Origin of the sequence: Salinivibrio sp. SS2 (assembly GCF_001722075.1) — a bacterium.
Lineage (GTDB): Bacteria > Pseudomonadota > Gammaproteobacteria > Enterobacterales > Vibrionaceae > Salinivibrio > Salinivibrio proteolyticus.
In genome coordinates, this window is sequence record NZ_MEBP01000082.1 from 57,672 (window position 1) to 107,629 (window position 49,958).

Sequence of the window (49,958 nt, forward strand, 5' to 3'; positions counted from 1 at the left end):
CTCTCAGCCAGGGATCAGTAAACAAGTCAGGTTGTTAGAAGATGAGCTGGGCGTGCAGATTTTTGAGCGGAGCGGTAAGCACTTAACCAAAGTGACACCAGCAGGTGAGGCGATTGTCTCTATTTCGCAAGATATTCTCTCACGGGTTGAAAGCATTAAAGCGGTGGCAAGCGAGCACACCCACCCAGAGATGGGAAACCTGAATATTTCAACCACGCACACCCAAGCGCGCTATGCGCTGCCTGAGGTGATCAAAACCTTCACCGCGCGTTTCCCGAAAGTGTCGTTGCATATGCACCAAGGCACACCCACGCAAATCTCAGACTCGGTCGCTAAAGGGACGTCGGACTTTGCGATTGCAACGGAAGCCTTTCACCTCTATGAAGATCTGGTGATGCTACCTTGTTACCACTGGAATCGCTCAATTATCGTTACCCCAGATCACCCACTGGCGCAGAAAAAGCAGATCACCATCGAAGATTTAGCGGCCTATTCACTGGTGACCTATGTGTTTGGCTTTACTGGTCGCTCAGAGCTAGATGAAGCCTTTCATCGCGCCCATCTCACCCCCAAAATTGTCTTCACCGCGACCGATGCCGATGTGATAAAAACTTACGTGAAATTGGGGCTCGGAGTCGGGGTGATTGCCAGTATGGCGATGGACAGTCATACAGATACCGATTTGGTAGCGATTGATGCGAGCCATATCTTTGGCGCCAGCACCACCAAGATTGGCTTTCGTAAAGGAACCTTCTTACGAAGCTATATGTACGACTTTATCGAACGTTTCGCGCCTCATTTGACGCGCAACGTTGTTGACCAAGCCGTCGCACTGCGCTCTAACGACGAAATTGAGGCAATGTTTAAGGACATTCCACTGCCAATTCGATAAAATAATAGATTGCCATTAGGGCTGCTTCGGCAGCCCTTTTTGATCCCAGTGACGCCGCTATTTGTCGAGCAATCAAGGTGCCAGCCCGATGCCTAACTCGTTATATCTTGTTCAATTTAAGCAACTGACCGAATTGCTGGTGGAGTATCAGTGGTTATGGCGACCTATGCCGATGGCACATGCGCGTCTGCCTTGGTCATCGTGTCCCGAACTGTGTGAATGGCTTTCAACGCTTGACATTTCACAGGCCGCGCAGTGGAAGGCGGCGCCGAACCAAGTGGCAGAGCAACTGGCGAACTGGTGGCCAGCGTTGGCCGCGATTCCACGCTTAACGGATGTCCCAGAGGCTAAGATGGCAGCAGTGGCTATGGATGAGCGGCTTGGCGTGGGCGTCCCTGGGCGGAAGTGGGCGCAAATCCGCGCTTATTTGAGCGCCGTCCCCACACAACCATCAACGCAACGATATCTAGAGTGGTGTGCGGGGAAAGGATATTTAGGCCGGGCTGTAGCGGCAAGTACACCCGCGCGGGTGGACAGTTTAGAGTGGCAGCAGGCGCTTTGTGAACAAGGCCAAGCTTATGCTGAACAGCACCAGTTGCCGATGCAGTTTCATCACCTAGATGCCTTTAGTGATGCTGCATTACCCGTGATTCATCGCTGCGATCATGCCCTGGCGCTGCATGCTTGTGGCGATCTGCATGTGCACCTATTGCGCCAAGCGGTTGCGGCCGATCTTAACGCGATCAGTGTATCACCGTGTTGTTATCAATTGATCACGGGTAAGACGTATCAACCTTTGTCAGATGCAGGGCAGCAAGCAGGATTTGTCCTGAGCAAAACCGATCTTAAAATCGCAGTTCAAGAAGCGGCCACCGGTGGTGAGCGTGTCCGTCGTCAGCGCTATCAAGAAGTCACATACCGGTTAGGGTTTGATGAGTGGCAGCGTGACGCTTTTCAGTCTGACCAGTATTTACCGCTGCCGGCGATTCAAAAGTCGCAACTGAATGATGGCTTTGAGGCGTTTTGTCATTGGGGCGCGGCGCAAAAAGGCTTACCCGTATCTAGCGATACCGACTTTTCGCCGTATTTGGCTCGGGGAGAGGCGCGATTTGTGATTTTGGAACAAATCAATGTCGTGAAGTCTGCGTTCCGCCGAGCCTTAGAGCTTTGGCTAGCGCTCGATCGGGTGCTGTATCTTGAGCAACATAACTATCACGTCGATCTCGTCCAGTTTTGTGCGCCGAGCTTAACGCCACGCAACCTGCTTATTCATGCCACGCGTCGCTAAGGGAAGCGCTTCTCCAGCACGTTACTTACGTGTTACGTAGAATTGACACGCCTGAGTAATCAATCTGTTAATGAGTGATAGTATCGCGTGCGCTTAGCCGCTAGAATTTCGCGCAAATAACTTAATATAAAGAAGCTTTACTATGGCAGATTTAAGCGTGTCATTTGCCGTGGCCGTGATCCTAGGCTTGGGCTGTTTTGTGCAAAGTTTAATTGGTTTTGGCATGGCGATTGTCGCTGCGCCGCTGCTGCTTATGATTGATCCGAAATTGGTCCCTACCACGATTTCAATGGTGGGGCTGACCCTCGCCAGTATCAATGCGTGGCAGTATCGCCACCAATTGTCCTTTCGTGATTTAAGCTGGGCGTACTTGGGGCGTGTGCCTGGCACCATGCTAGCAGGCGCCATTATGTTGGTGGTAACGACACAAATGCTAGAAATCATCATTGGCACGGCGGTCTTACTGGCAGTGTTTGCCAGTATGGCACGCCTCAACATTGCACCGAATCGCCTCAACTTCTTTATTGCTGGGTTTACATCGGGGGTCATGGGCACCACAACCAGCATCGGTGGGCCGCCGATGGCACTGGTATTACAGCATGCGGAAGTGAATAAGATGCGTGCCTGCTTGGCCGGCTACTTTGTGATTAGCTGTATCTTGTCTTTGATTGCGCTGGGCGCGACGGACTATCTTAGTTGGTGGCATGTTCAGCAAGCCGCATTCGCGGTGCCCGCGGTTTTACTCGCAACGTGGTTAGCCTACCGTGTCGCGCCGAAGGTGAAGCCTGTACTGGTTCGGCGCGCTATGTTGGTACTGTGTACGTTAGCAGGGGTGAGTACCTTGGTCAGAGGGCTTTTAGGTGGGTAGAGGCACATAGCGATAGGCGTGTCATTGCCCATAAGCAACGCCCAGCCAAAGCTGGGCGTTTTGATAGTGCACGGTGAGCGGGAGGTTTACGCCATAAATTGCGCAACCACCACAGCGATACCGCCGACCATCGCCAAACTCAGGCCTAAATTACCGCCAATGACCTGATAATGGTTGTCGGTAGAGACGGTCTGGCGAGCCTTACGTACCATTAGCACCGGCAACACGACCGCAAGAATAACCAGTGCGATGGCAGCATAGCCAAGGGCAGTGATAAAGCCTTGTGGATAGAAAAGCGCAAAAACAAGCGGCGGTAAGTAAGTGATTGCCGCTGTTTGCAGTCGACCGCCGACTGTGTCCTGACGCTTAAAGCTGTCTGAAATAAAGTCAAACAACCCTAAACTCACGCCTAAGAATGACGTGGCGAGTGCCAAGTCTGCGAACAGCGAAATGCTCGAGGCAATATAGTCTTGTTGCACCACTGCCTGAATGACTTTCACAAATTGTGACAACTCACCGTTTTGTAGCAAGATTGACTGTGCCACGCTCCCCAAGCTCGCGACCTGCCAAAAAATGTACAAGGCGAGGGGTAAGGTTGAACCAATAATCATCACCTTGCGCAAAGAGGGCAAATCAATCCCTACATAACGTACAATCGAAGGGATGCTGCCATGAAAGCCAAACGAGGTGAAGATGACCGGGAGTGCGGCAACCATCAAGCCTTTCTCCACCGGCATTTCGACCAAATTAATGCTCGATACATGGGGAGTGAGTAGTGTTAGAGCCAAGATCAAGAACACCACTTTTAGCGTGAATAGCCCACGATTGATTAAATCTACCTTGCTGGTTCCTAATGTCACCACCAATCCAAACACCAAGGTAAACAGCACCGCGCCCGCTGCGGGTGGGAGTTGAATCGAGGACCACTGTGCAAGTTTCTCATTCAACTGGCTACCACCGCCCGCAATGTAAGCAGCGCAAAGCGAGTAGAAAAGAAACAGCATCGCGAACGATGCCAGCCATTTGCCTTTATCCCCTAAAAATTGTTTTGCGAGACTGTGTAGGGTGGCGTCAGCGTCGGCGTATTGGTGCACTTCTAGCATCAACAATGCGGTGTAGGTCATCAAGGCCCACATCACACCCATCAGCGCCATCGATGCGCCAAACCCGATTCCTGCAGAGGCAAGCGGCAACGCGAGCATGCCTGCGCCAATGGTCGTACCTGCAATGATTAGCGAACTTCCTAGTACCTTGTTCATATAATGTTTAACCAGTGTAAATAAAAAGTTAATTGTTGTGTTCGCACAAAAGATAACGTGAATTTATGCGTATTGTGCACTGCTTATGCAGATTAAAAAACTGATGAGTGTAATGATACAGATACGACGCCGTAAAATAAAGTGTACGATTGGCTTGGGCTAGTGCGTAATGGCGTGTGATGTCATAATCAATGCTCTAGGATACTAATCAAAAGGAGCGGCTAGGTGGACAATCAACAACATAAAACACCCATGCCACGTATCGCGATGCTGTCGACCGGTGAAGAAGTTTTGCTTGGCGATATCACAGATACCAATGCGGCTTGGCTGTCCCGCATGCTGTACGAAAATGGATTTGCGATGTCTCGGCGGGTCACCGTCGGGGATGAGCTCGATGAGATGGCGGTTGAGCTTGTTCGGCTATCTCAAACCGAGGATGTGGTGATTGTGAATGGTGGGTTAGGGCCAACCACCGATGATTTAACCACGGCAGCGATGGCGTCGGCGATGGGCGTAGAGCTGACACTCAATGAAACCTGGCTGGATGAATTAAAGCAGCGCTACGAGCGTCATGGCCGTCCTATGGCGCAAAGCAACCTAAAACAAGCCATGCTCCCTGAGGGCGCTCGCCTCATCGATAATCCCAATGGCACTGCCTGTGGCTTTTATTGCCACTTAAATGGCTGTCACTTCTATTTTACACCTGGGGTGCCTTCAGAATTTTTCTGCATGGTAGAGCAGCAGATTCTGCCTGAATTAAGCCATAACTATGCACCCAGTGCGCGTTCTTGTTACCGTTTGTTCACATTTGGCTTATCCGAATCGGGGATCAGCGATGCCATGGCATCTGTTTCGTTGCCTGACGATGTGACGCTGGGTTATCGCTCGAGTCTGCCGTTTATTGAAGTGAAACTCTTCATGGCTGACGATCATCCCGATAAAGTGCGGCTCATTGATGCGGTGCAATCATGCCTTGGCGATCATGTTGTCAGTTGCAACCAAGCGATGGTGCAAGCGCTGGCCGCCGATCTCAATCGTCAAGGTGCGGTATTAAAGGTGGTGGAGCAATTTACGGGCGGATGGTTAGCTAGCACGTTAAACGGTCAAGCTGCACACTTGGTCGAGCAAGGCTGGGTCATGTCAAATGCGCATGTGCCCGAACAAGCCGTTGCCAACCCGCTTGCTGCCTCATTAGCCATGGCCAGCGCGGCCATTGCACAAGGCCAGCATCAAGTTGGTTTAGCATGTGGCCCTGAGCTTCATGGACAAATTTGCGTGGCGATTTCCACCCCCGAGGGAGAGTGGGGACAGCGACTAAGCTTTAAACGCCATTTCTCCCATGACAACGCGCGCTGTTATATGGCGACGGTATTGCTGGACATGTTAAGGCGTTATCTTCATGGGCAGCCGGTGATTGCCGATTACGCATCATTAGCGCGCCATGATGACATTTTTATTGATGCTGAGACGATTGCTTAAATCGGTGCCTGTTGGGCGCTAAGGTGAGAGGAGTAGTGGGCGTAGGCTCACTACTCATTAACGACTTTTGCTTTCGCTGCTGGCTGGTATTCAAATTCAATTGACACATCGGTCTGTGGCGTACTTTGGCAAGTAAGAATTTCGCCGGGACGAACAAATGCCATCGCGTCTTCTTGTTTGACCGATCCTTGTTGCAATTGACAACGGCACGCGCCGCACATGCCATTGCGGCATTGATATTCGGGTTGAATACCGGCTTGCTCAAGTTGTTCAAGCAAACTTTGGTGGGTGTTGCCACCCACCTTGATACCGTTCACTTCAATCGTGATTCGGGTCATAGCTCGAAGTCACCAAAGTCTTCAACGCTCACTTCGTTATCGATTTGACCCACGAGGTATGAGCTAATTTCGGCTTCTTGCGGTGCAACCTGCACATTGTCGGAAGATAACCACGCATTGATCCACGGAATCGGGTTTTGGGTGGCGTTATCGTATGCAGGGGCAAGGCCGACTGCCGACATACGTAAGTTGGTGATGTATTCGACGTACTGGCAAAGAATGTCTTTGTTCAAGCCAATCATAGAGCCATCACGGAACAGGTATTCTGCCCAGTCTTTCTCTTGCTCAGCGGCGTCTTTGAAGAGATCAAAACACTCTTGCTCGCACTCTTTGGCAATCTCAGCCATTTCTGGATCGTCCTGCCCGCTACGCAGAATATTCAGCATGTGCTGGGTGCCTGTAAGGTGAAGCGCCTCATCACGGGCAATAAACTTGATGATTTTGGCGTTGCCTTCCATCAGTTCACGCTCCGCAAAGGCGAATGAACAAGCAAAGCTGACGTAGAAACGAATCGCTTCGAGTGCATTCACTGACATCAGGCACAGGTACAGCTTACGTTTTAACGCACGTAGGCTTAAGCTGATGGTTTTGCCATTAATAGTATGGGTGCCTTCCCCTAACTGGTGATAGTAGTTAGTGGTTTGAATGAGGTCGTCATAGTACTGCGCAATGTCGTTGGCGCGCTTCTGGATGTGCTCATTCATCACAATATCATCGAATACAATCGCCGGATCAGCAACGATATTACGGATAATGTGGGTGTATGAGCGTGAGTGGATGGTTTCTGAGAAACTCCACGTCTCAATCCAAGTTTCTAGCTCAGGAATTGACACCAGAGGAAGCAAGGCGACATTCGGGCTACGGCCTTGGATAGAATCGAGCAGCGTTTGATACTTCAAATTACTGATGAAAATATGCTTCTCATGCTCGGGTAACTTGTTGTAATCAATGCGGTCACTTGACACGTCAACTTCTTCTGGGCGCCAAAAGAAAGAAAGCTGTTTTTCGATCAGCTTTTCAAAAATTTCATATTTTTGTTGGTCGTAACGCGCCACGTTGACCGATTGGCCAAAGAACATTGGCTCTTTCAATGGGTCGTTGTTGACTTTAGAAAACGTACTGTAAGTCATGAATCCTATTAACCTCTAGAAAAGGGCCCGCAGGGCAGGCCCTTACCCCAATTTGTTAGATCTTACATGCACCGCCGGCACAATCATCTTCTGCTTGCGCAGCACTCAGATCCGATTGACCATCGCTCGCACCATCACGGGTGTTGTGATAGTACAGGGTTTTAACCCCGAGTTTATAAGCGGTGAGCAGGTCTTTGAGTAGTTGGTTCATTGGAACTTTACCACTTTGATGACGGCTCGGATCATAATTGGTGTTGGCGGAAATCGCCTGATCGACGAATTTTTGCATGATACCGACTAACTGTAAGTAGCCATCATTACTACCAATGTTCCAGAGCAGCTCGTAGTTATTCTTGTATTTATGGAATTCCGGCACGACCTGCTTGAGGATACCGTCCTTCGATGCTTTTACCGATACGTAACCACGAGGTGGCTCAATGCCATTGGTGGCATTTGAGATTTGTGATGACGTCTCTGATGGCATCAAGGCGGTCAATGTTGAGTTACGTAAGCCATGCGTTTGAATGTCTTTACGCAGCGTCTCCCAATCTAAGTGCAGAGGCTCGTCACAGATACCATCCAGATCTTTCTTGTAGGTATCAATTGGCAGAATACCTTGCGAATAGGTAGTCTCGTTAAACGCTGGGCATGCGCCTTTTTCTTTTGCAAGTTCAACAGAGGCGCGAAGCAAGTGATACTGAATAGCTTCAAAGGTACGGTGAGTCAGACCGTTTGCGCTGCCATCGGAATAACGTACACCATGTTTCGCTAGGTAGTAAGCAAAGTTGATCACACCAACACCCAAGGTACGGCGGTTCATGGTCGCTTTACGTGCTGCCGGTAGCGGGTAGTCTTGGTAATCAAGCAGGGCATCCAGCGCACGGATGGTCAGATCGGCCAACTCGCTAAGCTCGTCCAGTGACTCCAGCGCACCCAAGTTAAATGCAGAGAGGGTACACAGCGCAATTTCACCGTTTTCGTCTTCAACATTGTTGAGTGGCTTGGTCGGCAGCGCAATTTCCAAACACAGGTTAGACTGGCGAATTGGTGCCACAGACGCATCGAATGGGCTGTGCGTATTACAGTGATCCACGTTTTGGATATAGATACGACCGGTTGACGCGCGCTCTTGCATCATCAAAGAGAAAAGATCGACAGCTTTGACCGTTTCACGCTGAATAGAGGCATCCGCTTCATATTGGGTGTAAAGACGCTCAAACTTCTCTTGGTCTTCGAAGAAAGCATCATACAGTCCCGGTACATCAGACGGCGAGAACAAGGAGATGTTGCCACCTTTTAGTAGGCGGGTGTACATCAGTTTGTTGATTTGCACGCCGTAATCCATGTGACGAACACGGTTTTCTTCCACACCACGGTTATTTTTCAATACCAGCAGGGATTCAACTTCACGGTGCCAAATAGGGTAGAACAAGGTGGCTGCACCACCGCGCACACCGCCTTGCGAACAGCATTTAACAGCAGTTTGGAAATATTTATAAAATGGAATACAACCCGTATGGAAAGCTTCACCTCCACGAATTGGGCTACCCAACGCGCGGATACGGCCGGCATTGATACCAATCCCCGCGCGCTGAGATACGTAGCGAACAATGGCGCTAGAGGTCGCGTTGATCGAGTCTAGGCTATCGTCGCACTCTATCAGTACACACGAGCTAAACTGGCGCGTTGGTGTGCGTACCCCAGACATAATTGGCGTAGGCAATGAGATCTTGAACTGAGAAACCGCATCATAGAAACGACGGATATAATCAAGGCGCGTTTCTTTTGGATAGGCAGCGAACAAGCACGCAGCAACCATCATATACAGGAACTGGGCGCTCTCGTAGATTTCACCGGTAACACGGTTTTGAACCAAGTACTTGCCTTCCAGCTGTTTAACGGCTGCGTATGAGAAGTTCATGTCGCGCCAGTGGTCGATATAGCTGTCTAGGGTGTCGAGCTCGTCTTCGCTGTAGTCTTCGAGAATGTGGGCATCATATTTACCCTTCTCAACCATGTTTTTCACATGCTTCACGAGCGTGGGCGGCTCGAATTGTCCGTACGCTTTTTTGCGCAGGTGGAACACCGCGAGGCGAGCAGCAAGGTATTGATAGTCTGGGCTTTCTTCCGAAATCAGGTCCGCTGCAGCTTTGATGATCGTCTCATGAATGTCTTCAGTACGCATGCCATCGTAAAACTGGATGTGAGAGCGCATCTCGACGAGAGAAACGGAGACGTTGGTGAGGCCTTCTGCAGCCCAAGTAACAACGCGATGGATTTTATCGAGGTTTAAATTTTCTTTGCGTCCATCACGCTTAAGTACGGTTATTTCTTGGTTCATTTTGTGTGCTTTCCCAATATTTCCTTGCCAAACTGCTATTTTCGCAAGATTTTATAAAATGCCTGATGATTTTTTGGTCGGCCTCTATGCGGACGTTGCGTCGCTCATACACTATATATAGGGGTCGGCTTGTCGATGCGTTACAAGATAGTGATATAACCGCGATATTGCAAGAGAGCGACACGCTGATGAGGTGTGGATATCTTGGGGATGTTATAACGCAAGTTAGTAATCACCAACCTAGCGTTCCAAGTGCGCCAAGATTAGCGAGAATTTCAATCATTGAAACAGTAAAAAGGCCAAGAAAAAAAATTTATTTTGATTGATCTTGGGCTCGAACAGTGATCCGATTTAACTGATTGAAAAGGCAACAAACCCCACGGTTTGTGGGGTGTGATTAGGATCCAATAAAGGCACTGAGATGGTGTGGGGTGGCGAAAATATGATCTGCTTCCCATTTACTGATTACATCATCACCACCTGTGTATCCCCACGCGGCGACCGCGGCACCCATATTGGCCGCACGCGCGGCTAACATGTCATTTTCAATATCTCCGACATAGAAGCAGTGCTCTGGTGCACAATTAAGCGTTTTCGCTGCCTCGAGAAGCGGCAATGGGTGAGGCTTGGCGTGCGCGTAAGTGTCAGCCCCGACAATAACCTGTGCCTGCTGCAGGCGTGGAAAAAAGGTTAACAGCTGATGGGTGAGCCCTTCAGGTTTATTGGTGACAATGCCCCACGGGATGGCCTGATGCTCTAACAGATCGAGGAGCGTTTCGATACCTTCGTACAAAGTCGTCCCCGAACAAATCGCTTGGCCGTAATGATGCAGAAAACGGGCCCGCAAGGCGATGGGATCTTGCTCTTTGGCCTTTTCACCAAATCCTGCGGTCAGTAGGCCGCGCGCACCATAACTGGTATGACGATAGATTTGCTCTTGGCTAAGAGGTGGTAAATTGTACTCTGCGAGCACGCGGTTCGCCGCCATGCCCATATCCGGTGCGGTATCTAGTAGCGTGCCATCGAGATCAAACAAAACCGTTGCGGGGGTGGTCATACAATGCCTCAACTCTTTACGCGGGGTTGACGGTGTGGAGCAAATAATTCACGTCGACATTGGCGTTGGATAACTTATAGATGCCGGTTAATGGGTTGTAGTGTAAGCCGGTCATACCACGCGCTTGGAGGGCTGTGGTATCGACCATCGCCATCAGTTCAGAGGGACGAATAAACTTATGATGGTCGTGAGTGCCTTTCGGTACCAGTTTGAGCAGGTGCTCGGCGCCCACGATGGCAAATAGCCACGACTTGGTATTGCGGTTGAGCGTCGAAAAGAAAACATGACCGCCAGGTTTGACCATGTTCGCACACGCCTGGATCACTGAGGCAGGTTCTGGCACGTGTTCTAGCATCTCCATGCAGGTCACCACATCGTACTGGCCGGCATAGCTGTCAGCGTGTTCTTCAGCGGTCGACTGAATGTATTGTACGTCAATACCGGATTCGAGCGCATGCAAGCGCGCAACGGTCAGTGGCTCTTTGCCCATATCTAGTCCCGTGACCTCGGCGCCTTCGCGAGCCATACTTTCGGCAAGAATGCCTCCGCCGCAGCCAACGTCTAACACCTTTTTACCAAATAGGCCGCCGGCTTTTTCTATCACGTACTGCAAGCGTAGCGGGTTGATTTGGTGGAGGGGTTTAAACTCACCTTCCAAATCCCACCAGCGTGATGCCATGTCTTCAAACTTTTGAATTTCTGCCGGGTCAACGTTAGCTACGTGGCTCATAAATACAGCTTCCTTATTGGTTTTGCTGCATTATATACCCAAATGCTGTGTCGTTGCAGCTCGGGAACGCGTGGAACAAAGGAAGTGTAATTGGTGGTATTGGGCACGCAAAAGGGCGCTGCAGGATAAGCGAGTTTAGTGGTCCCGCCAAGTGTCGGTGAGCGATAAACGCGGCTCGCCAGCCCGGCCGCGTGATAGTGGTTACAAGGTTGCAGTCATCATTGCACTGACAGCAATGATGCACGCTAACATGTATTTACCGGCAATCAAGCACATTCCGATAGCATTCACGATACGAGTCAGCATGCTGCTTACTCCTTAGTCGAACGTGTCGACAACAATCCTTTCTACGCGTCGTATGTCACGCGTTCTCACGATTTAAGTATGGGCCAAGATGGCTGAAATGACAGCAAACAGGAAGCGATAAAGGGTGAAGATGACGCTGCTATACGGTAAATAGAAAAAGTAAATAAGCGCTGAGGACGTTTCTGGGCTTTTATTTTTAATTCTTGATAGCCAGACACGGAAGTGATGGGTTTTTACCCGCATAGACGCGTTGAGAGGCTTTTCTAACGAGATCTATGATACATCTTAGCCATATTCACGTGTCTAGCGAGTGGCTTTGTGTTATCCTCCGTGGTCACGTATTTGAATACGCAAACATTATTTGAGGGATGTTGGCTCCATGAGCGATCTTGCTAAAGAGATCACGCCAGTCAATATCGAAGAGGAGCTGAAAAGCTCGTATCTCGACTATGCAATGTCTGTCATTGTTGGCCGAGCTCTTCCTGACGTGCGTGATGGCCTAAAGCCAGTACACCGCCGCGTTTTATTCGCGATGAATGTACTTGGCAACGACTGGAACAAGCCATATAAAAAATCGGCCCGTGTGGTCGGTGACGTAATCGGTAAATACCACCCACACGGTGATAGCGCGGTTTACGACACTATTGTTCGTATGGCGCAGCCTTTCTCACTGCGTTATATGTTGGTGGATGGCCAAGGTAACTTTGGCTCCATTGATGGTGACTCGGCCGCGGCGATGCGTTACACCGAAGTGCGCATGGCAAAAATTGCCCATGAGCTCCTCGCGGATCTAGATAAAGAAACAGTGGACTACGTACCTAACTATGACGGTACGGAGCAAATCCCTGATGTTTTACCGACGCGCGTGCCTAACTTGTTAGTGAATGGCGCTTCTGGTATCGCGGTGGGGATGGCAACCAACATCCCACCTCATAACATCACCGAAGTGATCAACGGCTGTCTGGCGTATATCGATAACGAAGATATCACCATCGATGAGCTGATGGAGCACATTCCGGGTCCTGATTTCCCGACCGCGGCGATGATCAACGGCCGTAAAGGCATCGAAGATGCTTATAAGACCGGTCGAGGCAAAATCTATCTACGTGCGAAGGCGGAGATCGAAGCGGATAAACATGGTAAAGAAACCATTGTTGTCAATGAGATCCCGTATCAAGTTAACAAAGCGCGCCTGATTGAAAAGATTGCTGAGCTTGTCAAAGATAAGAAAATTGAAGGCATTTCAGCGCTGCGTGACGAGTCAGATAAAGACGGGATGCGGATTGTGATCGAATGTCGCCGCGACGCGGTGGCAGAAGTCGTTCTCAACAACCTGTATGCCCAGACTCAGTTGCAAACGTCGTTTGGTATCAACATGGTGGCGCTGGATAACAACCAGCCAAAACTCTTCAACCTCAAAGGGATGTTGGAGTGTTTTGTCAATCACCGCCGTGAAGTGGTCACTCGTCGTACTGTGTATGAATTACGCAAAGCGCGTGAGCGTGCACACATCCTTGAAGGTCTAGCGGTTGCACTGGCTAACATCGATGAAGTGATCGAGCTTATTCGCCGAGCGCCGACCCCAGCAGTTGCCAAACAAGAGCTACAAGCACAAGGCTGGAGCTTAGGTGGCGTGTCTGCCATGTTGGAAGCGGCGGGTGTTGATTCTGCTCGCCCTGAGTGGTTAGCGCCTGAGTTTGGTGCACGTGATGACGGTTCCTACTATCTGACTGAGCAACAAGCGCAAGCGATTCTGGATTTGCGTTTGCATAAGCTGACTGGGCTCGAGCACGACAAGATCCTTGATGAATACAAATCGCTGCTGGAACAAATTGCTGAATTAATGCATATCTTGGCCAGCACCGAGCGTTTGATGGAAGTGATCCGCGAAGAGCTTGAGGCGATTCGTGATAGTTATGGCGATAAGCGCTTGACCGAGATCACGGCGGCAAGCGCTGACATTGATATCGAAGATCTGATCAACGAAGAAGATGTCATCGTGACATGGTCACACGAGGGATATGTGAAATATCAAGCCTTGAGTGACTATGAAGCGCAGCGTCGCGGTGGTAAAGGTAAATCAGCCACGCGCATGAAAGATGAAGATTTCATTGAGCGTCTGTTGGTAGCAAATACGCACGACACTATCTTGTGCTTCTCAACACGTGGCCGCATGTACTGGTTGAAAGTGTATCAACTGCCACATGCGTCGCGTAACGCACGCGGTAAACCGATCGTCAACTTGCTGCCATTGGAAGACGACGAGCGGATCACCACTATTCTGCCGGTTCGTGAATATGCAGAAGACAAATACGTCTTCATGGCCACTGCGCACGGCACAGTGAAGAAAACCCCGCTGACTGACTTTAGCCGTCCACGCAGCGCGGGCATTATTGCCGTGAACCTACGTGAAGGTGATAGTCTTATTGGCGCGCAGCTGACTGATGATAACAGCGAAGTCATGCTGTTCTCACAATTCGGTAAAGTGGTGCGCTTTGTAGCGTCTAACGAGACAGTACGAGCAATGGGCCGTACCGCGGCAGGTGTCCGCGGGATTCAGCTCGCAGAGAAAGACCAAGTCGTTTCCCTGATTGTGCCGCAGTCGGATGGTGACATCTTGACGGTGACGGAGAACGGCTTTGGTAAACGCACGGCGCTGGAAGAGTATCCAACGAAGAGCCGTGCGACCAAGGGTGTGGTCTCGATTAAAGTCTCTGAGCGTAATGGTGACGTTGTCGGTGCCATCCAGGTATGCACCGGTGATGAACTGATGTTAATCACCAATGCCGGTACCCTGGTACGTACCCGCGCGGAAGAAGTCAGCCAAGTGGGCCGTAATACCCAAGGCGTACGACTGATCCGCGTCAGTGATGATGAAAAAGTGGTTGGTCTTCAGCGTATCGAAGAGCCGGATGAAGAGGAAATGGAAGCACTGGCTAACGAAGCGGCGGCAAATGCCAATGCAACCAGTGACGCACCAGCCTCTGAGAGCAGCTCTGAGGACAATGATGACACACCGAGTGAGACGGATAGCGATCAAGACGCTTAAGTCCTCGTGTTGCAATCATAAAACAATAAAAGGGTGCAGTGATCTGCGCCCTTTTTTACGCGCTATATTTCCAAAGACTATGCAAACGTGTTAAATCAATAGCTACGCCTTTCAACGATGTATCTTCGTCATAACGCGAGATACGTCTTGCAGATAAAAAACAGCAGGAGCCCCTCCACAACATGGACAAGGTATACAATTTTTCTGCCGGACCCGCGATGCTTCCCCGCGAGGTAATGCTAAAAGCACAAAAAGAATTCACCAATTGGAACGGTCTTGGCACCTCGGTGATGGAAATTTCTCATCGCAGCAAAGAGTTTTTAGCCATTGCTCGTCAATCAGAGCAAGATTTACGTGAACTACTGGTGATCCCAGACAATTATCACATTCTCTTTTGCCAAGGTGGCGCACGCGCTCAGTTTGCGGCGGTACCCATGAACTTACTGGGTAACAACACCATTGCTGACTATGTCGATGGCGGTTACTGGGCGACGAGTGCCGTCAAAGAGGCCAAGCGCTACTGCACTCCCAATGTGATCAATGTGACTCGCGAGCGTGATGGTAAACGCGCTATCCTGCCGGCAAACGAGTGGTTGCTAAGTGATGATGCCGCATATGTGCATTTTTGCCCCAATGAAACCATTGATGGGATTGAAATCACGGATCTGCCGGAAACCAACAAACCCATCGTGGCAGATATGTCATCGAACATTCTCTCTCGCCCGATAGATGTGTCCAAGTACGGCGTGATCTATGCGGGGGCGCAGAAGAATATCGGTCCGGCGGGGCTGACCTTGGTGATTGTGCGTGATGATTTATTACACCTTGCTAAAGATGTGTTGCCGAGTATACTGAACTACAAAGTCTTGGCCGATAAAGAATCCATGTTCAATACACCACCCACCTTTGCTTGGTACCTGGCAGCAGAAGTCTTTAAATGGCTGAAAAAGAGAGGGGGCGTTGAGGCTATTTATGCGCACAATCAGCAAAAAGCGGCGCTGTTGTACGATTGCATCGATAAATCTTCTTTCTATCGCAACGATGTTCACCCAGATAATCGCTCACTGATGAATGTGCCTTTCCAACTCGCTAACAGTGAGCTGGACGACACCTTCCTCGCCGAAGCGATGGAGCATGGATTGCATGCGCTGAAAGGGCATCGAGATGTCGGAGGAATGCGCGCGTCAATCTATAATGCAATGTCCCTTGAAGGGGTTCAGGCATTAGTCGACTTCATGGTGAAGTTTGAGAAAAAATACGCCTAACGCGGTGTAAAACGGTTTGCGTCCCAGCCGCTTTTTGCGTTTGGGACGTTTTTGTTTCTACTTTGATAAAAATAATAATTGTGAGATGGCTTGTATTTTGGTTACTCTGGTTGCACAAAGCATCACGGAAATTAAACCAGAATGGAGCAACTGACACTTTCCCCGATCTCTCATATCGATGGTCACATTAACCTTCCCGGCTCAAAGAGTGTATCTAATCGCGCTTTACTGCTGGCCGCGCTAGCATCCGGCACGACGCGCTTAACCAACCTGCTCAACAGTGACGATGTGCGTCATATGCTCAATGCATTTACTGACTTAGGCGTGTCTTATCAGCTGTCTGACGATCGCACTGAGTGTGTTGTGGAAGGGTTGGGACAAGCCTTTCATACCCAAGCGCCACTGGAGCTGTTTTTAGGCAATGCGGGTACGGCCATGCGCCCATTAACGGCCGCGCTGTGTTTGGGTGAAGGCGAGATCACTCTAACCGGTGAGCCGCGTATGAAAGAGCGTCCCATTGGCCACCTTGTTGAGGCACTCAATGCCATAGGGGCAGAGGTTCGCTACCTAGAGAGCGAAGGCTACCCACCATTACATATTAAAGGCACGGGTCTCGCTGGCGGCGATGTCAGTATCGATGGCAGTATTTCTAGCCAATTCTTAACCGCCCTGTTGATGGCCGCGCCGTTAGCTCGTGAAGAAACGCGGATCACCATTAAAGGCGACTTGGTATCGAAACCCTACATTGATATTACCTTGGCGATCATGGCCCAGTTTGGCGTCGAGGTACATAACGATAACTATCAGCGGTTTGTGGTTCCGGCGGGGCAACGCTATCAATCGCCAGGCCATCTGATGGTAGAAGGCGATGCGTCATCAGCTTCTTACTTCCTCGCGGCCGCGGCCATTAAAGGCGGTGCCGTGAAGGTCACCGGTATTGGTCGTCATAGTGTGCAAGGTGACATCCAATTTGCCGATGCGTTAGCGGCAATGGGCGCTGACATCGAGTGGGGTGATGATTACGTCATTGCACGCAAAGGAAAGCTTCATGGTGTGGACATGGACTTCAACCACATCCCTGACGCGGCCATGACTATTGGGGTAGCGGCGCTGTTTGCCAAAGGTCCCACGCGTATTCGTAACGTTTACAATTGGCGAGTAAAAGAAACCGACCGCTTGCATGCGATGGCAACCGAGTTGAAAAAAGTGGGGGCGGTGGTCGAAGAGGGAGATGACTACCTGTACATTGAACCGCCTCAGCAGCTCACTCATGCGGCGATCGATACCTATGACGATCATCGGATGGCGATGTGCTTCTCGCTGGTGGCGTTGAGCGACACGCCAGTTACCATTAATGACCCGGGTTGTACGTCAAAAACGTTCCCAGACTACTTTGAAAAACTCGCGGCCATTAGTCAGTCTTGAATATCCCACCGCCATACGTACGGATAAACTGACGGTGGCGGTGATTTCCTCCTCGCTTTCTTCTATAATAAGCGCCGATTTATCGGCGTTGCTTCCCTTTGTATGAGGGCGCTTGGATAGCGCAACGTCGACGCACTCAACCAAATGTGGAGAGATTTATGCCGACACAGGCGCCTGTTATTACAGTAGATGGCCCAAGTGGTGCTGGAAAAGGAACCTTATGTATGCGACTGGCAGAAAAACTGCAGTGGCATTTGTTGGATTCTGGCGCGATATACCGTGTATTGGCATTGGCTGCGATTCACCATGATGTGGACACCACCTCAGAAGATGCATTAGTGCCATTGGCTGCTAACCTAGATGTACAGTTCATCGCCGAAGGTGAGCTGGTAAAAGTGATTCTGGAAGGCGAAGACGTTTCCGCGACGCTACGTACCGAACAAGTCGGGAATCAGGCGTCAAAAGTTGCCGCGTTACCACGTGTGCGTGAAGCACTGTTGCGTCGTCAACGCGCGTTTGCCGGCGAGCCGGGATTGATTGCCGATGGCCGTGATATGGGCACCGTGGTCTTTCCGCAGGCCGAAGTGAAAATATTCTTAGATGCCAGTGCACAAGAGCGTGCCCGCCGCCGTCAGCAGCAGTTGCAAGAAAAGGGGGTTAATGTTACCTTTGACCGCCTTTTAAGTGAAATTCAAGAGCGTGATGACCGTGACCGCAACCGAGCGGTGGCACCATTACGCCCCGCGCCAGATGCATTGGTGCTAGATTCAACCTCACTGTCAATTGACGAGGTGATCGAGCAAGCGCTGGCGTTTATTGAAAGCAAATTATCGGCTGCATAAGCAGTCTATAACCGTTAGCTGCAAGGATGATGGCTAACATATTTAACAACCCCATGCGGTAGGATACCCGTGGACGTTTATCAAATTGAAGATTTAAATATAATGACTGAATCTTTTGCTCAACTCTTTGAAGAGTCTCTAAAAGAAATCGAAACTCGCCCAGGTTCTATTGTTAAGGGTACTGTTGTTGCTATCGAGAACGGTTTCGTTCTGGTTGACGCAGGCCTGAAATCTGAATCTGCTATCCCAGCTGACCAATTCAAGAACGCTGCTGGCGAACTTGAAATTGAAGTTGGCGGTCAAGTAGACGTAGCCCTGGACGCAGTGGAAGACGGTTTCGGTGAAACTCAGCTTTCTCGTGAGAAAGCTAAGCGTCACGAAGCTTGGATCCAGCTAGAGAAAGCGTACGAAGAAGCTGAAACCGTGATGGGTATCATCAACGGTAAAGTGAAAGGTGGTTTCACCGTAGAACTGAACGGCATCCGTGCGTTCCTACCGGGTTCACTGGTTGACGTTCGTCCAGTACGTGACACTTCTCACCTGGAAGGCAAAGAGCTCGAGTTCAAAGTAATCAAGCTTGACCAGAAGCGCAACAACGTTGTTGTTTCTCGTCGTGCGGTTATCGAGTCAGAAAACAGCGTTGAGCGTGACGAGCTGCTAGCTTCTCTGCAAGAAGGCATGGAAGTTAAAGGTATCGTTAAGAACCTGACTGACTACGGTGCGTTCGTTGATCTGGGCGGCGTTGACGGCCTGCTTCACATCACTGACATGGCGTGGAAGCGCGTTAAGCACCCATCAGAAATCGTTAATGTTGGTGACGAAATCAACGTTAAAGTTCTGAAGTTTGACCGTGAGCGCACTCGCGTATCACTAGGCCTGAAGCAACTGGGTGAAGATCCATGGGTAGCAATTGCTAACCGTTACCCAGAAGGTCACAAGTTGACTGGTCGCGTAACCAACCTAACTGACTACGGCTGCTTCGTTGAAATCGAAGAAGGCGTTGAAGGTCTGGTACACGTGTCTGAAATGGACTGGACCAACAAAAACATCCACCCATCTAAAGTGGTTAACGTGGGTGACGAAGTTGAAGTTATGGTTCTGGACATCGACGAAGAGCGTCGTCGCATCAGCCTAGGTCTGAAACAGTGTAAAGCCAACCCATGGCAGCAATTCGCTGAAACTCAGAACAAAGGCGATCGTGTAACTGGTAAGATCAAGTCAATCACTGACTTCGGTATCTTCATCGGTCTAGACGGCGGCATCGACGGTCTGGTTCACCTGTCTGACATCTCTTGGAACGTGGCTGGCGAAGAAGCCGTTCGCGAATACAAGAAAGGTGACGAGATCTCTGCAGTGGTTCTTCAGGTTGATGCTGAGCGTGAGCGTATCTCACTGGGCATCAAGCAAATGGAAGAAGACCCATTCAACAACTATCTGGCAGCCAACAAAAAAGGTGCTATCGTTAACGGTACAGTGACTGCTGTTGACGCGAAAGGCGCAACTGTTGAGCTAGCAGAAGGTGTTGAAGGTTACCTGCGCGCTTCTGAAGCGGCTCGTGATCGTGTTGAAGACGCGACTCAAGTACTTGCTGTTGGTGACAGTGTTGAAGCGAAGTTCACCGGTGTTGACCGTAAGAACCGCGTTCTGAACCTGTCTGTACGTCTGAAAGACGAAGCTGACGAGCAAGAAGCAATGGCTAGCCTGAACAAAGCCGAAGAAGGCGCGTTCGGTAACGCTATGGCTGACGCGTTCAAAGCAGCGAAGAGCGAATAATGCACAATAAGAGGGGGAAATTTTCCCTCTCTGCATTTATACTGTTGAGAAACATACTAAAGCGGGGTGTTTATGACCAAATCTGAGTTGATTGAAAGGCTCTGTAGTCAGCAAACCCATCTATCTGCAAAGCAGGTAGAGGATGCCATCAAGGAAATCCTTGAGCACATGGCGACCACACTCGAGAGCGGTGACCGCATCGAGATCCGTGGTTTTGGTAGTTTCTCACTGCATTATCGTGCGCCTCGTGTGGGGCGTAATCCTAAAACGGGCGAAAAAGTGGAATTGGACGGTAAGTACGTTCCGCATTTTAAACCGGGTAAGGAACTTCGCGATCGCGTTAACATTTACAGTTAAGCGATGTGCGCTGAAAAAAACGGCATGCTGTAGGTGTGCCGTTTTTTTATGTCTATCGATCATAGCTTGCGTGATGAATTTCCTGCATAATCATACCTCCTGTGTAAGATCTCGTACCAGTCATCACAAGGTCAGGCGCCGGATGTTACGCCTTGATACACGCACACCTTTAATACGGTGCGCAGCTTGGCTTAACTCACAGGAACTATCACAGTGACAGATGCCTCGCATCTGGCAGGTTTATCATGATTGATGGGGCGCTAGGCCTTTCGCAATGAGGGAATACTTGTGAAAATACTCGGCATTCTGTTTCTGGTGTTATGCTTTTTGATCACCTTGGCGCTGGGAGCGCAAAACCAAGAAGTGATTAACTTTAACTATCTTATCGCGCAAGGTGAATTTAAGCTGTCAGTCATCTTGGGCATTGTCTTTGTCATTGGCTTTGGCATAGGCTGGCTGGTATGTGGAGCGCTGTACCTCAAAGCGCGCTTAACGGCGCGAGGATTGCGTAAGCAGGTAGAGAAACAACGCAAAGAACTTGATAAATTGCGTACGGACCCGCTTAAGGAACATTAATTCATGCTAGAGCTGTTGTTTCTGTTATTGCCAATAGCGGCCGGTTACGGCTGGTATATGGGTAACAGGAATGCTCGTCATCGACGGCAAGAACAGTCACATCATCTGTCTCGTCAGTATGTCACGGGACTCAATCTACTGCTGTCTGAGCAGTCGGATAAAGCAGTCGATCTCTTTATTGAACTGCTCCAAGTCGATAATGAAACGATTGATACTCACCTCGCGTTGGGCAACTTGTTTCGCTCTCGCGGCGAAGTCGACAGAGCGATCCGCATTCACCAAAACCTCATTGCTCGTCCTAACCTGACCCTCGACCAACGTAATCTCGCCATGCAACAGTTGGCGAAAGATTACATGGTAGCGGGCTTTTTCGACCGCGCAGAGAAAATCTTTGTCAAATTGGTCGATGAGCCTGACTACAAAGAGTTTGCGCTACAACAGCTTTTGGCGATTTTCCAGCAAACACGTGAGTGGGAACAAGCGATAGATACCGCGGCCAAACTGGTTAAATTGGGTAAGAGCAAACTGCGCAAAGACATTGCTCACTTTCACTGTGAGTTAGCGATGCAGCAGATGGGTGAGGGGAATGAGCACAAAGCCCGTCAACTGCTACGTCGCGCCCTGTCCTATGATAAAGGCTGTGTCAGAGCCAGCCTGATGCTAGCTAAGCTTGATATTCAGCACGAGGACTATAAAGGGGCGATTAAGCAGCTGGAAAACATTCTCGAGCAAGATGCTGATTTTGTCAGCGAGGCTTTACCGCTTCTCGCGCAAAGTTATCGCGCCTTGGGACGCGAAATGCAGCTTGTCCGTTTCTTAAAAGAATGCATTGAGAAAAAAGCCGGCGTCAGCGCTGAACTGATGCTTTCAGAGGTGATCAGTGCCAATGAGAACCTCGCGATGGCACAAAGCTTCCTGACCCGCCAACTAACCCGTAACCCGACCATGCGTGGTTTCCACAAGCTGATGGAATACCATGTGGAACAGGCGGAAGAGGGGCGCGCGAAAGCCAGCCTCAATACCCTCAAAGACCTTGTTGCAGAACAGATTAAAGTTAAGCCGCATTACCGTTGTCGTAAGTGTGGCTTTTCCACCCATGCGCTTTATTGGCAGTGCCCCTCATGTAAAAATTGGGGAGCGATTAAGCCAATTCGGGGCTTGGATGGGGAATAATGGCGATGCAGTGGCATCGCCGTTTTTTTATCTTGCTGTCACCGCGAATGGCTGCGACAGCTGGGGAGCACGCGGAGTGCGAGAATAACAACCTTGTGAAGGAATCAGGAGCAATAATGCAAGACCCGAAAGTCATCGTCGCCTTAGATTATGCAGACATGAATCAAGCATTGGCCTTTGTGGATAAAATTGAGCCGGGCTCGTGTCGTTTAAAAGTGGGCAAAGAAATGTTCACCTTATTTGGGCCTGCATTGGTTAAACAATTACACGCATACGGTCATGATGTCTTTCTTGACCTGAAGTTTCACGATATTCCGAACACGTGTGCGAAAGCGGTTGCGGCCGCGGCAGAGCTAGGGGTATGGATGGTGAACGTTCATGCCTCGGGCGGTGAGCGGATGATGAGTGCAGCCCGTGAGGCGCTTGAGCCATATGGCGGCAACCGTCCATTGCTTATCGGCGTTACCGTATTGACCAGTATGACGGACGCAGATTTGCGCCAAAGTGGGGTACAACGCTCACCACAAGCGCAGGTACAGCACCTTGCCAAGCTGACGCAACAGTCGGGATTGGATGGTGTGGTGTGTTCAGCGCAAGAAGCCAGTTTGCTGAAAGCCCAGTGTGGCGATGCCTTTAAGTTGGTGACGCCCGGGATCCGGCCTGTGGGCAGTGCGGCTGGTGATCAGCGCCGAATTATGACCCCAGAACAAGCTGTTGCAGCGGGTTCCGACTACTTAGTGATTGGGCGTCCGATTACACAAGCCGATGACCCGGCGGCCGTCCTTGCACAAATCAATCAAAGTTTAGCGTAACATCAGGCGCAAAACTGCTTGAGATAATAAAGGCCACATGTGTGGCCTTTATCGTGACTGGATCAGTGATAAAGCTAGGTACGCGTCGACGCAGATTTACGCGAGCGTCTATCAAGGATGGGTGCAGTAAAGTGACTATCGATCAGACGCTGGGTCAATGTATGCTGAGGATTGGCGAATAAGGACTCTGTGCTACCTGACTCGACCACTTCCCCTTTTTGCATCACCATCACCTTGTCGGTGACATGCTTAATCACGCCCATATGTTGAGACACGTAAACATAGGACAGTCCCATCTCTTCTTGGAGCTCGAGTAGCAAGTTGATGATCTGTGAGCGCATTGACATATCTAACCCGTTCAAGGCTTCATCGGCCACAATCACACTCGGTTGCAAGATTAACGCACGTGCCAGCGACACGCGCTGCTTTTGCCCCGTGGCGAGCATTTGCGGGTAAAAGTAGGCATGCTCAGGTAACAGACCAACCCGCAGCAGGGTTTCTTTAACGCGCTTGCCTCGCTCTTGCGGGGTCATATTGGTATTTCGTTTCAGCGGTCCTTCAAGAATTTGCCCGATCTGGTTTCTTGGATTGAGCGAGGTATTGGGATCTTGAAAGATCATGCGAATGAGCTTGCAGCGGGTTTGGTAATCTTTGAACGTCAGCTCTTCACCATTGACCCGAATCTGCCCCGATGTTGGTTCGATCACGCCTGCAATCATACGTGCTAGGGTCGATTTTCCCGAGCCATTTTCCCCCACAAAAGCGATGGTTTCGCCGACTTCTAGCTGGAAAGAAACGGGCTTCACCGCATGGGTGACGCGTTTTCTTAGCCAGCCAGTGCGGTGGTAATAATCTTTGCTTAACCCGTCGACTTCAAGAAGAGCGGTCATTTTTATTCTCCATATTTAATGGGAAGTGGCAGGCAAACTTATGGTTTTTGATTTTCTGTGTATGCGGCACTTCAACACATTTACGTTGCGCGTAAGGGCACCGAGGCCCCAAGCGACAACCAATCGGTAAGTGCTGTAACGGAGGAATCGAGCCCGGTAATGTTTCCAATTTACTTTTATGGGGAATATCTTGGCTGAAATCGGGCATCGCACGCAGCAAAGCATCCGTGTAGGGATGATGCGGCGTGGTAAGTATTTGCTCACGGTTACCTGATTCAACCGATTGGCCGCAATACATCACGGTAATACGATCCGCCCACTGTGTTACTAAGGTTAAGTCGTGACTGATCAGCAAAATGGTGGTGTTAGAAAGCTGATTGGTACGACTGAGTAACCGGAAAATCTGCGATTGCGTGATAGGATCGAGGTCGTTAGTTGGCTCATCAGCGATCAACAGGCGAGGGCGGTTGGCAATCGCCATCGCAATCATCACTTTCTGGCATTCCCCATCGGTGAGTTCATACGGATAGCTGTCCATCACCCGTTTATGATCTTTGATGCCCACTTTGTGCAATAAGGCAATCGAGTGCTGTTTGCGCCAGTTTAAACGTTGCCACCAGCTACCTGAAAACGAGGCAGGCGGAATGGCCTCTTCCAGCTGATGCCCGACGACCTCAGAGGGGTCTAAACAGGTCGAGGGCTCTTGAAAGATCATCGCAATGTCTTTACCGACCACATGACGACGTTCTCGTGCTGGAAGCTCAAGTAAATCGATATTACCTAATCGTAACCGGTCGGCGCTCACATGCCAGCTATCTTTGGTGACCCCACAAATGGCTTTGGCGACCAAACTTTTTCCTGAGCCAGATTCTCCCACTAAGCCACGGATCTCTCCGTCATTGATGGTTAGGCTCATACGGTCAACTGCTTTCACCATCCCTTGCGGGGTGTCGATTTCAATGGTCAGGTGACGAATATCTAATAACGGCATTATTCTGTTCCTGCGTTGATAGCTTGGCTGACCCCTTCACCAACAAGGTTAACAACCAAAACGCTAAACGCAATGGCCATTCCCGGGAGTGTAACTGTCCAAGGCGCGGTAAAAATGAGTTCGACCGAATCACCCAGCATCGCGCCCCATTCCGGTGCGGGTGGCTGAGCGCCGAGGCCCAAAAAGCCTAATGCTGCAATATCAAGAATGGCGACGGAAATTGCTCGGGTCATTTCAGTGCTCAGCACCACCGCCATATTCGGGAAAATGGAGTGATAGAGCAGATAAAAGTCGTTGGCACCATCAAGGCGCGCGGCAATGATGTAGTCTTTCTCTATCTCATTGTGTACGGCGGTATACACCGCACGAATAATACGAGGGATCAGAGAGAGCCAGACTGCAAGTAGCACCTGCATTTCTCCCACCCCTAAAAAAGCGACCACAATGATGGCAAGCAACAGCGAAGGAATCGAGAGGATGCTGTCGAGAATATGGTTCAAAAAGCTGGACTTTAGCCCCTTCGTCATGCCGGCTAGTACCCCAATGCCCACACCGACAATACCCGCGCCAATCGCCACCATCAGTGCGTAGCCAAAGGTTAAACGTGAGCCGGCGATCAGGCGAGAGAGCATATCGCGGGTCAGATCGTCTGTGCCCAAGAAGTATTCAATTTGACCCGACTGCACCCAAGACGGCGCCATCAAAAGGTGACCGGTTTGATGCTGTGGACTCCAAGGTGCTAATAAGGGAGCGAATATCGTCACCAAGATCAAGCCGACAAGGCACCAAAAACCAATCACGGCCAGCTTGTTACGACGAAATGCCGCCCACGATCGCTCGAGCTGGGTGGGAATATGCTGCTCGACATAGACATTATTTGAGGGCATACCATTCCTTCCTTACCAGAGGGTTCATAAACGCACCCACAACATCTGAAATGATATTTATCAGTAACACAAAGCCACCAATCACCAGAACGCCAGCTTGAACAGACGCGTAGTCTTTTGCGATCAGGGCATCTAATAGCCAACGACCAATTCCCGGCCAGTTAAATACCGACTCCACAATGATCACGAAGGTGACCATGGTTGATACCAATAAACCAAAATTAGGAATAATGGGTGGAATGGCGTTTTTCATGCCATGACGCAACACGATTTCAGTTTTAGACAGGCCCTTAGTCGCGGCGGCTTTGATGTAATTTTGGCTCATCACATGCGCCATCGAGTTGCGCACCATTTTGATGATTTCTGTGGTAGGCACCACCGCCAGTGTCAGCGTTGGCAAGGCGAGATGACGCATGATATCAGTGGCGACTTTGCCTTGAAGCGGTAAATCCGACAGCCATAAATCCACCAACGCAAAGCCGGTAATATGAGGGATCTCATACAAAAGATTATAGCGCCCAGACACAGGAAACCACTGTAAGTCGAGCGAAAACAGCATGATAAACAAAATAGCCAGCCAGAAGGTGGGAATTGAGAAAACCACCACAGCGAGCGAGGAGATCAGCTTATCTGTTGGCCCTTGACTGCGCAGGCCCGCTAAGGTGCCGAGTGGCACGCCAACCACAAAGCTTATCACCAATGCGGCAAGGCATAGCTCCAAGGTGGCTGGGGCGACATGCGCAAGGGTGACCATTACCGGCTCGCCGTTAGCGGCCATGCCTAAATGCCCCTCCACTAACTGGCGTAGGTAATATAACCAGCCAATCCAGTAATCAAAGCCATGCCATACTGAGTCAGGCGCCAACAGCATAATGTTGTAGCCAACCAAGGTGAGGATCACCAAGGTGATTAGAAACAGATTGAGGCGTCGTAAGGTATAAATCAGCATTAGCGCCCCCGAGATACGTCAGCAAAGCTGTCGGCGCCAAATGGCGTCATGGTTAAGCCTTTTAGGCTTGCGTCACGCACTTGATGTTGAATGCCATGCGCTAAAGGTACGACGGGCATACGACGATTTAGAATGGTTTGTGCTTCGATATACAAGGCCTTGCGCGCCTCGGTATCTTCCGTCGCAATCGCTTCATTGAGTTTTTGATCAAAGTAGCGGTTGCACCAATTTGACATATTCCAGCCAGTAAACTTTGCATTGCATGTCAGTAGTGGACGCAAAAAGGTGTCCGGATCGCCATTGTCTGCCACCCAGCCGGTCAGCACCATGTCATGCGCATCATCGCCTTCGCGAATAGCCACGCGGTTGACTGTTTTCTCCGGAATGATATTGACGCGAATACCAATCGCCCCTAAATCGGCTTGAATCAGTTCCGCCGTTTTTCGTGGGCTCGGGTTAAAAGCGGTGGGTTTCATTGGTACGGTCAAATCAACGCTAAAACCTTGGCGATAGCCCGCTTTAGCAAGGAGTGCGGCGGCCAATTTCGGGTTGTATTCGGTTTGGCTGTTGGGATCGTAAGCCCACGACATGGGCGGCAGCAAACTGGTGGCCGGTGCGCCAGTGCCGTAATACACCGAGCTGAGTAGGGCATTGCGATCAATGGCAAGGTTAATCGCTTGACGGACTTCCACCTCAGACAAGGCCGGATGGCGGGTATTCAAAGAGATAAAGGCGACGTTCATGCCGGTTTGAGATGACAAATGAAAACGCTTGTCATCGACGACCACAGGCAATTGACTAGCAACCGGCGAGGCGAGCACATCGCACTCACCAGTCAGCATTTTTGCTAAGGTGCCTGTGCCACGCGTTGAGACGTCAAATACCACCTGCTCCATGGGTGCTGGGCCCTGCCAATACTGCCAATGGCGACGCAAGCGAATAAATTCGCGTGGTTGAAACTCTGCCAGTGCAAATGGGCCAGTACCGACCGGATAGGTATCTAGCTTTTCTGGGGTGCCAGCAGTAAGAAGTTGATCCGCATACTCTTTCGAGAGGATCACCGAAAAGTTGGTTGCCAAAGTGGATAAAAAAGACACATCAGGGCGTGAGAGCGTAAATTGAACGCGATAAGTGTCCAAAGCTCTTACGTCTTTCAACAACCCCGAGAAGTCCATGCTATCAAACCAAGGGTACTGGCCACCGGAGACAGGATGGTAAGGATGATTGTTGTCGATGAGACGGCGAAATGAAAAGACCACATCATCAGCGTTGAGGTAGCGTGACGGCGTAAACTGCACACTGCGATGAAACGCAACGCCCCGTCGCAGAGAGAACGTGTAGGTTTTACCGTCCTCGCTGACTTCCCAACTTTTCGCCAACATGGGTTCGGGCTGATACGTCTTAGGGTTTAGACGCAAAAGGCGATCGTAAAGCTGGCTCGATAAGGTATCGGCCGTGAGGCCGCCGTCGGTCAATTGAGGGTTAAACGTGGTGGGCTGGCCCGGGCCACAAAAAACAAAGCCACGATTGTCGGCCGCACGTTGGTCCGTGGAGGCATCACAGCCTGCGAGGATCAAGCCGCTGACCCCAAGGATCAAAAATTGGATGAAAACGCGCATAAACCAAGTGAAATCAGCTATCAAAGTAAACCCCGTAATCTACCACCGAAACGGCCTTACCACCAAGCAAAGTAAGGGCAATGTCACGTATCATTTTCCCAGTGATGTACGTATTGGCTTACATCATTGTTCGTCGTTGCCCACATTGTGTTTCCGTAACAGCCCCCTGAGTTGATGGTAGCTGAGGCCGAGTAACTGCGCGGCTTTTCTTTGATGATATTTGGCCTGTGTCATCGCCGCCATCAGCATGGCCTTTTCCATCTCGGTTTGCCACTCCCGCAAATCTACCGGTAACGCAGGGAGCGTCCCGCCTTGGTTGTCGGCCGCCGCATTGGTTTGACGTGGCGAGATCATCTCGGCTTGCCAAGGTGGTGTGAACGGGTCCAGACACAGTGATTCAACCGGCGTATCGGGATCATTGTGACGATACAAGGCGCGTTCCACACTGTTTTTAAGCTCGCGTACATTGCCAGGCCAAGGGTGGGCAAGTAGCTGTGCTTGGGCTTGGGCAGAAAAACCGGCGAAGTAGCTATAGCCTAACTCGACCGCCATTTTTAGAGCGAAATGCTCGGCGAGTAATAAGATGTCTTGTCGCCGCTCACGCAGTGGCGGCAGATGGACAACGTCAAACGCAAGGCGATCTAACAGATCAGGCCGGAAGTCCCCACGCGTTGCCATCGCAGGAAGGTCTTCATTGGTCGCACAAATCAAGCGCACGTCCGCCTGCTTGGGCTGAGATCCTCCCACACGCTCATATTCGCCATACTCAATCACGCGAAGGAGCTTTTCTTGCACGCCCAAGGGGGCGGTGCCGACTTCATCTAAAAATAAGGTGCCACCTTCGGCACGCTCAAAGCGACCCGCATGACGCCCTTTGGCGCTCGTAAAGGCGCCCGCTTCGTGACCAAACAGCTCAGAATCGATCAGACCTTCACTTAATGCGGCGCAATTTAAACTGACGAGGGGCTGAGACCAGCGATGTGATAAATAGTGCAAGCGTTGGGCAATCAGCTCCTTGCCGGTACCGCGCTCGCCAAGGATCAGCACGGGACGATTTAATGGCGCGAGCCGCGAGACGTGGTCCAACACGGCTAAAAAACGATCGGATTCTCCGATTAAATTGTCTTGTTCACGCATGGCGATTTTTACCAAATAGTGGTTTTATTCATCATGGCGCGTTTGATGGCAGGATGCAATAAATTTTAAGTGTCTGAAATATAAAGATTAAAAAGTTGGCACGTTAGTTGATTATACATTGGCTAGCAAACTATGGCTGAGCGATGGCGCTCAGACGAATCAGGCACAATGAGCATGTAATCTACTGCTTTGGTGCATCATTAAGGAGTCTATGATGGGTATTTTTTCTCGTTTCGCTGACATCGTAAATGCTAACGTCAATTCGCTGTTAGATAAGGCAGAGGATCCACAAAAAATGATCCGTCTTATTATTCAAGAGATGGAAGACACGCTGGTCGAAGTACGCACATCGTCCGCGAAAGCGCTCGCGGATAAAAAAGAAGTGGCGCGTAAGATTGAAAACGTCAATCGCCAGCTCCAAGAATGGCAAGATAAAGCCTCCTTGGCGCTGCAAAAAGATCGGGAAGATTTGGCGCGAGCAGCATTAATCGAAAAACAAAAAGCGCATGATATCAAAGTCGCGCTGGAAGAAGAGTTAAGCTTAATCGAAGAAAGTGTCGATAAGCTGAGCGGTGAAATCGCCGCCCTCGAGACCAAACTGACAGATACCCGCGCGCGTCAGCAGTCGCTGGCTATTCGACGTGAAACCGCCGGAAATCGTCGTGACGTGCGTCGCCACTTAGGAAGCGGCCGTGCTGATGAGGCAATGGCAAAGTTTGAACAATATGAGCGTCGTATTGACGAACTAGAAGCGGAAGCAGACAGCTATCAAATGGGCAAAGGCAAGCGACTCGAAGATGAGTTTGCCGATCTGCAAGCTCAAGATGAAATTGAAAAAGAATTGGCGGCATTAAAAGCCAAAATGAACGATAAGCAATAACAACCACGATAGGAGCGAACATGTCATCATTCTTTTTAGGCATACCACTGGCGATTTTCTTGCTATTTGTCGCCCCGTTGTGGCTGATGCTGCACTATCGTAGTAAGCGTCAAATTGGGCAAGGCTTGAGTGGACAAGATTATGAAACGCTGCAATCACTTGCGCAGCGTGCTGAAAAGCTGCAAACCCGTGTGGATAACCTCGAGCGTTTGCTCGATGCTGAAGCACCCCAATGGAGGCAACGCGCATGAGTCAAACCCTGTATCGTGACCCGGAAAATGGACGCATTGGCGGTGTGTGCGCTGGCATTGCCAATTACTTTGGCATGGAAACCTGGTTGGTGCGTATCTTGACGGTTTCTGCGTTTCTGATTGGTTTTGGCTTTTTTGTGATTGTCGCGTATATCGCTGCGATGTTGATCCTCGATAAAAAGCCGACCCAGCCTGATGAACAACCCGATGCGACACCGCAGCCTGAACACCAAGTGAAACAAAAGGCGTGGCAATCGGGAAAGCCGGCGAGCCAACTGATTGCGGATCTCGATCGCGAGTTTAGCGAGATGGAAGCAAAAGTTGGCCAGATGGAAGCTTATGTCACCTCTTCGGCATTCAATGTCGACCAAGCCTTTAAAAAGCTGTAAAGCATTTATGACTTAACAGCTACACAGAACCTATTCACGCTGTCCCATCGGATTCCTCTCGGGACAGCGTGGTCATAAAGGAGTCAATCTAACCGATGCCATCAGTGAAAAGGCGCGTAAAGCAGTGGGTAAGCCGCGGGGCTGACCGTCATGTGCGTCTCGCCGTTACCGGTTTATCTCGCGCGGGTAAAACCGCGTTTATTACCTCACTCATTAATCAGCTGACCCATTTAGGCACCCAGCCAAACTTGCCGTTACTGCAACTGGTGCAGCAAGGGCGCGCGCTGGGCGCACGTCGTGAGCCACACCCTCACATGCATCTTTCCGCGTTTGATTATGAAAACGCCATGCATGCCCTGCAAATGACACCGCCGACGTGGCCCTCGCCAACGCGAGATGTGAGTGAAGTGAGAGTGGCCGTGCGCTATCGCCCTCAATCTGCCGCCATGCGCGCGTTGAATGACATGGCTACCTTGTATGTCGATATTGTCGATTATCCGGGCGAATGGTTGTTGGACTTACCCTTGCTGAGCCAAAGTTACCCCCAGTGGTCGCAAAAGCAGTCCAGCATGTTAACGGGGAAACGCGCGGAACTTGCCAAGGTGTGGCAAGCGAAAGCGGCTCAACTGGACCCGCTTGCGCCGGCAGATGAAAAACAATTGGCAGAGGTCGCGGCAAGCTTTACTGATTTTTTGCATGCTTGCAAAGCGCATGGTGGCTTACATTGGGTTCAGCCGGGACGGTTCGTGTTACCCGGTGAATTAGCCGGCGCGCCGGTCGTGCAGTTCTTCCCTTGGGTGGGTGCATTAACTGACGATATCAAAGCCAAAGCAGACAAGCACACTAACTATGGCTTACTCAAAGCACGCTACGACTATTATTGTGAGCACGTGGTGGCTCAGTTCTACCGCGAGCATTTCGCTAAGATCGATCGCCAAGTGATCTTGGTCGATACGTTGCAGCCGCTCAATGTGGGGCCGGATGCCTTTCACGATATGCGTTTGGCGGTTGAGCAATTAATGCAGAGCTTTAAATATGGTAAATCTGGGTTGCTCAAACGGCTGTTCTCCCCGCGGATCGATAAAGTCTTGTTTGCGGCAACCAAAGCCGATCACGTTACGCCCGAACAACATCCGAATATGGTCAGCTTACTGCAACAAATTGTCCACCAAGCATGGCAACAAGCGGCTTTCGAAGGCATAGAGATGCGCTGCCAAAGTGTCGCATCCGTGGCGGCAACGACGCCCGGTTTCGTTGATGTCAAAGGCACCCAACACGCTGCACTGAAAGGCGAATTAGACGACGGCTCGGGGGTAACACTGTATCCGGGCGATGTACCAAACCAACTCCCCGATGCGGATTTTTGGCAACATCAAGGCTTTGATTTTCCATCATTTAGGCCGCCTCATGTGCCATTAGATGCGCCGTTGCCACACATCCGCATGGACAAAGCGCTCGACTATTTGCTCGGCGACAAATTTCGATAAGAGAGGGTGAGATGACGCAATATAAACCCAAGCAGACGTTTACTCATCATGGCGATAATGATGAGGCGAGTGCTTTTCATGATGTGAAACACCGTGCTGAATTTGATGCACAGGCTGACTTTTTACCGGAAGCCACGTCGACACTCGAATCGGATCTGGAAACGACGCTGACCCCTACGCGCAGGCGTCGCCGTGTGTGGCCTTTTTTGGTGTTACTCGGAGTACTCTTGGCGGTTGTGCAGTCCGGTGTGAGTGTGTACCAATCGTGGCAGTCACAAGATTGGCTGAGTTTAGCGTGGCAAAGCTTATTGGTGGCGGTGGCCGCGACTGGGCTTGCGGTGCTGGGCCGTGAATGGCGAGCCATGCGTAAGTTAGTGCAGCGCGAGCAAACCCGCCAACATGCCGAGCAATTACTGGCTTCTGAGTCGGTTGGGCAGGGAGAGACCTTTTGTCGGACGCTGGCTGAGCGCACACAGCAAACCCATACTGCAGGGTTTGCCCACTGGCAAAGCCAAATCTCGGCCACGCATAACGATGGCGAAGTGTTGGCCTTGTATGAGCAAAATGTGTTAACCGACCAAGATAAAGCTGCGCGGTTATTAGTGACCAAATACGCGCAAGAAGCGGCACTTATGGTAGCGGTCAGCCCACTTGCGATTGCCGATATGTTGCTGGTGGCCTGGCGCAACTTGCATTTAATGACACGGATTGCGCAGATTTACGGTATTCAATTGGGTGTCAAAGCACGCTTCACCTTGCTAAAAATGGTGCTAACCAATATGGCCTTGGCAGGCGCCAGTGAGGCGATGACCGATGTGGGATTTGATGTCCTGTCGGTGAACATGGCCGGTCGCGTTTCCGGACGTGTGGCGCAAGGCTTGGGGATTGGGCTGCTGACGGCACGCTTGGGTCTTAAAACCATGACCTTAATGCGTCCGCTGCCTTGGCATGGCCAGCCCGCTCCGAGTTTGTCACAACTTCGTCGCGAGTTAGTTAAACGGCTTTTGGGTAAAGCTGAACGCTCAGCGTCGTAATGGGTCGCCCTTGGCCGCGAACTCGTCGCGATGCCAAGGGCGCGACAGACTCTCAGATCTGTTAGGTAATTCAACTTTATAATCAAAAATTTACCCAAACGGACAGTGTGCTACAAACGTGATATCAGGTGGCAAAAATCGCATCAGGGCTTGACTGTTTCCGCCAACCCGCTCAAACTCCGCTTCAGTGTCAACTTATCCTGACAGCTAATTCGGCTCCGACAGATAAACTGTTTGACCTTTTACCTAACTGACTGATGAGTGCCGTTTTTTTAACCCACTCATCCAACGATGTGACGAGCCGGTATTGGGTATCACTGTCAAGTTACAGGAATCCATTATGAGACTGAAAGTCTGTTGTGAAGACAGAATCGGGCTAACGCGCGAACTACTCGATATCTTGGTACGGCGTGAAATCGATCTGCGTGGTATCGAGATCGATCAAGTCGGCATTATCTACCTCAATTGCCCTGAAATTGAATTCGAAGCCTTCAGCCAACTAATGTCTGAAATCCGTTTGATTTCAGGCGTGACCGATGTGCGTAAAATCCAGTTTCTGCCTGCCGAACGCGAGCACCGTGAACTGCGCGCTCTGCTCGAAAGTCTGACTGATCCTGTGTTCTCGATTAACCTCGATGGTTATATCGATATGGCCAATAAAGCGGCACTGGATTTGATTAGCTCAAGCGAGCATCAATTAGTGGGCGAGCACGCCAACAGTGTGTTCCCTGATTTTCAATTTTCTCACTGGTTAGAAAAAGAAGAAGCAAGCCAAAGTTGCCGCATGGTTGTGATGGCCGGGCTCGACTTTCTGATGGAAGTGATGCCGGTTCACATTAACGATGAGAGTGATCAGCCCGTGCTGGTCAGCGCCGTTGTCCAGCTCAAGCAAGTGGCAATGAACAATACGCCACAAACCGTGTTCCGTACCCCTAGCGATCACGGTTTTGAGCATTTGGTAGGCCAATCTAACAAGTTTAAACAGCTGATTAGTCAAGCGAAAAAGCTTGCCATGCTCGACGCGCCATTATTAATCCAAGGTGAAACGGGTACCGGCAAGGAGATGATCGCTCGGGCTTGTCATCGCCATTCGCTGCGTGCGGATAAGCCGTTCTTATTGGTCAACTGTGTGTCTATGCCAGATAACGCCGCCGAAACTGAATTATTTGGTATGGCGGCGGCGGAAAATGGCGGCACAGCCAAAAAAGGGATTCTTGAGCAAGCTGATGGCGGGACGGTTTTCTTGTATGAAGTCGGCGAAATGAGCCGTCATCTGCAAGTAAAACTATTGCGTTTTATGCAAGATGGCACCTTCCGTCGCGTTGGCGAAGAGCGTGAAATGCACGTTGATGTGCGCGTGATTTGCTCGACACAAAAGAATCTGCCTGAACTGGTCGCGGCGCAGCAATTCCGTGAAGACTTGTTCTATCGGCTTAATGTCTTGTCGTTGACCGTGCCTCCTTTGCGCGAGCGTACCGCAGACGTCATGCCTTTGGCTGAACTATTTATCAAACAGTTCGCCGCCGATTTGGGGCAATCTAAACCACGAATTGATAACGCACTGGCTGATTACCTAACCCACTATGCGTGGCCGGGTAATATTCGTCAGCTTCGCAATATTTTGCTTCATGCTATGACCCAAATTGACGCAGAAGTGATGACGATCGACGACGTTCAGTTACCAGAGATCGAAAATACCCAATTCATCAGTGAAGAGTCATTGGATGGTTCGCTGGATGAAATCATGAAGCGGTATGAATCGGGGATCTTAAATAATCTCTATCGGAGTTATCCGTCGACCCGAAAACTTGCCAAACGCTTGGACGTGTCGCATACCGCGATTGCGAATAAGCTGCGTGACTACGGGATTGGCAAAAAGTAGTCAACTCGACGCGCACTAAGCGGGCCCCTCTAGGGGCTCGCCTTGCTCAAGTGCCAACAAGGCGTGCTTGAGCTCAGCGCCATAACGGTAATCACCCACTTGGTGGTGCTCGTTAAGGACACGATGGCAAGGGATGATGATAGGAATCGGATTCATGTTGCAGGCCATCGATACAGCACTGAGCATATGTGGCTCACCCAGTGCAGCAGCTAACTCTCGGTAGGTGCAGGTATCACCGTAGGGGATCTGCTGTATTTGCTGCCACAAACGACATTGAAACGGGCTGCCTTCCGGGCACAAGGGCAGTGAAAATTCAGTCCGTTGCCCTGAGAGGTACTCGAACAGCTGCGTTTTGTAGCGGTGGAGTGCTCTTGGGTCATGTTGCCACTCACGGCTGGGCTCAAAGGGGTGATACACCGACAAGGTCAGCTGTCTTAGTCCGTGTTCGTCCGCTAATAAGCTGATTTGCCCTAGCGGTGTTGTCATGCAGTCAAAAAACATAATCGTTCGGAACCACAGAATGTCTGATCCCAGTATAAGCCGTTTCCCGCGTATCATTGTCGATGATTTACGGATTGATGCGATCTGTCACGAAGACGTGACGCGTATTGTTCAATACTTCCAGCGTAATCGCACTTTCTTGACCCCGTGGGAGCCGACACGCACCGATGGTTTTTATACCGAGCAGGGCTGGAAACGCCGCGTATTGCAATTGATGGAGTTGCAAAAACACCAGCTGGCTTATTACTTTTTAATCGCGAAGCCAACTTCACCGCAGGTGCTAGGTGTGATCTCTTACACCAGCATGATGCAGTATCCGTCTTACTCATGCACTGTGGGTTACTCATTAGATGAGCTCGCTCAAGGGCAGGGAATTATGCGGCGCGCGTTATCAGCCACCAACCAATGGCTGTTTGATAACGTGAATATGCATCGCGTCTGCGCCTCTTATATGCCGAAAAATGAAAAAAGCGCCAAGGTGTTAGAAGCGGTTGGGTTTGAGCGCGAAGGGCGTGCGCGCGATTATTTGCTGATTAACGGACACTGGGAAGATCATATCTTAATGGCCCACATTAACCCGCGTTGGCAGCCACCTCGTCCTGAGAGCACGCAAAACGCGACCTCTCTTGGCTAACGGTTGGTGACGAAAAAGGGCGCCGCAGCGCCCTTGGTCATGGCTGATAGCCTCAATCATTTCACGGTCAGAACACGCATCGTGTTGGTTGAGCCGATCACTTCCATTTGATCACCTTGGGTCATAATGACCTGATCCCCTTCATCCAAGAAGCCACCTTCTTTGAGGGTTTGCAGCGCGCGCTCGGCGACTTGTAGGCCAGCTCCGCTATCACTGTCAAAGTACACCGGTGTGACCCCCCGATACAGCGCGGCACGGTTGAGTGTGTGCTCGTGACGTGAGAGCGCGAAGATAGGTTTACCTGACGAAATACGCGACATCATTAGGGCGGTTCGGCCCGACTCGGTCAACGAGACCATGGCTTTCACCCCTTTCATATGGTTCGCCGCATACATGGTCGCCATCGAAACCGTCTCTTCTTGGCTATCAAATTGACGATCCAGACGGTGATTCGACACATTGACGGACGGCATTTTTTCCGCCCCCATACAGACTTCGGCCATAGACCGAACGGTTTCTACGGGGTATTGCCCCGCCGCGGTTTCTGCAGAAAGCATGACGGCATCTGTTCCATCGAGGACGGCGTTCGCTACATCCATGACTTCCGCACGAGTTGGCATTGGCGCCGAAATCATCGACTCCATCATCTGAGTTGCTGTGATCACCAAACGGTTCATGCTACGGGCGCGGCGAATCAATTGCTTTTGGACCCCTACCAATTCAGGGTCGCCAATTTCAACGCCTAAATCGCCACGTGCCACCATCACCACATCTGATGCTTCGATGATGTCATCAATGCTGGCTTCGCTTGCCACGGTTTCAGCACGCTCAACTTTGGCGACCAATCGCGCCTCAAGGCCTGCGTCGCGGGCCAAGGTACGCGCGTAATTCATATCTTGACCGTTGCGCGGGAACGAAATTGCTAAGTAATCCACGCCAATTTTGGCGGCAGTATGAATGTCTTGTTTATCTTTTTCAGTCAATGCCGGCGCCGATAGACCGCCCCCCTTTTTATTGATGCCCTTGTTGTTCGACAGCTTGCCACCGACCGTCACTTCGGTATGCACTTTCGCGCCGTCTACCGCCAACACTTTGAGTTGAACTCGGCCATCATCAAGCAACAGGATATCGCCATTGGTCACATCCTGAGGGAGCGCTTTGTAGTCGAGGCCGACTGCATCTTGATCACCCATACCCGGTGATAAGTCACCGTCTAGAGTAAATTTATCACCAACAGCCAGTTGGATTGCTCCGTCTTTAAAGGTCGATACACGGATTTTCGGCCCTTGTAGGTCGCCTAAAATACCGACATGATGACCTAATTTGGCCGCAATGGCTCGTACCTGTTCGGCACGCTTAATATGATCTTCTGCACTGCCGTGAGAAAAGTTGAGGCGAACCACGTTTGCGCCTGCCTTAATCACTGCTTCTAACACATCATCTTTATCAGTGGCAGGGCCGAGTGTTGTAACTATCTTGGTTCTTCTCAGTTTTGCAGACATGTTTAACTCCTGTTTTCATTGGGCTACGCCCAGACCGCGCATAGACCTGGATAGTGAGGTGCAACAGTAAAAACATCATGAAGCTCAACGTGCAACCAAGCACATTGCATCCAGTGTAGCGCAGGGAAAGCGTCGATCGTGTGACACAAAAAAGGAGTGCCGTGGGCACTCCTGCGTATTAAGTCAACGACTCTTTGTGAAAGCGTGAATCGCGAATCGCGTCTTTCACACGTTTTAAGTTTTCTCTAAACCCTGGACCGCGGCGAAGCGTGAAGCCAGTCGCTAGCACATCAATGACGGTCATTTGCACGACGCGACTCGCCATGGGCATATAGACGTCGGTATCTTCCGGGACATCAAGCTGAATGGTGTGTGAACACACTTTATCCAGCGGTGAGTCACGCTGGGTAATGCCGATAACCGTCGCGCCGTTTTCACGCGCTAAGTTTGCCACATCGACCAAGCTTTTAGTGCGGCCAGTGTGCGAGATCACCACCACGACGTCCCCATCGTTACAGTTAATACAGCTCATACGCTGCATCACGATGTCGTTGAAGCAAACAATGGGGATGTTAAAGCGGAAAAATTTGTTTTGTGCGTCATGCGCAACCGACGCCGAAGCACCGAGGCCGAAAAAAGCGATCTTTTTGGCTTGGGTCAGTAAATCCACCGCGCGATTAATTTGGTGGGTATCGATACTGTTTTTCGCGACATCCAAGCAGGCCATGGTGGATTCAAAAATTTTAGCGGTATAAGCGTCAGCACCATCGTTTTCTTCTACGTTACGATTGACGTAAGGTGTCCCGTTCGCGAGGCTTTGTGCAAGGTGCAATTTAAAATCAGGAAAACCCTTGGTGTCGAGTCGGCGACAGAAGCGGTTCACGGTTGGCTCACTCACATCCGCCATCTTAGCCAGTGTGGCAATGCTAGAGTGGATCGCTGTTTGTGGCGAGGCAACAATCACCTCAGCAACTTTTCTTTCAGATTTGCTGAAGTTTTCGAGATTTTTTTGTATTTTTTCCAGAGTATTCATTCGAGTTACCGCTTAAGTTCGTGACCAGAATGTAAAACAATCGTGACGTTATCCACGATCCAAATTCGATGTTAACTACGTATATCAACACGGTTTTTGACTACCGTTTCGTGGCATTTAGTCTATCTTCTCGCGCCTGCTAATGACATTATTATGACCATTCGAGCATGAAAACTTTGTCGCCATTCACGCTTTTGGTTATTTCCTTTCAGGATCACGGAATATATTTACAGCGTGAAATAAATAATAGACCAAAATAGGCGAAATAACGGCGCTGTTATCCATTACATTGAAAAATAATTACGTAACAAAAGGAGTGACTGTGACGGGTTTTAAAATAGGTATTTGTGGCTGTGGTTGGTTAGGCACGTCTTTGGCCAAACAGTTACTGGCTGCGGGCCATCATGTTGTAGGGACAAAGCGTGATGCGGCTGATGCACGGGCGCTCAGCGAGACGCTTGGGTGCGACGTGGTGCCGTTTGATGTGATGAAACCCGATTACACCTCCGCGGCATCCTTACTTGGCTGCGATATCGTCGTAATCAACATTGCTGCCGGACGGCGGGACGTAGACTTCAATGCCTATCAAGCGGCCATGACCGCATTTATCGACACATTGTTTGCCGCCGAGGTTAAGCATGTCCTCTTTATTAGCACCACCTCTGTGTATGGTGATTTGAAAGGGCAGGTGACAGAACACTCGACGCCGGTACCACAGACTGCATCTGGACAAGCTCACCACGCGATTGAAGCGCACCTTCGTGCCCATTATGGCGATACCTCGACGGTGCTGCGTTTGGCTGGATTGATTGGTGGAGACCGTCATCCGTCGAAAACATTGGCGGGACGAAGCGACTTGGCAGGTGCCAATGAGCCAGTCAATTTGGTGCACCGAGCGGATGTAATTAGCACCATTGCCGCAATTGTTCATCAGCAACAATGGGGAAACACCTTTCACCTGTGTGCAGAGCTTCATCCTCCCAAAGCGACGTATTATCCGTGGGCCGCACGGGAAATGGGCCTAACGCCGCCGCAATTTACCGTCAGTGCGGGGGATGGTAAATGGATTGATGCTTCAGAAACGTTAAAGGCCCTTGGCTTGACGTTGCGATATGGCTCGCCCTATCAAATGATTGCCAATGGTGCTGTTAGCCCTGATTAAACACGGTGAGCGAAGATAAGTGCGCCCAAGATAAATAAGCAAAGATCAAAAGCGGTTAGTGCCGTTAAAAAAAGAAAAGCCCACACAAGGTGGGCAAAAAAATAAAGGTAGAGACAAACAAACTCTAAAGTGAGTAGAAAAAGCAGCAGCAGGTCGGAAAGAAAGATAAATCATGCGCCCTCAATCGCTGAGGGAGATAAGGCATTTCTTACCGATGCACCCATTAGGACTGGGCGAAATTGAAGAAGTTCCTTAGGTTGAGAAAAACTGGCAATTATTTATTAATTCGTGATTTTTCTCACAAAAAAGCGTGCATTATAGGAGGTGAATGGCAATATTTCTTTTGTCTCGTCACCGACTTAGCGTGGCGAGTTAGCATGTTGATGCGGCGCTGATTGAGTGCACGCACATAAAAAAGCCCACAAGCAACGAGCGAGTGGGCGTAGAAGAAAAGTCTTCTAGAAAAAGCAGTGGCACAGAGTGTGACCGCCATTAATGCGAAAGGGTTCCCAATTTTGCACAAAAAATCGCCTTTTTCTCCTCGTTGCATATTGACGTTGCTCTTTTGCCCCTGACATTCAGTGTCATAGCGGGGATTGGCGGCAGAAATCACCATCCTATTTTTTACCAACCACCATACGCTATCGATTCGTTGCCTTGTGCTACTCGGTATCGAGTGACTCCTTTTCACCACGATAAGTCGTCCAAATACATGACCGAGTGTCGCTCGGAACAGTGCCTACCACACGTCTTGCTCATAACACCGTTGAACCTACCGCGCTCGATATTCAGGAATGTGATGTTACTCATGTGATGATGGTGTGTTTCTATCTTGTTAAACCTGACATTGCGTTATAAAGTTAAACAAGCGTTTAATACAGGTGAATGAAAATGGCAGGACGAGGCGAAACCAAAGCAAAAATTCTGGATGCCGCGGAGCAACTCTTCGCCGAGCATGGGTTTAAGGAAACCTCACTTCGAACGATTACCGGCAAAGCGGGCGTTAACCTCGCGTCGGTGAACTACCATTTTGGGGATAAAAAATCACTGGTTCGGGCAGTATTAAGCCGTTATCTCGAGGCGTTCATGCCCGCGCTCGGAGAGCAACTGCAAGCGCTGCTCAGTGAGCCCCATTGTACGATGGAGCAAGTGTTTGCCTGTGCAAAACAACCTGTGCTTGCTCTTGATAAGTATCGCCCACATGGCGCCGCGACATTTATGCAGCTGATTGGACGTGGGTACAGCGATGTACAAGGGCACCTGCGTTGGTTTATCACCACCCGCTATGAGCATGTGCTCTCATTGTTTAATCAAGCGGTACGCAAAGCCAATCCAGACCTTACGTCAGAAGCGGTTTTCTGGCACTTACATTTCACCTTGGGCGCGGCGATTTTCACCATGGCGTCGAGTGAGGCATTGCGCGACATCGCCGAAAACGATTTTGGACGCACGTTAGATTCAGAAGCGATCGTTGACCGACTTATTCCGTATCTAGCTGCAGGGATGAACGCCAAATCAAGACAAGCGTCGCAAGATAACATCGTGGCATTTGCCGCAGAGTAACGCACGATTACCTTTGGGCTGATGGCGAAAAAATAAGCGCAAGGGACAGTCAAAGAGCGATGGGATTTAAGCCGTGCATCGCGCTGTTGTAACAACCCGTAAGCGGCACCCTAAGTGCCAAGTGAAAACCCGTTCTGGTCGCACAATAACACCAAAAAGAGTGCAACCATGATCAACAAAAGGACCTGAATCATGAGCTCTCAAACGTCAATGCGTCGATCACTGATTAGTGATAAAGCGTTTTCTTTCTTCAAAAAGGTACTGCCGCCGCTATCAGCGACCGAGCGTGAGGCGATGGAAGCCGGTAGCGTATGGTGGGACGGCGAGTTGTTCTCCGGCTCGCCAGATTGGCAAACCCTACACCAGTACGGCAAGCCATCGTTAACCGCAGACGAGCAAGCCTTTATCGATAACCAGCTGGAAACGCTGCTGGCGATGCTCGACGACTTTAAAATCGTTCAAGAGCAAAAAGACCTGCCGGAAGAAGTGTGGGAATACCTCAAAAAAGAGCGCTTCTTTTCACTGATCATCCCCAAAGAATACGGCGGCCTCGCGTTCTCGGCGCTTGCCAACTCGACCATTGTATCGCGCATTGCCACTCGTAGTTTAAGTGCCGCAGTGACCGTGATGGTGCCAAACTCTTTGGGGCCGGGTGAACTACTGACTCACTATGGTACCCAAGAACAGCGTGATTATTGGTTGCCTCGCTTAGCGGATGGCCGTGAAGTGCCCTGTTTTGGCCTGACAGGCCCAGAAGCCGGTTCGGATGCGGGAAGCATTCCTGACCGTGGCGTGGTTTGCATGGGCGAATACGAGGGCAAAGAAGTGCTGGGTATTCGCTTAAGCTGGAACAAGCGTTACATTACTCTCGCGCCGGTGGCCACTGTGGTTGGTCTGGCATTTAAACTGGACGACCCTGACGGCATGCTCGGCGAGAAAAAAGAGCTTGGGATCACCTGTGCGCTGGTGCCTGCAGATCATCCCGGCGTTGAAATTGGCGATCGCCACAACCCGCTCAACATGGCGTTTATGAACGGTACTACCAAGGGCGAAGATGTCTTCATCCCTATCGATTGGGTGATCGGGGGCAAAGATTACGTCGGCCGCGGCTGGCGGATGCTGGTGGAATGCTTATCAGCAGGGCGCGGCATCTCCTTACCGGCGTTGGGTACGGCAGTGGGCCATTTGGCTAGCCGAACCACGGGTGCATACAGCTATGTGCGTAAACAGTTCGGGATGCATATTGGTCGTTTTGAAGGGGTCGCCGAAGCGTTGGGACGGATGGGCGGATTGACCTATTTGCTCGAATCGACCCGCACGTTGACCACCACGGCGCTCGACAAAGGTGAGAAGCCAGCGATTATCACCGCGATCTCGAAATACCACATGACAGAGCTGGCGCGCACCATCTTAAACGATGCCATGGATATCCATGCTGGGCGTGCAATCCAATTGGGGCCACTTAACTATATTGGCCATCACTACTTTGGGATTCCGGTCGCGATCACGGTAGAAGGGGCCAACATTTTGACCCGTAACCTGATGATCTTTGGTCAAGGGGCGACCCGTTGTCACCCATATGTACTCAAAGAAATGGAAGCGGCGGCGAACCCTGACCAAGAAGCTGGTGCGCAAGCGTTCGATAAGCTGCTGTTTAAGCACATCGGTCACGCCAGTAAAAACAGTGTGTTGGGCTTGGTTAACGCGCTAACCGGCTCCCTGACCAATCGCGCGCCAGTGAGTGGCGAAACGGCGAAATACTACCGTCATCTGACACGAATGAGCCGAGCATTGGCTGTGACCACCGATGTTGCCATGTTGGCCCTCGGCGGTGAGCTTAAACGCCGTGAAATGCTCTCAGCCCGTTTGGGTGATGTGTTAAGTCATCTTTATATGGCTTCTGCAGTACTGAAGCGCTTTGAAGATGAAGGACGTCCGCGTGCCGATTTGCCAATGGTGCACTATGCGCTGCAATACTGTTTAGCTCAGTGTGCAAAAGCCTTTGATGGCGCATTTAATAACTTCCCACGTAACGGTGTGGGTCGCAGCTTACGTGTACTTCTCTTCCCGTTGGGCATGCACTACAAAATGCCATCGGATAAATTGCTTAACCAAATTGCAGAGCAGCTGATGACACCGAGCACGGATCGCGATCGCTGGACACACATTTGCTATGTGGGTGACAAGCCTGAAGATCCTGTTGCCGTGATGGAGCGTGCCTTTGTAGCAATGTGGGAATCACGCGATACCGACAAGGCGTTGATCAAAGCCGCCAAAGCGAAGCAAATCGACGGGAAAGCCAGCTTGGCTGATCGCTCACAGCAGGCCGTGGATCAAAACATCATTACCGCGCAAGCACGAGAGAAATTGCTTGAGGCTGATGCGCTACGTGCATATGCGGTTCAAGTTGATGATTTTAAAGCGGAATGGTTTGCATCTAGCCAGCTAGAAGGTGGTGCGATTAAAAAGCCGAACCCAAACAAAGCGGCTTAACTGCAAAGAAAACCGCACCATGACGACAAAAGGCGCTTGCCTCGGCAGGCGCTTTTTTATGAGACAGCGGCTTACTATGACTGCTCCAACCAGTGTGATTAATGTCACACAAATGATGCAAGTCTGCTCTTTTTTACTTATTATGTTCCTTGGCAGTGTCGTGATGGCAAGACGCCAACATCGATCAAGCGTGTCGAACTAAAGAGGTAAGTCACTGTGAGTAAAATCCATCAACCACGAGATACAGACGCTAGCTCAACCCCAACCCCCCCTGAATTTGGCTTAACCGGTAACATTGCGTTTAACTGGGGCCAACACATCTTCTCGAATGCGTGGGAGCAAAGTGGCAATAAAGAAAACGCGCAAGACAATGATAAATTCATCTCGCCGAACCCTTATGCCTCTTGGTTTATGTATTGGCCGCTTAACCGCCGTCGTTAAGAGTGCGTCTTTGCGCCATTTCGGTGGCGCTGATCGCGATCTCGTCCACTAATCTTGTCTGCAACACCTCCAACCACTGGATATTTTCGTCATTTTTCCGCAAAAGGGGATGCATAGGTCGGCGTTAGTAATTATCCTTAGCCTCAATTTTGTGAGGGACGTTGAATATGATCATCAAACCTAAAATTCGCGGATTTATCTGTACGACCACCCATCCGATCGGCTGTGAAGCCAATGTAAAAGAAAAAATTGACTACACCAAAGCGCAAGGCCCGATTGCCAATGCGCCAAAGCGTGTCTTGGTGGTAGGGGCATCCAGCGGTTATGGCTTGTCCTCACGCATTGCGGCTGCCTTCGGTGGCGGTGCGGCAACCATTGGTGTGTTCTTTGAAAAACCAGGCACCGAGAAAAAGCCTGGCACCGCTGGCTGGTACAACTCTGCCGCATTCGACAAGTTTGCCAAGCAAGAAGGCCTGTATTCCAAAAGCCTGAACGGCGATGCGTTCTCGCATGAAGCTAAGCAAAAAACCATTGATTTGATCAAACAAGATTTGGGGCAAATCGATATGGTTGTCTATTCACTGGCTTCGCCAGTGCGTAAGCTACCTGACAGCGGCGAGCTGGTGCGCTCATCACTCAAACCAATCGGTGAGACCTATACCTCAACCGCCGTTGACACCAACAAAGATGAAATCATCGAAGCCAGTGTCGAGCCGGCTACCGAGCAAGAAATTCAAGATACCGTCACCGTGATGGGCGGTGAAGACTGGGAGCTTTGGATTAACGCACTGAACGACGCTGGTGTATTGGCCGAAGGCTGCAAAACCGTCGCGTACAGCTATATCGGTACCGAGCTCACTTGGCCTATCTACTGGGAAGGTGCGCTGGGTAAAGCGAAAATGGACCTCGATCGCGCCGCAAAAGCACTGAACAATACGCTCTCGGCAAAAGGCGGTAGTGCCAACGTCGCCGTATTGAAAAGCGTGGTCACCCAAGCGAGCTCGGCTATTCCAGTTATGCCGCTATATATCGCCATGGTATTCAAAAAAATGCGTCAAGAGGGCGTCCATGAAGGTTGCATGGAGCAAATCCATCGCATGTTCACCCAACGCCTCTATAAAGACGATAACAGCGCCCCAGAGGTAGACAGCGAAAACCGTCTGCGTTTAGATGACTGGGAACTGCGTGACAATATTCAGCAGCACTGCCGTGACTTGTGGCCACAGATCACCACTGATAACCTCAGTGAGCTGACTGACTACAAAGAATACAAAGCTGAATTCCTAAAACTGTTTGGTTTTGGTGTTGAAGGCGTAGACTACGAGGCAGACATCAGCCCCGTGGTTGAATTTGATGTCGAAAACATCTAAAACGGTTTAAAAAACACACCAAAGAGGCCAGTCTAACGCTGGCCTCTTTTTTATTGGCTGAAAGCTGACCAAACGCACCGCGAATGTTGGTTTTTTACTTTACAAGCCAACGGGAAACCCATATTATACGCCGCGTTCCGGAGGGATGGCTGAGCGGTTGAAAGCACCGGTCTTGAAAACCGGCAAGGGTTAATAGCCCTTCTAGGGTTCAAATCCCTATCCCTCCGCCACATACCGAAAAGCCGCTGAGAAATCAGCGGCTTTTTTCGTTTTCTGCCCCGCAATCATGCAAATCCTGACATTGCCAACATTTTAGACGCCTCTGTCTAAACACCTTTCTCATGCTCTGGTAGTCTACGTCCCTTAAATATCTCCCGCACATGGTCTTTTGGATGCCGCCAACCGAAGGGCGGTAGCATGGACGTTAAAGCAAATCCATTGGGCTTGTGATATCCCACCTCGTTCCCACGCTCCTGCGTGGTAACGAGTTATGGATCAGTTTTGATCGTTGGGGTGAGTGTGAATTCCTGAGCCGAGATGAAAGTATGCACACTTTCGCAGATAAGGTGATTGCTTCGTGCGTTAAAAATGTTTTTAATCATAAGTAGTTAGATAAAAAAGGCGCGTATAACGGTTTGGGAAAATCGAGCGCGCGCACTAATACAATGTTAGCCATAGGTGTGGATAATTTGTGAGCAATTTAGACCATCATAAACAAGCATTTAATAGCGTTGGCTGGTTTATCCCTCCTTACGTGCAGCTTGGCTATTTAGGGCGGGTCGCACAGCAAATCAAGGAAGGTAAAATCTGTGATAGGACTTTAGCAAGCCATCTCGCGCAGATTTACTCCCCCGAAAATCTAGCGGCAATGGTCTCTGAACGCTATCACTCAGTTCCGTACATCAACGAATACTGCGAGACCATAGCCGAGTGCGTTGAGGCCCATTTTTTGGGGCTCAACCATATTGCTGTATCTGGCCTAATGCCAGTAATTGAGGGGGCTGGTCGCAAGCTCGCAGACAGTCGCTCTGTGCCAGTAACAAGCATCAAGAGCGTATTTCAAAATTTAGCGGCTGATTGCAAAAAAGATGTTATAGCTAACAATATCGGTGCGGTAGGCGAAATTGTTTCAATGATGGATGCCTTCATAGAATTTACCGACAATAACTTGTACATCAATTCAAACAGCTACCCCTTGAGTGACAATACTAACAGGCACGGTATATTGCACGGTGCTTTTAGTGATGCTGACTATGGTGAGCCTTTAAGCTTTTTCAAGTCTATCGGAGCTATTGATTTTCTTTGCTTTGTTTCCGCTTTGCGGGCGCCGATATCGTGTTTTGCCCCGTCGCCTACAGAGGCGTCCAAGAAACTTGCCGCGTACTACTGGTTGTGCGTTCAACTTGGGCAAAGAAAGCCAACTGCGGCTAACGCTGCCATGCACGCGACAAGCGCGTGATGGCAGCGTTAGGTTTCATGGGAGAGTTATCGTGACAGAAAAGAGTTTTTTGATTGAACATGGGGCATCTATCATCGCAGTTTCCGCTTCTTTGTTGACCGCAATTGTAACCCTCTCTTTTAATTGGTTTAGTAAAGTCACAGACCATACGTTTCAAGAAAAAAAAGAAGCTCTCAAGAGAGAAGTGGAATTCAAAAACAACTATGTCATAGAACCAATTATGTCTTTCATGAAGAAAGATATAATAATGGCTCAGGCTGTATATGCTAAAGGCTTGAATAGTAGCGAAGGTGTCGTAATTGATTGTTCAACTCAGGGTGAGAATTTATATATTGCGTCATTGGCTGCTTCAATCAGCTCTGAGTTGGCAGAAAAAGTGAGATTGTATGGGCATGAAAAAGTTTCCTTAAATACTTACGCACTAGCTCCCAGTAAAGAAGAGGGTAAAGACTTAAACAAAGCGTATAAATGCCTTCGCAAATTAGAGCTGTATGCTAGTGAAATCATCACAGACCTGTGTGAGCATTGTACAGGAACAAGAGAAAAAACCTAACACATATATGAGCCCTTCTCCGGTCAATAGGCAATAGCATTTTTTTGGCTGCGTAGCAGCCAATGCTCTCGAACAACAAAGTCGTCTACTTCGCTCTGTCATTTCCGCCATTAAGTCATTGCTTACGGCAAACACATATAGAAGGTCTCTTACAGCGATCTCACCGCTGCCTGCCAATCCTGTGACAGGGCCATTAGACATGACTTCCCGTTCCCACGCAGGAGCGTGGGAACGAGTTATAGAGAGTGACTTTTCCGTGGTCATCCACCGCGTGAAGAGAAAAGTGGTGCTCGGTGCGATCAACGCCAAAAAGAATTGAGTAGACATGGTTACCTCCGATATTAAAGGCCACATCTAAGTGTGGCAGATCTTTAAGAGGGGGAATCCATGTCATTCGTTAGCATTACAAACCACCAAAGTAAGGAGAATTTAATGGAAACTTTCAAAGCATCAGTTCAATACAACGACCTAAAAGGTAGCGCGGCAGCTGATCGCGCCGATATGACTGATGCCGCCAAGTGGTTAAAGGATAACGGCCATATAAACGATGAGTTTGTTGTGGGCATTTCAATGTGGGCTGGTGAAAACCATGGTACACATGAAGATCCGGTAAGCGTCAAGTTCTTAGTCACAGAGTTAGTTGGCTACGATAATATCCCAGAAATGCTCGAAGCCTCTGGTGAGCCTATTCAGGTTAAAGAAATTCGCGTTGACATGAATATTGCTGATTTCTTCGCACTCTTTAAGCGTTTCGAAGTAACTCTCTCAAATGGCGGCTTGATTGAAGGTAAAACATATACATCGAGTTAAAGAATAATGCTAACAAGGCCAGCCAAACCGCTGCGCGCTTTGCCTGCCCCTGCTGGCGGCGTTAGGTGTCATAAAAAGGAGAAATTCATGGAACACGTAGATTTATTTCCATTGTTACACAATAGGATGAATAAAGAAGAGGAATCAGTTCCCGAATATATTGGTGAATTTGATGGAGTATCTTCGTTGCCCAAAGGAGATTATCCAGCCATTTACTTTTGGGTTGATCGCGATAATTCAAATAGTGTCAGACTCTCCTTTAACACGCCAAAGCTTGAACGTTGGTGTATGGAAGAGGCAGTAGCCAATGGCTTTAACGCAGATTCGATCGAACCAAATGTAGAGCAAGCTCTGGCTACATTGCAACAATGTTAGTACACCAGCTTTTGAAGCCATGATTGCAGAGATGTTAAATTCTGAACTTGACTCACCAAACCCAGAAAATTCACAAGTAACAGAGTCTTCTAAACCTAAACAGTGGTGGAGGTTTTGGTGAAAAACACCTAACAAAACGCTTTAAATCTGATTCGCAAACGCGCGCCATTTTCGCTTCGCTCTAATCTTGGCACACGTTCACTCACAGTTTAAGCGGGCGTTAAGCGTACAAAATTAGACGACTTGGAGGTAACGGTAGGTATTGAAGCGAGAGCAGTGATCTCGTTCGGATTGGAAGTGAATATTGAAATGAAAGCGAAAGCCATAATGGAGGTAGTCATGGAAAATCTGATCGTATTTACTACATGCGTTTGGTGCGGGGTGGCGTTTCTGCGGGCCTGGTGGGACACTTTCAATCCGAGCGAGAGATCAGTAATTGTGAATTGCCTTCCCGATCCAGGAGAAACGAGAGGAGGTTCGATTCCTTCTCCCCGCACCATAATTTACGTAGCGCGCTTTGTAGCAGTAGCGCTTAACAAGGCCAGTCACGGCGACGGATTTTTCTTTGCGGCTGCGCCTAAATTACAAAGCCGCGCGTGCTGGCGGCGTTAAGTGTATCTAATGGATGATCGAGCATTTTTAAAACTTATTGAGTTCCTACAACAGGTCCCAGCAATTGATGGATCTGTAACCCTCCCTGTTTTAG

General features: G+C 50.0%; 44 protein-coding genes, 1 tRNA gene and 1 pseudogene (1 of these 46 only partly in view). 30 read left to right on the forward strand and 16 right to left on the reverse strand.

Features of this window, described 5'->3' with window-relative positions:
• The 3 genes from cysB to BGK46_RS09580 form a co-directional block, all read left to right on the forward strand.
• On the forward strand, positions 1–892 hold the 3' portion of the coding sequence (cysB, locus tag BGK46_RS09570; protein ID WP_069588842.1) for an HTH-type transcriptional regulator CysB. The gene continues 83 nt to the left of window position 1, outside the view; 892 of the gene's 975 nt are visible here — the last part of the coding sequence; its start codon lies beyond the left edge, outside the window; the stop codon is at positions 890–892.
• Between the two features lie 88 nt (positions 893–980).
• Complete coding sequence (locus BGK46_RS09575; protein WP_069588844.1) at positions 981–2,180, forward strand: methyltransferase; 1,200 nt, start codon at positions 981–983, stop codon at positions 2,178–2,180.
• Positions 2,181–2,322: 142 nt separating this feature from the next.
• Entirely contained in the window at positions 2,323–3,048 is a 726-nt protein-coding gene (locus tag BGK46_RS09580) for a sulfite exporter TauE/SafE family protein (protein ID WP_069588846.1), read from the forward strand.
• Positions 3,049–3,134: 86 nt separating this feature from the next.
• Here the strand turns inward: BGK46_RS09580 and tyrP are convergent, their stop codons facing one another.
• On the reverse strand, positions 3,135–4,307 hold the full coding sequence (tyrP, locus tag BGK46_RS09585) for a tyrosine transporter TyrP (RefSeq protein ID WP_069588848.1): 1,173 nt from the start codon (positions 4,305–4,307) through the stop codon (positions 3,135–3,137).
• 225 nt (positions 4,308–4,532) lie between these two features.
• Here tyrP and BGK46_RS09590 point away from each other — a divergent pair, with 225 nt between their 5' ends.
• Positions 4,533–5,786 (forward strand): CinA family nicotinamide mononucleotide deamidase-related protein, encoded by a 1,254-nt coding sequence (locus BGK46_RS09590; protein ID WP_254659680.1) that lies wholly within the window; start codon positions 4,533–4,535, stop codon positions 5,784–5,786.
• A gap of 50 nt (positions 5,787–5,836) precedes the next feature.
• Here BGK46_RS09590 and yfaE read toward each other — a convergent pair whose 3' ends face one another.
• From yfaE to ubiG, 5 genes are all read right to left on the reverse strand, one after another.
• Positions 5,837–6,124 carry a class I ribonucleotide reductase maintenance protein YfaE gene (gene yfaE, locus BGK46_RS09595; protein ID WP_069588850.1) on the reverse strand — a complete coding sequence of 96 codons (288 nt, stop codon included), beginning with the start codon at positions 6,122–6,124 and terminating at the stop codon, positions 5,837–5,839.
• Complete coding sequence (nrdB, locus tag BGK46_RS09600) at positions 6,121–7,254, reverse strand: class Ia ribonucleoside-diphosphate reductase subunit beta (RefSeq protein WP_069588853.1); 1,134 nt, start codon at positions 7,252–7,254, stop codon at positions 6,121–6,123. The genes yfaE and nrdB overlap by 4 nt, the downstream gene beginning before the upstream one ends.
• A 55-nt stretch (positions 7,255–7,309) precedes the next feature.
• Positions 7,310–9,595, reverse strand: coding sequence for a class 1a ribonucleoside-diphosphate reductase subunit alpha (gene nrdA / locus BGK46_RS09605; protein ID WP_069588856.1), 2,286 nt, complete (start codon positions 9,593–9,595; stop codon positions 7,310–7,312).
• Between the two features lie 397 nt (positions 9,596–9,992).
• Positions 9,993–10,652: a phosphoglycolate phosphatase gene (gph, locus tag BGK46_RS09610; protein ID WP_069588863.1), complete on the reverse strand. Its 660-nt coding sequence runs from the start codon at positions 10,650–10,652 to the stop codon at positions 9,993–9,995.
• Positions 10,653–10,668: 16 nt separating this feature from the next.
• The gene (gene ubiG, locus BGK46_RS09615; RefSeq protein WP_069588865.1) at positions 10,669–11,382 is read right to left on the reverse strand and encodes a bifunctional 2-polyprenyl-6-hydroxyphenol methylase/3-demethylubiquinol 3-O-methyltransferase UbiG; all 714 of its coding nucleotides are present in this window, start codon (positions 11,380–11,382) and stop codon (positions 10,669–10,671) included.
• 685 nt (positions 11,383–12,067) lie between these two features.
• Here ubiG and gyrA point away from each other — a divergent pair.
• From gyrA to pyrF, 9 genes are all read left to right on the forward strand, one after another.
• Positions 12,068–14,737, forward strand: a complete 2,670-nt coding sequence (gene gyrA / locus BGK46_RS09620) for a DNA topoisomerase (ATP-hydrolyzing) subunit A (protein WP_069588867.1) — start codon at positions 12,068–12,070, stop codon at positions 14,735–14,737.
• A gap of 182 nt (positions 14,738–14,919) precedes the next feature.
• Positions 14,920–16,002, forward strand: coding sequence for a 3-phosphoserine/phosphohydroxythreonine transaminase (gene serC / locus BGK46_RS09625; RefSeq protein ID WP_069588869.1), 1,083 nt, complete (start codon positions 14,920–14,922; stop codon positions 16,000–16,002).
• A 141-nt stretch (positions 16,003–16,143) separates the two neighbouring features.
• Positions 16,144–17,427 carry a 3-phosphoshikimate 1-carboxyvinyltransferase gene (gene aroA / locus BGK46_RS09630; protein WP_069588871.1) on the forward strand — a complete coding sequence of 428 codons (1,284 nt, stop codon included), beginning with the start codon at positions 16,144–16,146 and terminating at the stop codon, positions 17,425–17,427.
• Between the two features lie 158 nt (positions 17,428–17,585).
• Positions 17,586–18,269: a (d)CMP kinase gene (cmk, locus tag BGK46_RS09635; RefSeq protein WP_069588873.1), complete on the forward strand. Its 684-nt coding sequence runs from the start codon at positions 17,586–17,588 to the stop codon at positions 18,267–18,269.
• Positions 18,270–18,371: 102 nt separating this feature from the next.
• Positions 18,372–20,042 (forward strand): 30S ribosomal protein S1, encoded by a 1,671-nt coding sequence (rpsA, locus tag BGK46_RS09640; protein ID WP_069588938.1) that lies wholly within the window; start codon positions 18,372–18,374, stop codon positions 20,040–20,042.
• A gap of 72 nt (positions 20,043–20,114) precedes the next feature.
• Complete coding sequence (ihfB, locus tag BGK46_RS09645; RefSeq protein WP_069588875.1) at positions 20,115–20,399, forward strand: integration host factor subunit beta; 285 nt, start codon at positions 20,115–20,117, stop codon at positions 20,397–20,399.
• Positions 20,400–20,687: 288 nt separating this feature from the next.
• Positions 20,688–20,975 carry a LapA family protein gene (locus BGK46_RS09650; protein WP_069588877.1) on the forward strand — a complete coding sequence of 96 codons (288 nt, stop codon included), beginning with the start codon at positions 20,688–20,690 and terminating at the stop codon, positions 20,973–20,975.
• A 3-nt stretch (positions 20,976–20,978) separates the two neighbouring features.
• Positions 20,979–22,148: a lipopolysaccharide assembly protein LapB gene (lapB, locus tag BGK46_RS09655; protein WP_069588879.1), complete on the forward strand. Its 1,170-nt coding sequence runs from the start codon at positions 20,979–20,981 to the stop codon at positions 22,146–22,148.
• Positions 22,149–22,264: 116 nt separating this feature from the next.
• Positions 22,265–22,960, forward strand: coding sequence for an orotidine-5'-phosphate decarboxylase (pyrF, locus tag BGK46_RS09660; protein WP_069588880.1), 696 nt, complete (start codon positions 22,265–22,267; stop codon positions 22,958–22,960).
• Between the two features lie 74 nt (positions 22,961–23,034).
• On the opposite strand, the pseudogene BGK46_RS09665 reads toward pyrF, so the two are convergent.
• The 6 genes and pseudogenes from BGK46_RS09665 to pspF all read right to left on the reverse strand — a co-directional run.
• Positions 23,035–23,736: pseudogene (locus tag BGK46_RS09665) on the reverse strand (ATP-binding cassette domain-containing protein); the annotation flags it as partial.
• A gap of 97 nt (positions 23,737–23,833) precedes the next feature.
• Positions 23,834–24,841: an oligopeptide/dipeptide ABC transporter ATP-binding protein gene (locus tag BGK46_RS09670; protein WP_069588884.1), complete on the reverse strand. Its 1,008-nt coding sequence runs from the start codon at positions 24,839–24,841 to the stop codon at positions 23,834–23,836.
• Positions 24,841–25,728 (reverse strand): putrescine export ABC transporter permease SapC, encoded by an 888-nt coding sequence (gene sapC, locus BGK46_RS09675; RefSeq protein WP_069588887.1) that lies wholly within the window; start codon positions 25,726–25,728, stop codon positions 24,841–24,843. The genes BGK46_RS09670 and sapC overlap by 1 nt, the downstream gene beginning before the upstream one ends.
• The gene (locus tag BGK46_RS09680; RefSeq protein ID WP_069588888.1) at positions 25,715–26,677 is read right to left on the reverse strand and encodes an ABC transporter permease; all 963 of its coding nucleotides are present in this window, start codon (positions 26,675–26,677) and stop codon (positions 25,715–25,717) included. Before BGK46_RS09680 ends, sapC begins: the two co-directional genes overlap by 14 nt.
• On the reverse strand, positions 26,677–28,296 hold the full coding sequence (gene sapA / locus BGK46_RS09685) for an ABC transporter substrate-binding protein SapA (protein WP_069588889.1): 1,620 nt from the start codon (positions 28,294–28,296) through the stop codon (positions 26,677–26,679). The genes BGK46_RS09680 and sapA overlap by 1 nt, the downstream gene beginning before the upstream one ends.
• A 123-nt stretch (positions 28,297–28,419) precedes the next feature.
• Complete coding sequence (pspF, locus tag BGK46_RS09690) at positions 28,420–29,433, reverse strand: phage shock protein operon transcriptional activator (protein ID WP_069588890.1); 1,014 nt, start codon at positions 29,431–29,433, stop codon at positions 28,420–28,422.
• A 214-nt stretch (positions 29,434–29,647) separates the two neighbouring features.
• Between pspF and pspA the strand changes: the two genes are divergently transcribed.
• The 6 genes from pspA (at position 29,648) to tyrR (ending at position 35,356) form a co-directional block, all read left to right on the forward strand.
• On the forward strand, positions 29,648–30,313 hold the full coding sequence (pspA, locus tag BGK46_RS09695) for a phage shock protein PspA (protein ID WP_069588891.1): 666 nt from the start codon (positions 29,648–29,650) through the stop codon (positions 30,311–30,313).
• A gap of 20 nt (positions 30,314–30,333) precedes the next feature.
• Positions 30,334–30,564 carry an envelope stress response membrane protein PspB gene (gene pspB / locus BGK46_RS09700; RefSeq protein WP_069588893.1) on the forward strand — a complete coding sequence of 77 codons (231 nt, stop codon included), beginning with the start codon at positions 30,334–30,336 and terminating at the stop codon, positions 30,562–30,564.
• Positions 30,561–30,953, forward strand: a complete 393-nt coding sequence (pspC, locus tag BGK46_RS09705; protein ID WP_069588895.1) for an envelope stress response membrane protein PspC — start codon at positions 30,561–30,563, stop codon at positions 30,951–30,953. Before pspB ends, pspC begins: the two co-directional genes overlap by 4 nt.
• 95 nt (positions 30,954–31,048) lie before the next feature.
• Complete coding sequence (locus tag BGK46_RS09710) at positions 31,049–32,440, forward strand: YcjX family protein (protein WP_069588897.1); 1,392 nt, start codon at positions 31,049–31,051, stop codon at positions 32,438–32,440.
• A gap of 11 nt (positions 32,441–32,451) precedes the next feature.
• Positions 32,452–33,474, forward strand: a complete 1,023-nt coding sequence (locus BGK46_RS09715; protein WP_069588899.1) for a YcjF family protein — start codon at positions 32,452–32,454, stop codon at positions 33,472–33,474.
• A 340-nt stretch (positions 33,475–33,814) separates the two neighbouring features.
• Positions 33,815–35,356 carry a transcriptional regulator TyrR gene (gene tyrR / locus BGK46_RS09720; RefSeq protein ID WP_069588901.1) on the forward strand — a complete coding sequence of 514 codons (1,542 nt, stop codon included), beginning with the start codon at positions 33,815–33,817 and terminating at the stop codon, positions 35,354–35,356.
• 15 nt (positions 35,357–35,371) lie between these two features.
• On the opposite strand, the gene BGK46_RS09725 is transcribed toward tyrR, so the two are convergent.
• Positions 35,372–35,842 carry a methylated-DNA--[protein]-cysteine S-methyltransferase gene (locus tag BGK46_RS09725; protein WP_240531871.1) on the reverse strand — a complete coding sequence of 157 codons (471 nt, stop codon included), beginning with the start codon at positions 35,840–35,842 and terminating at the stop codon, positions 35,372–35,374.
• A 34-nt stretch (positions 35,843–35,876) separates the two neighbouring features.
• Here BGK46_RS09725 and BGK46_RS09730 point away from each other — a divergent pair, with 34 nt between their 5' ends.
• The gene (locus BGK46_RS09730; protein ID WP_069588905.1) at positions 35,877–36,491 is read left to right on the forward strand and encodes a GNAT family N-acetyltransferase; all 615 of its coding nucleotides are present in this window, start codon (positions 35,877–35,879) and stop codon (positions 36,489–36,491) included.
• Positions 36,492–36,547: 56 nt separating this feature from the next.
• On the opposite strand, the gene pyk is transcribed toward BGK46_RS09730, so the two are convergent.
• Positions 36,548–37,993 (reverse strand): pyruvate kinase, encoded by a 1,446-nt coding sequence (pyk, locus tag BGK46_RS09735; protein ID WP_069588907.1) that lies wholly within the window; start codon positions 37,991–37,993, stop codon positions 36,548–36,550.
• Positions 37,994–38,171: 178 nt separating this feature from the next.
• Positions 38,172–39,026, reverse strand: a complete 855-nt coding sequence (locus BGK46_RS09740; RefSeq protein WP_069588909.1) for a MurR/RpiR family transcriptional regulator — start codon at positions 39,024–39,026, stop codon at positions 38,172–38,174.
• Between the two features lie 322 nt (positions 39,027–39,348).
• On the opposite strand from BGK46_RS09740, the gene BGK46_RS09745 reads away from it, so the two are divergent.
• The 8 genes from BGK46_RS09745 (at position 39,349) to BGK46_RS09780 (ending at position 48,067) form a co-directional block, all read left to right on the forward strand.
• Positions 39,349–40,188, forward strand: a complete 840-nt coding sequence (locus BGK46_RS09745; RefSeq protein WP_175418649.1) for an SDR family oxidoreductase — start codon at positions 39,349–39,351, stop codon at positions 40,186–40,188.
• 891 nt (positions 40,189–41,079) lie between these two features.
• Positions 41,080–41,751, forward strand: a complete 672-nt coding sequence (locus tag BGK46_RS09750; protein ID WP_069588910.1) for a TetR/AcrR family transcriptional regulator — start codon at positions 41,080–41,082, stop codon at positions 41,749–41,751.
• Between the two features lie 192 nt (positions 41,752–41,943).
• Positions 41,944–44,244, forward strand: a complete 2,301-nt coding sequence (locus BGK46_RS09755; RefSeq protein WP_069588912.1) for an acyl-CoA dehydrogenase — start codon at positions 41,944–41,946, stop codon at positions 44,242–44,244.
• A gap of 216 nt (positions 44,245–44,460) precedes the next feature.
• The gene (locus BGK46_RS09760) at positions 44,461–44,685 is read left to right on the forward strand and encodes a hypothetical protein (RefSeq protein ID WP_069588915.1); all 225 of its coding nucleotides are present in this window, start codon (positions 44,461–44,463) and stop codon (positions 44,683–44,685) included.
• 167 nt (positions 44,686–44,852) lie between these two features.
• A complete protein-coding gene (gene fabV / locus BGK46_RS09765) occupies positions 44,853–46,055 on the forward strand; it encodes an enoyl-ACP reductase FabV (protein WP_069588916.1) in 1,203 nt (400 codons plus the stop codon).
• Between the two features lie 139 nt (positions 46,056–46,194).
• A tRNA-Ser gene (locus BGK46_RS09770) sits at positions 46,195–46,285 on the forward strand.
• Positions 46,286–46,746: 461 nt separating this feature from the next.
• Positions 46,747–47,514 (forward strand): hypothetical protein, encoded by a 768-nt coding sequence (locus BGK46_RS09775; protein ID WP_069588918.1) that lies wholly within the window; start codon positions 46,747–46,749, stop codon positions 47,512–47,514.
• Positions 47,515–47,545: 31 nt separating this feature from the next.
• Positions 47,546–48,067, forward strand: a complete 522-nt coding sequence (locus tag BGK46_RS09780) for a hypothetical protein (RefSeq protein WP_069588919.1) — start codon at positions 47,546–47,548, stop codon at positions 48,065–48,067.
• A gap of 193 nt (positions 48,068–48,260) precedes the next feature.
• Here BGK46_RS09780 and BGK46_RS17440 read toward each other — a convergent pair whose 3' ends face one another.
• The gene (locus BGK46_RS17440; RefSeq protein ID WP_139130762.1) at positions 48,261–48,461 is read right to left on the reverse strand and encodes a hypothetical protein; all 201 of its coding nucleotides are present in this window, start codon (positions 48,459–48,461) and stop codon (positions 48,261–48,263) included.
• Positions 48,462–48,499: 38 nt separating this feature from the next.
• Here BGK46_RS17440 and BGK46_RS09785 point away from each other — a divergent pair, with 38 nt between their 5' ends.
• Both BGK46_RS09785 and BGK46_RS09790 read left to right on the forward strand, forming a co-directional pair.
• Positions 48,500–48,877, forward strand: coding sequence for a hypothetical protein (locus tag BGK46_RS09785; RefSeq protein ID WP_069588920.1), 378 nt, complete (start codon positions 48,500–48,502; stop codon positions 48,875–48,877).
• Positions 48,878–48,964: 87 nt separating this feature from the next.
• Positions 48,965–49,252, forward strand: a complete 288-nt coding sequence (locus tag BGK46_RS09790) for a hypothetical protein (RefSeq protein ID WP_254659681.1) — start codon at positions 48,965–48,967, stop codon at positions 49,250–49,252.
• Positions 49,253–49,958 lie beyond the last annotated feature (706 nt).

Coding starts and splice junctions, on each gene's coding strand:
- BGK46_RS09710 (WP_069588897.1), top strand. CDS start 31,049: ATGCCATCAGTGAAAAGGCGCGTAAAGCAGTGGGTAAGCCGCGGGGCT.
- pspF (WP_069588890.1), bottom strand. CDS start 29,433: ATGCGTGAACAAGACAATTTAATCGGAGAATCCGATCGTTTTTTAGCC.
- ubiG (WP_069588865.1), bottom strand. CDS start 11,382: ATGAGCCACGTAGCTAACGTTGACCCGGCAGAAATTCAAAAGTTTGAA.
- BGK46_RS09670 (WP_069588884.1), bottom strand. CDS start 24,841: ATGCCGTTATTAGATATTCGTCACCTGACCATTGAAATCGACACCCCG.
- BGK46_RS09730 (WP_069588905.1), top strand. CDS start 35,877: ATGTCTGATCCCAGTATAAGCCGTTTCCCGCGTATCATTGTCGATGAT.
- sapC (WP_069588887.1), bottom strand. CDS start 25,728: ATGCCCTCAAATAATGTCTATGTCGAGCAGCATATTCCCACCCAGCTC.
- serC (WP_069588869.1), top strand. CDS start 14,920: ATGGACAAGGTATACAATTTTTCTGCCGGACCCGCGATGCTTCCCCGC.
- BGK46_RS09785 (WP_069588920.1), top strand. CDS start 48,500: ATGGAAACTTTCAAAGCATCAGTTCAATACAACGACCTAAAAGGTAGC.
- sapA (WP_069588889.1), bottom strand. CDS start 28,296: ATGCGCGTTTTCATCCAATTTTTGATCCTTGGGGTCAGCGGCTTGATC.
- gph (WP_069588863.1), bottom strand. CDS start 10,652: ATGACCACCCCCGCAACGGTTTTGTTTGATCTCGATGGCACGCTACTA.
- pyk (WP_069588907.1), bottom strand. CDS start 37,993: ATGTCTGCAAAACTGAGAAGAACCAAGATAGTTACAACACTCGGCCCT.
- pspC (WP_069588895.1), top strand. CDS start 30,561: ATGAGTCAAACCCTGTATCGTGACCCGGAAAATGGACGCATTGGCGGT.
- tyrR (WP_069588901.1), top strand. CDS start 33,815: ATGAGACTGAAAGTCTGTTGTGAAGACAGAATCGGGCTAACGCGCGAA.
- tyrP (WP_069588848.1), bottom strand. CDS start 4,307: ATGAACAAGGTACTAGGAAGTTCGCTAATCATTGCAGGTACGACCATT.
- BGK46_RS09575 (WP_069588844.1), top strand. CDS start 981: ATGCCTAACTCGTTATATCTTGTTCAATTTAAGCAACTGACCGAATTG.
- fabV (WP_069588916.1), top strand. CDS start 44,853: ATGATCATCAAACCTAAAATTCGCGGATTTATCTGTACGACCACCCAT.
- BGK46_RS09580 (WP_069588846.1), top strand. CDS start 2,323: ATGGCAGATTTAAGCGTGTCATTTGCCGTGGCCGTGATCCTAGGCTTG.
- BGK46_RS09755 (WP_069588912.1), top strand. CDS start 41,944: ATGAGCTCTCAAACGTCAATGCGTCGATCACTGATTAGTGATAAAGCG.
- lapB (WP_069588879.1), top strand. CDS start 20,979: ATGCTAGAGCTGTTGTTTCTGTTATTGCCAATAGCGGCCGGTTACGGC.
- nrdB (WP_069588853.1), bottom strand. CDS start 7,254: ATGACTTACAGTACGTTTTCTAAAGTCAACAACGACCCATTGAAAGAG.
- cmk (WP_069588873.1), top strand. CDS start 17,586: ATGCCGACACAGGCGCCTGTTATTACAGTAGATGGCCCAAGTGGTGCT.
- BGK46_RS09725 (WP_240531871.1), bottom strand. CDS start 35,842: ATGACAACACCGCTAGGGCAAATCAGCTTATTAGCGGACGAACACGGA.
- rpsA (WP_069588938.1), top strand. CDS start 18,372: ATGACTGAATCTTTTGCTCAACTCTTTGAAGAGTCTCTAAAAGAAATC.
- ihfB (WP_069588875.1), top strand. CDS start 20,115: ATGACCAAATCTGAGTTGATTGAAAGGCTCTGTAGTCAGCAAACCCAT.
- pspA (WP_069588891.1), top strand. CDS start 29,648: ATGGGTATTTTTTCTCGTTTCGCTGACATCGTAAATGCTAACGTCAAT.
- aroA (WP_069588871.1), top strand. CDS start 16,144: ATGGAGCAACTGACACTTTCCCCGATCTCTCATATCGATGGTCACATT.
- BGK46_RS09680 (WP_069588888.1), bottom strand. CDS start 26,677: ATGCTGATTTATACCTTACGACGCCTCAATCTGTTTCTAATCACCTTG.
- yfaE (WP_069588850.1), bottom strand. CDS start 6,124: ATGACCCGAATCACGATTGAAGTGAACGGTATCAAGGTGGGTGGCAAC.
- BGK46_RS09740 (WP_069588909.1), bottom strand. CDS start 39,026: ATGAATACTCTGGAAAAAATACAAAAAAATCTCGAAAACTTCAGCAAA.
- BGK46_RS09750 (WP_069588910.1), top strand. CDS start 41,080: ATGGCAGGACGAGGCGAAACCAAAGCAAAAATTCTGGATGCCGCGGAG.
- pspB (WP_069588893.1), top strand. CDS start 30,334: ATGTCATCATTCTTTTTAGGCATACCACTGGCGATTTTCTTGCTATTT.
- BGK46_RS17440 (WP_139130762.1), bottom strand. CDS start 48,461: ATGACATGGATTCCCCCTCTTAAAGATCTGCCACACTTAGATGTGGCC.
- BGK46_RS09790 (WP_254659681.1), top strand. CDS start 48,965: ATGGAACACGTAGATTTATTTCCATTGTTACACAATAGGATGAATAAA.
- nrdA (WP_069588856.1), bottom strand. CDS start 9,595: ATGAACCAAGAAATAACCGTACTTAAGCGTGATGGACGCAAAGAAAAT.
- pyrF (WP_069588880.1), top strand. CDS start 22,265: ATGCAAGACCCGAAAGTCATCGTCGCCTTAGATTATGCAGACATGAAT.
- gyrA (WP_069588867.1), top strand. CDS start 12,068: ATGAGCGATCTTGCTAAAGAGATCACGCCAGTCAATATCGAAGAGGAG.
- BGK46_RS09715 (WP_069588899.1), top strand. CDS start 32,452: ATGACGCAATATAAACCCAAGCAGACGTTTACTCATCATGGCGATAAT.